Genomic DNA, 57,671 nt, shown 5'->3' with positions numbered 1-57,671 from the left:
GCAAAAAATAGTAGATTATTTTATTTTCTCTCTAAAATATCTGATACGTTAAGAACTGCAAAATTACCTTCGGAAGTAATGAATCAAGGTGGTAGAGTTGTTAAGGTTAGAATAGGGAAACCAATATCTGTAAAAGATCAAAATGAGTTTAAAGAAATTCCTGCTTTTTATGAGTTTATAAGGAAGAAAACTTATATGTTGGCGAATCCTTTTGAGAAAGCGCACAAGCTAATTTCTGCTCAGAATATCAAAATTAAAAAACCCGCAAAAAAAATTACAGCACAAAGAAATAGAGGTTTTTTTGTAAAAGAAGTAAATGCAATTAGAGATAATGGCGGTAGATTATTAGAAAGTAAAAATTACGAAGTGTTTTTTGCAAGTGCAAAAGAGGTACCTAATTTATTGCACGAAATTGGTAGATTACGAGAAATTACTTTTAGAGATGTTGGTGAAGGTACAAATAAAGCCATCGACTTAGATAAATACGACAAGTATTATCATCATTTAATTTTATGGGATAGAGAAGCTAATGTTTTGGTTGGTGCCTATAGAATGGGACTTGGTAAAGAGATTTATAAAAAATACGGAATTAACGGTTTTTACGTTCAGACGTTATTTAGAATAGAGCCCGAATTACATCAAATGATGGAAAATACCATCGAAATGGGAAGAGCTTTTATTATTGGCGAATATCAGCAAAAACCAATGCCATTATTTTTGTTGTGGAAAGGAATTGTGCATGTTACATTACGTCATCCAGAATATAAATATTTAATGGGCGGAGTTTCTATCAGTAATCAATTTTCAGATTTTTCTAAATCGTTAATGATAGAGTTTATGAAATCTCATTATTACGATCCGTACATTGCGCAATACATTTATCCGAAGAAAGAATACAAGGTTAAATTAAAAGACGGTGATAAAGATTTTGTTTTTGATGCAACAAAATCTGATATGCAGAAATTTGATAAAATTATAGATGAGATAGAACCTGGTGCTTTAAGAATACCTGTTCTAATTAAAAAGTATGTTAAGCAAAATGCACGTTTGGTTGCTTTTAATGTAGATCCTAAGTTTAATAATGCTGTAGATGGTTTAATGTATATTAAGGTTTCTGATATTCCAGAAAGTACAGTAAAACCTGTAATGGAAGAGTTTCAAGCAGAATTAGAAAGAAAAGCTACAGAATTGCAAAAAAGTAAAAAAGCGTAAGTTTTACTTTTACTGACAAAAATGCAGTCTTTTACATTTGGTATAGTTTTCGCTAATTTGATGATATAAAATCATTAGATGAAAACATTTTTAAAAATTTTATTAACCGCTTTAGCTGTAATAGTGCTTGCGAATATTTTACCAGGAGTAGAAGTTTCTGGTTACGTATCTGCAATAATAGTAGCTGTAGTTATTGCGTTGTTAAATATGGTGGTTAGGCCATTGCTAATTTTCTTTACTTTACCGGCTACACTCGTAACTTTTGGCTTATTTATTTTTGTAATTAACGCCATAATAATTTTACTTGCAGATAAGCTAGTGTCTGGTTTTGCTGTTTCTGGGTTCTTTTCTGCCTTGTTATTCAGTATTTTACTATCCATTTTTAGGTCGGCATTATTTTCTTTATTAAAAGACAACAAAAAAAATTAATACATATTAAGTTAAAGAGGTAATTTTAATTTTTTTCTACTGAAATAGAAGTACTTAAATACTTGTTAAGTAAAAAAAAATAATTAATTTTGCACTCGATTTTTTCAAGATAAAAGAACAAATAAATGAATATTACAAAAGAAAACATAGATGCGTTAAACGCAGTTGTAAAAGTTGATATTGTTGCAGAAGATTATCAAGCAAAAGTAGATAAGATCTTATCAGATTACCGTAAAAAAGCAGATGTTCCTGGTTTTAGAAAAGGACACGTGCCAATGGGTATGATAAAAAAGCAATATGGTCAATCTATTATGGTAGATGAGGTTAACAAGCTTTTACAAGAATCTTTAAATAAATTCTTAACAGAAGAAAAGTTAGATATTTTAGGTAATCCTTTACCAAGAGTACAAGACGATTTCAACTGGGATGCAGAAACTTTTTCTTTTGAATTCGAATTAGGTTTAGCACCAGAATTTGATGTTGATTTAAAATCTAAGAAAAAGATTAATCAATACAACATTGTTGCAACAGAAGAATTGTTAGATGAAGAAGTAAAAAACATTCAGGCTAGATATGGTAAAATGTCTACGCTAGAAGAAGCAACAGAGCACTCTAATGTAACTGGTACTTTTGTAAACGAAGAAAAAGGAATCGAAAAGAAGAGTACTTTTTTAGTAAATGATCTTAAAGGAAAGAAAAACGAAAAGAAAGTTATAGGCGCTAAAGTTGGTGATGTAATCGAACTAGAAACTAAAAAATTATTCGAAGACAACAACAAGTTACAACATATTTTAGGTGTTTCTGCAGATGAAATTAAAGATTTAGATATTAAAGTAACTTTAACTGTAGAAGAAATTACAAAAACAGAACCAGCAGATTTAGACAAAGAATTGTTTGATAAATTGTTTGCAGATGGTAGTGTTTCTTCTGTAACAGAATTAAGAGAAAAAATTAAAGAAGACGCAGAAAAGCAATTCTTACAACAAGCAGACCAACATTTATTAAACTCTGTAATAGAACATTTAATCGAAAATACTAAATTCGATTTACCAGCAGATTTCTTAAAGAAATGGTTAGCAACAGCAGGTGAAAAGCCTTTAACAGCAGAAGAAGCTGCAGCAGAATACGAAAAATCAGAAAAAGGGTTACGTTATCAATTAATCGAAGGTAAGATTATGAAAGATAACGACATCAAATTAGACTATGCAGAATTGGTAGACTATGCTAAAGGATTTATCCGTACGCAAATGGCACAGTTTGGTAACATGAATCCAGAAGAAAAAGAATTGGATGAAATTGCTGGTAGAATTTTACAAAACCAAGAAGAGGCTCAAAAATTACAAACACAATTAATTAGTCAGAAATTGTTAGCTTTTTATAAAGAAAACATGACTTTTAAAACAAAAGAACTTTCTTACGAAGAGTTTGTAAAAGAAGCTTACAAATAGTAGCTTATAATTCTTATGTGTCTTTTAAAAGAGTAACATTAGAATGTAATTATATTTATAAAACCTGAATTATTTATTCAGGTTTTTTTAGCAACTAACGTAAAGCAGAAAAGAGTAAGAAATAGTTCTTATATTTACAGTATTAAACTTAAAACAAAATCACGAAAATGGATTACGGAAAAGAGTTCGAAAAATACGCAACAAAGCATCACGGAATAAGTAGCACAAATTATACAAAAATTACTAGCAGTTTAACTCCATATATTATGGAAGAGCGCCAAATGAATATTACTCAAATGGATGTTTTTTCTCGTTTAATGATGGATAGAATTATCTTTTTAGGAACTGGTATTAATGATCAAGTTGCAAACATTATACAAGCACAACTATTGTTTTTAGAAAGTGTAGATGCTAATAAAGATATTTCAATTTATATAAATTCACCAGGTGGTGGTGTTTATGCAGGTTTAGGTATTTATGATACAATGCAGTTTATTAAACCAGATGTAGCAACAATTTGTACAGGTATGGCAGCTTCTATGGGAGCCGTTTTAATGTGTGCAGGTCAAGAAGGTAAACGTTCTGCGTTGCCACATTCTAGAATTATGATTCATCAACCTTTAGGAGGTGCGCAAGGGCAAGCTTCTGATATCGAAATTACTGCAAGAGAAATTTTAAAATTAAAAGACGAATTGTATGCAATTATTGCAAATCATTCTGGACAAACTATAGAAAAAGTTCATAACGATTCTGATAGAGATTATTGGATGAAAGCTGATGAAGCGAAAGCTTACGGAATGATTGATGAAGTTTTAGCAAGAAAAGTATAATGCATTTCAGCTTATTTTTTAAGCTGAATCAAAAGCAGATATTATGTCGAAAGAAGAAAACTTAGAGTGTTCGTTTTGCGGACGAAAAAAAGCAGAAACAGACTTGTTAATAGCAGGAATGGATGCGCATATATGTGATAAATGTATAGAACAAGCACATGGTATTGTAGAAGAAGAAATTTCTGAAGCAAAAACTAGCGGACTTTCTAAGGATTTAACATTAAAAAAGCCAATAGAAATTAAACAGTTTTTAGATCAATATATTATTGGTCAAGATGAAACAAAGCGTTCTATGTCTGTCGCGGTTTACAACCACTATAAAAGATTATTGCAAACCAAAGACGATGAAGATGAAGTAGAAATAGAAAAATCTAATATAGTATTAGTTGGAGAAACAGGTACAGGTAAAACATTGGTAGCAAAAACAATTGCCAAAATGTTAAATGTGCCATTTTCTATTGTAGATGCAACAGTTTTAACGCAAGCAGGTTATGTTGGTGAAGATGTAGAAAGTATTTTAAGTAGACTTTTACAAGCTGCAGATTACGATGTTGATAAAGCGCAAAGAGGTATTGTTTTTATTGATGAAATAGATAAAATTGCCAGAAAAGGTGATAATCCATCAATAACTAGAGATGTTTCTGGAGAAGGAGTACAACAAGCATTACTTAAATTATTAGAAGGTACAGTTGTAAATGTTGCGCCAAAAGGTGGTAGAAAACATCCTGAGCAAAAATTTATAGAAGTAGATACTAAAGAAATTTTATTTATTGCTGGTGGTGCTTTTTCTGGAATAGAAAGAATAATTAGTAAGCGTTTAAATATGCAAGCTGTAGGTTTTAGTGCTTCTTTAGATGAAGACAAAGTAGACGAAGAAAACTTGTTGCAATACATTATTCCTTCAGACTTAAAATCATTTGGTTTAATACCAGAAATTATTGGTCGTTTACCAGTTTTAAGTTACATGAATCCTTTAGATGCAAAAACGTTAAGAGCAATTTTAACTGAGCCAAAAAATTCTATTATTAAGCAATATTCTAAGCTTTTTACGATGGATGATGTATCTTTTACAATAGAAGAAGATGCTTTAAATTACATTGTAGATAAGGCTGTAGAGTATAAATTAGGTGCTAGAGGGTTACGTTCTTTATGTGAAGCTATCTTTACAGATGCAATGTTTGAGCTACCAAGTTCAGACGATAAAGAATTTAATGTTACAAAAGAGTATGCAGAAGCTAAATTAACAAATACAACATTAAAAAAGTTAAGAGCAGCTTCTTAAAAAATATTATTTTATACTTATGATCTCACAAGTTATTTTAAACTTGTGAGATCTCTTTTTTTATAAGAATAACTTCTTATTATATTTGTTACACTAATTAATTAAAAGAAATGATTTCTAGAAGTACCATAGATCGCGTTTTTGAATCTGCAAGAGTAGAAGAGGTAATTGGTGAGTTTGTTCAGCTAAAAAAATCAGGAAGTAATTTTAAAGGATTAAGTCCGTTTGTAGATGAAAAATCACCATCTTTTATGGTTTCTCCTGTAAAACAAATCTGGAAAGATTTTTCTACTGGTAAAGGAGGAAATGCAATTTCATTTTTAATGGAACATGAGCATTATTCGTATCCAGAAGCTATTAAGTGGCTAGCAAAAAAATACAATATAGAAATTGAAGAAACTGAGCAAACATCAGAAGAAAAAGCTCAGATGAACGAAAGAGAAAGTATGTTTATGGTATCTAACTATGCCAAAGATTACTTTCATGATATCATGTTAAACACAAATAAAGGAAAAGCTATTGGGCTCTCTTATTTTAAAGAAAGAGGTTTTAGAGATGATACTATAAAAACATTTGAACTTGGTTACTGTTTAGACGAGTGGGATGGTTTTACCAAAGCAGCTTTAAAAAAAGGATATGATCTTAAGTATTTAGCCTCTACAGGTTTAACTATTGTTAAAGAAACAAAACAATTCGACAGATTTAAAGGTCGTGTTATGTTTCCTATACACTCTATGTCGGGTAGAATTTTAGGTTTTGGTGGTAGAATTTTAACTGCGGATAAAAAAGCTGCTAAATATTTAAATTCACCAGAAAGCGACATTTATCACAAGAGTAAAATTTTATATGGTCTTTATCAGGCAAAAAAAGAAATTGCAAAACAAGATAATTGTTACTTGGTAGAAGGTTATACAGATGTAATATCATTTCATCAATCTGGTGTAGAAAACGTGGTTGCATCTTCTGGTACAGCATTAACGCCAGATCAAATAAGACTTGTAAATAGACTTACAAAAAATATTACGGTTCTTTTTGACGGTGATGCCGCGGGAATTAGAGCTTCTATAAGAGGTATAGATTTAATTCTAGAACAAGGTATGAACGTAAAAGTAGTACAGTTTCCAGACGGTGAAGACCCAGATAGTTTTGCAAAATCTCATTCTACAACAGAGTTAAAAGCTTATTTAGAAGAGTCTTCTAAAGATTTTATTGAGTTTAAGGTATCATTGTTATTAAAAGAATCTAATAACGATCCTGTTAAAAAGGCAGGTGTAATTCGAGACATTGTAACAAGTATTTCTAAAATACCAGATGGTATTCAACGAGAAGTATACGTACAAGAATGTGCCAGAATTATGGATATTTCTGAGCGTGTGCTTTTTAGTGAGTTGGCACAATTATTAAAAAAAGGAATTCAAGATAGAAATAAGATAAGTAGAAAACAAAGCAATGCTCAGCAAGATCCAAACGAACCACCAGCTGAATATTTTGCAAGTAAAGAAAAAGCCCCTTTGGGCTTAGTTAAAGGTAAAACTGCAGTAGAAAAAATAGATCAACTTTCTATTTTAGAAAAAGAAATTATTAGAATTTTACTTTTATTTGGAAATGAAGAAGCAGAGTTTTTAGAAGAAATTGAGAATGAAGATGAAGAGGGAAGAATAACTGTAACGCAAAGAAAATATAATAACAATGTTTCTGCAGAAATATATTTACATCTACAAGAAGACGAAACAGAGTTTACAAATATTATTTTTCAAGAGATTTATACAGAAATTATTTATCAATTAAATCAGTATGAAAAACTAGAAATAGATGCGTTAGTTAATCATAAAAATTCTGACATATCTTCTACAGTAACATCTATTATTATGGATGAAGAGAAACATCAATTAAGTGATTGGGAAGGTCAAAATATTGAAGTTAAAAGTGCTTTAGATATTTTACCAAAATTGGTAAACGATGCTGTTTTTAATTTAAGACGAGTTTTAATAGGTAAAAAAATAGAAGACTTAATAAAAGAAGGAAGTCAAGATGTTACTATAGATTTAGAGACAATAAAAGGTTATACTGGTCTAAAAATAAGGTTGTTCGAAAAGCTAAATAGGGTTGTTTAAGGTTATTAAATTGTAAAATTGGGGGTTTTCCCCTACTAATGTATATATTTTCGAAATAGTTTTTTTGTATATTGCACGTGCTAAAGAAAAATAATTAATTATGAAAAGAGTATTTCAACTTTTAAAAATTGTTCAACTATTTATTCTTCTTCCATTCGAAATCTCTAAAGGTTCTAAAAGACGAGCGTATATGAGAATTAAAAAAATGATGATTGCAGCAAATCTGCTGTAAATTTTACCCTAAAATGCAAAAAAAATCCCGCAATTTAATTACGGGATTTTTTTTATTTTAAATTTTCTGGAATTTCACAGACTGGTATTGGTACCATTTTATGCTGGTTAATTCTGTTTAACCTTTCATATATTTTAAAAACCTCTTTTTGTCTTCCTGTAAAGTCACTTTCATTTTTTTGAAGATCTTGCATCTTCATAGCCCATTCTAATTCGTCATAAGAAGCCCCAATTTGATCTTCATCGGTTCTACTGTCACCAAATAAACCATCGGTAGGTTGTGCTTTTTGAATCGATTCTGGCACATCTAAATAAGCAGCTAAATCATAAACTTCAGATTTCATTAAATCTGCAATAGGACTTAAGTCTACACCACCATCACCATATTTAGTATAGAAACCAACACCAAAATCTTCAACTTTATTTCCTGTTCCTGCAACTAAATAACTGTGTAAACCTGCAAAATAATATAAAGTAGTCATTCGCAACCTTGCTCTAGTATTTGCTAAAGTTAAATCGAGTTTAGTAGAACTCTCTGTGTTTGGTACAACTTTTTTAAAATCTTCAAAAGTAGAGGTTAAATTCACTCTAACTTCAGAAACGTTAGAAAATTTTTCTTTTAATTGCTTAATATGTTCTTCGGCTCTAGTAACTTGGCTCTCTGCTTGATGTATTGGCATTTCTACGCATAAAGTTGGCAAACCTGTTTTAGCACAAAGTGTAGATGTTAAAGCAGAATCTATTCCGCCAGAAACACCAACAACAAAACCTTTTACACCAGCTTTTTCAGCATAACTTTTTAACCAAGAAATAATATGAATTGCTACTTTTTCTGTATTCATTAGATAAACTATTTTAGTATTTTTATCGTTTATAATTCTATTAGCAATATACAAAGTTTATGAGATTTTTTCTAGTGATTTTAGGGGTTTTATTTAGTTTTTATTCATGTAATACAAGTAATAGTATAAATAAAATAGATGTTTCTAAGGTTGTTGTTAATTTTGATGTGAAACGTTTTGACGTAGATTTTTATACTTCTAAAGAAGAAGATTTAAAAGAGTTAAAGAATATTTATCCATATTTTTTTCCAAAGGGAATTACTGATAGTCTATCAATATCAAAAATGAACAATAAAGAAGAGTTAGAGCTTTTTAGTGAAACTCAACTTATTTATAAAGATATTAATCCGCTTAAAATTCAATTAGAATCTTTGTTTAAACATGTAAAATACTACAATCCTAAATTTGAAGCGCCAAATGTAGTTACCATGTTAACAAATATAGATTATGATAGTAGAGTGATTTACGCAGATAGTTTATTAATTATTTCTTTGGATGTTTATTTAGGTAAAAAACATAAGTTTTATAATGATTACCCAACTTATATTAAAGAAAATAATACTAAAGATCATATTATTGTAGATGTAGCTAACGAGATAATTCGTAGACAAGTTTCGCCTTCAAGAGAAAGAAGTTTTATAGCAAAAATGATTAATGAAGGAAAGAAAATGTACTTGTTAGATTTTTATTTACCAAACGTTTCTGATATTGAAAAAATAGGGTATCAAGAAGATAAGTTTAATTGGATAATTGAAAATGAAGAACAAATTTGGGCTTATTTTATCGAAAAGAAATTACTTTTTAGTACCGATACAAAATTGAATAAACGTTTTTTAGAAGTAGCGCCATTTTCTAAGTTTTATATGGGACAAGATAATTTATCTCCTGGTAGAGCAGGTGTTTGGTTAGGTTGGCAAATTGTTCGTTCTTATATGCAACAGAATGATGTATCTTTGCAAGAACTTTTAGAAATTAATGAATTAGATTTATATAAAAAATCTAAATATAAGCCTAGAAAATAATGTCAGTAAAACATAATTCAGAAATTAAATTTAACGTTGGTTTAGACGAGAATAAAGTGCCAGAAGAAATTTCTTGGACAGCTAAAGATGGTGGTATAGAAAACGAAACTTCTAAATCTATTATGATATCTGTTTGGGATCATAAAAAGAAAGATACATTACGTATGGATTTATGGACAAAAGATATGCCTGTAGATGAAATGAAACAATTTTACCATCAAACCTTAGTGTCTATGGCAGATACTTTTGAACGCGCCACAGATGATCAGAAAATGAGTGCTACAATGCGAGACTTTTGTGAATATTTTGCAGAAAAATTAGAGCTTAAAAAGTAGCTCTTTATAAAAGTATTAAAATTAAAGAAAGGATGTATTTATGTACATCCTTTTTTTTGTGGGTTTTACTCAAAAATAAAGCGAGTATATTTAAATATACTCGCTTTATAATTTTAAGGTTTTCGAATTATTCTAAAGATCCAGAAGGTTTAATTTCTACCCTTCTGTTTAATTGTCTACCACCAGCGTTTTCGTTAGAGAATTTAGGTCTAGATTCTCCAAATCCTTTCGCGCTAAGGTTATCACTATTAATACCTTCTTTTATCATATATTTTCTAACTGCATTTGCTCTTCTTTGAGATAAGTACAAGTTATATCTATCACTGTTTCTGTCATCTGTATGTCCTTCAATTAAAAACTTAACATTTGGCACTTGTTTCATTAATTTAACAATCTTATCAATTGTACTAAAAGATATAGTTTTAATTCTATCACTATTAGTATCAAAGTATATACTAGTTGCTAATAATGCAATTTGATTATTAATGTTAGACGCATTGTTTGTATTAGGTTCTGGTTTAGGGCAACCTTTGTTTTCTACAGTTCCTGGAGTTGCAGGGCATAAATCTTTACCATCCATAACACCATCACCGTCAGAATCAATATTTAATGGACAACCTTCGTTAGATTCTGGACCATATTCTAAAGGACACTTGTCTTTGTAATCTGGTAGACCATCTTTATCAGAATCTACAGCTTTACCATTACCATAAACCATTACACCTGCAGGTGTATTTGGTTCTATGTCTAGTTCATCCATTACACCATCCTTATCTGTATCAACAATTTGAAATTTACCTCTACTGTCTCCGTTTTCGTCTCCCCAAATGGTAAATACTTTCTTTTTTCCTAATTTAAAAGATACACCTAAACTAGAAACAAAAAATGTTTCCCAATCTTGTTTATTAGATATTGCAGCATCTAAATGATCTTCGTAATTAAAGTACATACCTGTTCTAAATTCTAAATCTAGTTTTTTATTTAATCTTCTTTTAAGACCAAATTGAGCAGATAAATAAATAGAACTAGCTGCATTTTGACTATTTCTTGACGGGTTAAATCCAAAATCTACAATTTCTACATTTCTACCATCAGAAAATCTTTCATATAATGTAGAGTTATATTGATGATAACCAACACCAAAATATCCAGCAGCATGCCATTTTGAAGCTGCTGTTTGATATAAGTTTGTAAAACTAAAAACTAAATTTAATTCTGCACCGTAAGCAGCGCCTTCAAAGTTTAGGTTATCTTGATTCACTACTTTTCCTTCAGAATAAAGTACAAAATAATTAGATTCGTTAGAAAAGTATTGTGCACCTCCAGATATTTTGTTGTAAGATGCTTTAAATTCTAAACCTAAAAGTGGATTAAACATTTTATTTACATATGCATAACCACCAAAATTAAAGTAATTAGTATCATCTCCAGTACCTATAGAACGTAAGTCTCCATGCATTATAAAATTACTGAAACCTCCACCAACAGCCCAACTGTTAGAGTTTTCTAAATCTATTCTATTTCCGTAAGTAATTTCGTCTGTAGTAAATTGACTAAATATTGCAGTGTTTGATAAAACAGTTAAAATTGCAATTAAAAAAATTCTCCTCATTGTGGGTATAGTATATAATATTTAACAAATTTGGGGGGAATTAATATCGGCACAAAAGTATAATATTTTTTTTAATTATACTTTATTTTATTTATGATAAAATTGTAATCTTTTTTGTTGTTAACAAAGTCAATTTCAGACACATCTATAATTAATAAGTTTAGGTTTTCTTGCGTTGATATAAAGCTTTTATAACCGTCGTGTATTTTTTTTAGATATTCAGATTCAATGTTTTGCTCGTATGTTCTTCCCCTTTTTTTAATATTCTCTAAAAGTCGCTCTGTATTTTGATATAAATATACGTAAAGGTCTGGTTTAGTAATCTCTTTGTAAATCAAATTAAACATTTTCCTATACAAAATATACTCATCATTAGATAAAGTAACTTGTGCGAATATTAAAGATTTAAAAATATAATAATCTGAAACAATGAAGTTCTTAAATAAGTCGAATTGTGCTAAATCATCGCTAAGTTGTTGGTATCGGTCGGCCAAAAAACTCATTTCTAAAGGGAAAGCGTATCTATCCTTATCTTCATAAAATTTAGGTAAAAATGGGTTGTCTGCAAATCTCTCTAATACTAGTTTTGCATTAAATTCATCAGACATCATTTTAGCTAAAGAAGTTTTACCGGCTCCAATATTACCTTCAATTGCAATATAGTTGTATTTCTCTGTAATTGGTATAGGTCTAACTAGTTGTTCGTTTATTTTATGTATTTCAGAATGATCTGCACAATCGCGTAAACATGTACTAATTTGTTTTTTTTCTATCGGATGAATTACATTGGTAGCAATTTCTTCTAAAGGAACCATTACAAACTTTCTTTGCAACATTTTAGAATGTGGTACAATTAGATTTTTAGAAAATATAATTTCATCTTCAAATAATAAAACATCAATATCAATATTTCTGTTTTCGTAATTTTTTGAAGATTTACGTTCTCTACCTAACTTCTGTTCAATTGATAATACATCTTTAAGTAAGGTCTCCGGCGGCAAGTATGTGGATACTTTAATACATATATTATAAAAATCGTTACCATCAAAACCCCAAGAGGCAGTTTTGTAAATTGATGATATCTTTTGAATCGCGCCAATTTTGTCTCCAATTAAGTTGATGGCTTTTTGGAGGTTTTCTAGCTTATTTCCTTGGTTTGTGCCTAAGGATAAATATGTAATACGTTGAATTTTCATATAGAGAGTACAAAGAAAATAAAAGCATTTAGATTATTACGTTTTAAACAAAAAAAATCGCCAAAATAATTTTGGCGATTTTTAATATTTAGATAAAAAGGTTAAAAATTAGTCCTTTTTATTTTCTCTTGGTTTTCTGTCATCACGTCTGTTGTCTCTTCCACGATTATCTCTACCTCCTCCAGAACGCTTATCGTCTCTTGGTGGTCTTGCAACATAACCTTCTGGCTTTTCTAATAAAGCTTTTCTTGAAACTTTTTCTTTTCTAGTTCTTGGGTCTAATCCGAAATATTTAACATCTAAAATGTCTCCTAATTTTACAACATCAGAAACATTGTCTGTACGTTCCCAGGCAAGTTCACTTACGTGTAATAAAACTTCATTTCCTGGAGCTTCTGTATATTCTACTACAGCACCAAAATCTAACATTTTAATTACTTTAACTTCGTAAACAGAACCTTTTTCTGGTTTAAACATCATAGATTCTATTTTAGAAATAACAGCCTCTATACCTTCTGGTTTTGTTCCTAAAATTTCTATAATTCCTTCTTCTGTTACAGCATCTTCTGTAATTACAATTGTAGTTTCAGTTTCTTTCTGTAATTCTTGAATGTGTTTACCACCTGGCCCAATAAAAGCACCAATTAATTCGTTAGGAATTCTTCTGTTAACCATTTTCGGAGCATGCGCTTTTACTTCTGCACTTGGCGCTTCGATAGTATCAGTTAATTTACTTAAAATATGTAAACGTCCATCACGAGCTTGTTTTAGAGCGTTTACTAAAATCTCGTAACTTAATCCTTTAATTTTAATATCCATTTGACATGCAGTAATACCTTCTGCAGTACCAGTTACTTTAAAATCCATGTCTCCTAAATGATCTTCATCACCTAAAATATCAGATAATACGGCATAACGATCACCATCAGAAATTAATCCCATAGCAATACCAGAAACTGGTCTAGTTAATTTTACACCAGCATCCATTAATGCCATTGTACCTGCACAAACTGTAGCCATAGAAGAAGAACCATTAGATTCTAAAACTTCAGATACAACTCTTACTGTATATGGACAATCATCAGGAATCATTCCTTTTAAACCACGTTGCGCTAAGTTACCATGACCAACTTCTCTACGAGATGTTCCTCTTAATGGTCTAGCTTCACCTGTACAAAAAGGAGGGAAGTTATAATGTAAATAGAAAGACTCTTCACCTTCGTAAGATGGCATATCTATTTTGTTAGCTTCTCTAGAAGTTCCTAATGTTACCGTTGCTAATGCTTGAGTTTCACCACGAGTAAAAATAGAAGAACCATGTGTAGATGGTAAGTAATCTACTTCACACCAAATTGGTCTAATTTCATCTGTTTTTCTTCCGTCTAAACGAATTCCTTCACTTAAAGTTAATTCTCTTACGGCTTCTTTTTCTGCTTTGTTGTAGTATTTAGATACTAAACCACCAAACTCTTCTAATTCTTCTTCTGTAAAAGTAGCAATTACTTCTTCTTTTACCTCTGCAAATGCAGCACCGCGTTCTGCTTTAGAAGTACCTTGTTTAGCAATAGCATAACATTTATCGTAAGCTAAATCGTGTATCTTTTTAGCTAATTCTTCATTTTGTTCTGCAGTAGCGTACTCACGTACTTCTTTTTTACCAAAAGCTTCTGCTAAAGCAACTTGTGCTTTAATTTGAACTTTAATAGATTCATGTGCAAATTTAATTGCATCTGCCATTTCTTCTTCAGAAATTTCATCCATTTCACCTTCTACCATCATTACAGAATCTGCAGAAGCACCAATCATCATATCGATATCAGACTCTGCTAATTGTGCTCTACTAGGATTGATAACAAATTCTCCGTTTACTCTGGCAACACGTGCTTCAGAAATTGGGCATTCGAAAGGGAAATCACTTAATTGTATAGCAGCAGAAGCAGCTAAACCTGCTAATGCATCTGGCATAACATCATCATCATGAGACATTAATTGTATCATAACTTGAGTTTCTGCGTGGTAATCTTTTGGAAACAAAGGACGTAAAACTCTGTCTACTAAACGCATTGTTAATACTTCACCATCACTAGGTCTTGCTTCTCTTTTAAAGAAACCTCCAGGATAACGTCCAGCAGCTGCAAATTTTTCCCTATAATCTACAGTTAAAGGTAAAAAATCTACATCTGCTTGTTTGTAATTAGATACTACTGTACATAATAACATTGCTTTTCCCATTTGAACAACAACAGAACCGTGTGCTTGTTTTGCTAATTTACCGGTTTCTAATGAGATGGTTCTTCCATCACCAAGGTCTATAACCTCTTTAAATACTTTTGGAATCATAAAATTTTAATTCTAATTTTTTAATACTTTGTGTTGTTGTGTTGTTGTTTGTTGTTGCAATGGAAATTCAAAAATGCTGTTACTATTTTTGATTTTTTATATTGTTGCTGATGTAGTTAGCATCAGGCTTTTTAAATTTATTGTAATAAAAAAGAGGCACGTTTATAGAGCCTCTTTTTTGTAAGAATTATTTTCTAATTCCTAATTCTTTGATAATCGCACGATATCTGTTGATTTCAGTTTTCTTTAGATAATCTAATAAACTTCTACGTTTACCTACCATCATTACTAATGAACGCTCTGTATTAAAATCTTTACGATTTCTTTTTAAATGCTCTGTTAAATGGTTAATTCTGTGCGTAAATAACGCAATTTGCCCTTCTGAAGAACCAGTATCGTTTTTTCCTTTACCGTGTTTTTCGAAAATGCTTTCTTTAACTTCTTTAGTTAAGTACATGCCAATATTATTTAAATGATTATTATGTATATCAACGAAATTTTTTCATTGAAGGTGCAAATATACTATTATTTTTCTGATAAAATTAAATCTTGTATAAAGAAATTGTATTGCAATAATCTCTTTTTAATGACTTGATATCGTATATCTTACTACAGTAAAAATAAAATTAGATATTAACTTTATGATACTTTGATTAATTATTAAAGAAATTCATAAAACCAGTACTTTTTATTAAGTATATTTTACCAAATTGTCAATTCTTTTATAAAAAATGCGATATAATTTGTTTGTCTCAATATAATCTTTAGATTTGTCACATCAATAAAGAGAATCAATATGTTAAATAACACTTGGGCACGTTTCTATTTTTACTTTTACTTTTTTAGTAAGAGAAGAGACTTTGTATCTTGTTATTAAACAAAATAAAAAATATATAAAGTCTCGAATTTAATTCGAGACTTTTTTTTTGATATCAATTCATGAAAAAAGTAATCGCCATACAAGGGGCCGAAGGTTCAAATCATCATAAAGTTGCAAGAGACTTTTATGGTGCATCTATAGATTTAATAGAATGCATGTCTTTTGATAGTTTGGTTGATAGTTTGTTAAACTCGACTGCAAATATTGGTGTGATGGCTTTAGAAAATACAATTGCAGGATCGATAATACCAAATTATGCTTTAATAGATAATAATAATTTGCACATTATTGGAGAAGAGTATTTAAATATTCATCATCATTTAATGGCATTAAAAGGTCAAAAAATTACAGATATTAAAGAAGTTTGGTCGCATCCAATGGCTTTGCTACAATGTAAAGAGTTTTTTAAAGACTATCCGCAGATAAAATTAGTAGAAGATGTAGATACTGCAGAAGTTGCAAAGAGAATTTCTAAAGAAAACTTAATTGGTATTGCAGCAATTGCTCCTAAAATTGCAGCAGAAATTTTTAATTTACAGGTAATTGAAGATGAAATTCAAACAATTAAAGATAATTCTACTCGATTTGTAATTGTACAAACCAAAGCACCACAAATAAATGAAGAAGTAAATAAAGCATCTTTAAAATTTCAATTAGATCACAAAAGAGGAAGCTTAGCGGCAATTTTAAATGTGTTAAGCGATTGTAAAATGAATTTAACTAAAATACAATCTTTACCTGTTATAGAATCTCCGTGGAAATATTCATTTTTTGTAGATGTTACTTTTGATAATTTTAAAGAATATAAAAAAGCAAAAGCAATTATAGAAATAATGGCTGAAGAGTTTAAGATATTAGGAACGTATAAAAATGGGAGAAAATGATTAAAGCTGCCAAAAGATTAGATACAGTACAAGAATATTACTTCTCTAAAAAGTTAAGAGAAGTTAGAGGTTTAGCAGCAGCAGGAAAACCAATTATTAATATGGGAATCGGTTCCCCGGATTTGCAACCGCCTACAAAAGTATTAGAAGCAATTTCAAATAGTTTGGGTGATGCAAGTGCACATAAATATCAATCTTACCAAGGTTTACCAGAGTTAAGAAGTGCAATATCAAGTTTTTATAAAAGTAAGTTTTCTGTAGATGCAAATCCAGAGAATGAGATTTTACCTTTAATGGGAAGCAAAGAAGGAATTATGCATATTTCTATGGCTTTTTTAAATGAAGGCGATAAAGTTTTAATTCCGAATCCTGGTTACCCAACATATACATCTGTTACAAAATTAGTGGGTGCAGAACCACTTTTTTATAATTTAAGTGATGCAACTAATTGGCAGCCAGATTTTGAAACATTAGAAAATCTAGATTTATCTAATGTAAAAATTATGTGGGTAAATTATCCGCATATGCCAACAGGTACAGATGCTACATTTGCAACTTTCGAAAAATTAATAGCATTTGGTAAGAAACACAATATCTTAATTGTTAATGACAATCCGTATAGTTTTATCTTGAATGATAATCCTATTAGTATATTACAAGTAGATGGTGCAAAAGACATTGCTTTAGAATTAAATTCTTTAAGCAAGACATTTAATATGGCTGGTTGGAGAGTTGGTATGTTGTTAGGAAGTGCAACTTTTATCAATGAAGTTTTAAAAGTAAAGTCTAATATGGATTCTGGGATGTTTTATGGAATTCAAAAAGGAGCTATAGAAGCCTTACAATTATCTGATGATTGGTTTTCTAATCAAAATAAAATTTATGAAGAACGTAGAAAATTAATCTGGCAGTTGGCAGATAAATTAAACGCCACTTATAATAAAAATGCAACAGGTTTATTTGTTTGGGCAAAAATACCAGAAAGTAAAAAATCTGAAGAAGTAACAGATGCTGTCTTATACGATAATGATATTTTTATAACACCAGGAACAATTTTTGGTTCTCAAGGAGAAGGTTATATAAGATTTTCTTTGTGTGTAACAACAGATGTAATTAAAGAAGCAATATCAAGATTATAGGTTATGAATAATATTTACATGATTGGTATTGGTTTAATTGGTGGTAGTTTTGCCATTGATATTAAAAACCACAATCCAGAAGCAGTAATTCACGGAATTAGTAGAAAAGACGAAACGTTAAATAAAGCTTTAGAATTAAAATTAATTGATAAAAAAGCAACTTTAGACGATTTAGAAAATGCAGATTTAGTAATTGTATCAATTCCGGTAGATGCAACTGTAAAATTACTGCCAACAATTTTAGATAAAATTTCTGATAATACGTTGGTTGTAGATGCAGGTTCAACAAAAGAAGCAATTTGTAAAGTTGTTGAACATCATCCAAAAAGACGTAATTTTTTAGCAGCACACCCAATTGCCGGTACAGAAAATTCAGGGCCGTCGGCGGCCATTTCTGGCTTATATAAAGGGAAAACGAATATAATTTGCGAAGTAGAAAAAACAACTTTTAAATTGCAAGAAAAAGCTTTAGACCTTTTTAGGGCTATTGGAATGCGTATTCGTTACATGGATCCTGTTTCGCATGACAAGCATATTGCGTATGTTTCGCACTTATCTCACATTAGCGCATTTATGTTAGGTAAAACGGTAATAAATAAAGAAAAAAACGAGCGAGATATTTTTGATATGGCAGGTTCTGGGTTTGCATCAACTGTGCGTTTGGCAAAAAGTTCGCCAGCAATGTGGACACCAATTTTTAAACAAAATAAAGAAAACGTAATAGAAACGTTAGAAGAATACATTAACAATTTACAACAATTTAAAGAGTTGATGCAACAAGATAATTTCTCTGAAATTTTTAACGAAATGGAGAATACAAATTATATCAAACAAATTTTAAACGGCATAAAATAAGAGCCAAAACAAGTAGAAAAATGAAGAATACAAAAGAATTAAGAACATGGTTGGATGATATGAAATTAGATCATCCACTAGTAATAGCAGGGCCTTGTAGTGCAGAAACCGAAGAGCAGGTTTTAAAAATTGCACACGAATTAAAAGATTCTGATGTAAACTATTTTAGAGCAGGAATTTGGAAACCTAGAACAAGACCAGGAAATTTTGAGGGTGTTGGTGCTTTAGGTTTAGGTTGGCTTAAAAAAGTAAAAGAAGAAACAGGTATGAAAACCTGTACAGAGGTTGCAAATGCTGCACACGTAAAATTAGCTTTAGAAAATGATGTAGATTTATTATGGATTGGTGCCCGTTCTACAGTATCACCATTTATTATGCAAGAAATTGCAGATGCGTTACAAGGTACAGATAAAATTGTATTGGTTAAAAACCCTGTAAATCCAGATTTAGCACTATGGTTAGGTGGTATAGAAAGATTATACACTGCGGGTATTAAAAACTTAGGAGCAATTCATAGAGGTTTTTCTACTTATGAAAAATCAAAATATAGAAACATTCCAGAATGGCAATTAGCCATAGAGTTTCAAAACAAATTTCCAGATTTACCACTAATTTGCGATCCATCTCATATAACAGGTAACAGAGAAATGATTTTTGATGTCTCTCAAACTGCTTTAGATTTAAACTTTGATGGTTTAATGATAGAAACACATTTCGATCCAGACAACGCATGGTCTGATGCTGCACAACAAGTTACACCAACTAAGTTAAAGCAGATTATGGAAGATTTAAAAATAAGAAAAGAAACAAACACAGAGGCAGAATACAAAAGTAGTTTAGATAACTTAAGAGCTCAAATTAACGTGGTAGATAGCCAGTTAATTGAAACTTTAGGAAAAAGAATGAAAATTGCAGATGAAATTGGAGCTTTAAAGAAAGATAAAAACGTTGCAGTTTTACAATCTAAAAGATGGAATGAAATTTTAGGAAACATGATTTTAGAAGGTGAAAGCAAAGGATTAAGTGAAGAATTTGTTTTAAAAATGTTTAAAGCAATTCACCAAGAATCTATCAATCATCAAGAAAAAATTATTAAAGGATAGTTTTTGGGCGTTACCACAAGGGTCAGGCTTTCGTTACTCGCTTTTTTTGTAGAAAAACAAAAAAGAGCTCAAACAAACCACTCAATCCTTAACGCATAAGGCAAATGCAAAAAGAAATTATTTTTAGAATAAAAAAAAACCTTACAGATGTAACACTGTAAGGTTTTTTTATGACTAAAAATTATCCATAATCAACCTATTTTTCATAAATCAATTTTAATTCTGCATCTTTGTAGTAATGAAAGGAATCGTTTATAAATCTACAGGAAGTTGGTATCAAGTAAAATCTGATAACGGAGAATTTTACAAATGTAGAATCAAAGGAAAATTTAGAATCAAAGGAATTAAAAGTACCAATCCAATTGCTGTTGGAGATAAGGTGTTGTTTGATATTGAGAAAAAAAACGACGAAGAAACAGGTGTTATAAAAACAATTTTAGATAGAGATAATTTTATTGTTAGAAAATCTGTTAATTTATCTAAGCAAACACATATTATTGCAGCCAATGTAGACCAGGTTTTTTTGTTAATCACAATTAATAATCCGCCAACATTTACCACTTTTATAGATCGATTTTTAGTTTCTACAAGAGCCTACAGAATAGATACTATTTTGGTTTTTAATAAGATAGATTCTTATGAAATAGAAGAAAGAGCAGAAATTTTATATTTAAAAGATATCTATGAAGCAATTGGTTATAGATGTGTAGAAGTATCTGCAACAAAAAATAAAAATGTAGATCAAATTAAAGATTTAATGCTTGGTAAAACATCTATGTTTGTTGGGCATTCTGGTGTTGGTAAATCTACTTTAGTAAACGCTGTAGAACCTACATTAGATTTAAAAACCAAAGAAATTTCTGACCAACATAGTCAAGGAAAACATACAACAACTTTTGCAGAAATGTTTGATTTAAGTTTCGATGCAAAAATTATAGATACACCAGGTATTAAGGGTTTTGGAGTTGTAGACATCGATAAATATGAACTTGGCGATTATTTTCCTGAATTTTTTGCTTTAAAACAAGACTGTAAATTTAATAATTGTATACACACCAAAGAGCCGCAATGTGCTGTAAAAGACGCTTTAGAAAATGAAGAGGTTTCTTGGTCTCGTTATAAAAGTTATCTTCAAATTTTAAACGGAGAAGAAGAAAAAGAACATTTTAGAACAGATGTTTGGAATGAAGATGACAACGAATAACAAAATTTAATTTTTATGAAAGTTGTTATACAAAGAGTTACAGAAGCAAGTGTAACTATACATAAAATTAAAGTTGCAACAATTAACCAAGGGCTTTTAATTTTAGTTGGTATTGTAAACCAAGACACCCAAGAAGATATTGATTGGTTAGTGCGTAAAATTACAAATCTTAGAATTTTTAATGATGAAAACGGTGTAATGAATAAATCGCTTTTAGATACTAATGGTAATGTATTAGTGGTAAGTCAGTTTACCTTACACGCATCAACAAAAAAAGGAAACAGACCAAGTTATATTAAAGCAGCAAAGGCAGATGTTGCTATTCCTTTATATGAAAAGTTTGTAAAAACTTTAGAAAACGAAATTGGTAAAAAAGTACAAACTGGAGAATTTGGTGCAGACATGAAAGTAGCACTTTTAAATGACGGACCTATTACAATTATTATAGATTCTAAAAACAAAGAATAGCTTTTTTTATGAATTATGTCGATGCACATACGCATACTTTTTCTAAAGAAAAAAATGTTCTGTCTATTGTAAATAAATATCCAACTTCAAAAGATTTTTCATCTCCTTTTTCAATAGGAATTCATCCTTGGTTTATCAATCAAGAGAATTTAGAACAAGAGATTTTATTTGTGGAAGAAAAGTTGAATGATAAAAATTGTTTAGCTATTGGCGAATGTGGTTTGGATACATTAATAGATGTTAATTTTAGGTTTCAGAAAGAAGTATTTGTTAGACAAATTCAGTTATCAGAAAAATATAAAAAACCTTTAATAATTCATTGTGTTAAAGCACATCAAGAAATTATTGAATTCAAAAAAACATTAAGGCCAAAACAAGTTTGGGTGCTTCACGGATTTAATAAAAGCTTGCAATTGGCAGAAAGTTGTATTAAAAACGAACTTATTTTATCTTTTGGTAAGGCAATTATCAATAAAAATAAACTAGCAGAGGTTTTCAAAAAATTGCCATTAAAAACGATCCTTTTAGAAACAGATACTGATAATGTTAGTATTTTTGAAGTGTATAAAAAAGCATCAGAAATTAAAAATATCGAAGTAGTAAAGCTTCAAAAACAATTAGAACAAAATTTTAAAAATATATTTATAAAATGAGTTGGTTAGAGCGCACAGAGTTGTTGGTGCAAAAAGAAGGTCTAGAAAAATTAAAAAAAGCCAATATTTTAGTAGTGGGTTTAGGTGGTGTTGGTTCTTATGCCGCAGAATTTATAGTAAGAGCTGGTGTAAATAAAATGACAATTGTAGACGGAGATGTGTTTGATGAAACTAATAAAAATAGGCAATTACCCGCTTTAAATTCTACAATTGGTAAGCCAAAAGTAAAAGTTTTAGCAGATAGATTAAGAGATATAAATCCTGCAATAGAATTAACTGTTTTACAAGAATTTTTATCTCCAGAAAGAGCATTTGATATTGTAACAAAAGATTATGATTATGTTTTAGATTGTATAGATAGTATTACGCCAAAAGTTAATTTAATTGTGGCAGCTAGAAGAAAAAAAGTTAAAATTATTTCTTCTATGGGTGCGGGTGGTAAACTAGATGCAACTAAAATTAAAGTAAAAGACATTTCTAAAACTAAGAATTGCACAATGGCAAGAGTTTTAAGAAAGCGATTAAAAGAAAGAAAGGTAGATAAAGGTGTAAAAGCCGTTTTTTCTGATGAAGTTCAAATACCAGAGAGTGTAAAAATTACAGACGGCACTAATTTTAAGAAATCATATTATGGTACAATAAGCTTTATGCCAGCAGCGTTTGGTTTGCAAGCAGCAGCGCATGTTGTTAATTTTATTATAAAAAAGTAAAAAATACTTTCCAAGGGAAATAAAAGCGTTGTATATTTGCCATGGAAAACATTTTAAACTAATTAAATTAAAGTAATATGAAAAAAGTAATTTTATCATTAGTAATGGTAGCATCAGTATTAACTGCATGTAAAAGTGAAAAAAAAGAAAAAGTAGAGGCTAAAGAAGAAGTAAAAGTAGAAGCTACACAAGATTTAAATAATGTTGATGTTGCTAACTCTGTAATTACTTGGAAAGGTACAAAGCCAACAGGTGCGCATAACGGAACTATTATGTTAAAAGAAGGTTCTTTAAACGTAGAAGAAGGTAAGTTAGTAGGTGGTACTTTTGTTGTTGATATGTCTTCTATGAAAAACGAAGATTTAGATGCAGAAAGCGGTGCAAAATTAGTTGGTCATTTATCTGCGCCAGACTTTTTTGATGTAGCAACATACCCAATGTCTAAATTTGTTATTACTAATGTAGAAGAAGCAGAAGGTAAATTAGCTGTAACTGGTAATTTAACTGTTAAAGATGTAACAAAAAGTATTACAATACCTGCAATGTTAACTACAGAAGGTGATGTAACAACATTTACTAGTGAGAAATTTAATGTTGATAGAGCAGATTTTAATGTAAAATATGGTTCTAAAAAATTCTTCGACAACTTAAAAGATAAGTTTATTGATGATATGATAGAGTTTTCTTTTACAGTTAAAACAAAGGCATAATTTGATTTAAACATAAAATCAAAAAAATAAAAAACCCAAAACGAAAGTTTTGGGTTTTCTTTTTTATATTGCATCGCTATAAAAAAATATTGCATGAAAAAAAGTTCTTACTTGGCATTCATTTGCCTGTTTTTTGCTGTTTACATAACAAAGGCTCAAGAAAGTAATTATTCTTATCAATCTATACCAAATAACTTATTAGAAAATGCGAATGCAGTTGTAAGAGATAATTCTATAGAAATTACAATAGAAGACTTCGATAAAATGATTGTGCAAAAAAGAGAAGTAGTCACTGTTCTTAATAAATTAGGTAATGTAGATGCTCGGTTAGTAGAAGGTTATGATGAAGATACTAAGATTGATGATTTATCTGTCAAAATTTTTGATGCTAATGGTATAGAGATTAAAAAGTATAAAAAAAGAGATTTTACAGATGTAAGCGCTGTAGATGGCGGTACATTATACTCAGACTCTAGAGTAAAATATATAGATTATACACCAATTTCTTATCCTTATACAGTTGTTTTCGAATCAGAATACAAAACATCAACAACGGGTTTTATTCCTTGGTGGCAACCTATAAATGGTTATTATGTTTCAGTAGAAAAAAGTTCGTATAAAATTAATAATCCAAAGAAAATTGCGTGGAGAATTAAAAAAACAAACTTTAAAAATTTTGACGTTAAAGAATTAGAAAGCGATTCAGAATTATTATTTACAATAGAAAATCAGCCAGGTTATAAACAAGAAAACTCAACAGTTCATTACAGAGAAATATTACCAAAAGCATTAATTGCATTAAATAATTTTTCATTAAAAGGTGTAGCAGGATCATATAAAAACTGGCAAGAATTTGGTTTATGGATGCATTCTAAACTATTAAATGGTAGAGATGTTTTAGATGCTGGCACAGTATCAACAATAAAAAATTTAGTAAAAGATATAGAAGATCCTTTAGAGAAAGCAAAACTTGTATATCAATACATGCAAAATAAAACAAGATATATAAGTGTACAAGTTGGTATTGGAGGTTGGGAACCAATAGCTGCTAAAGAAGTAGATAGAGTTGGTTACGGTGATTGTAAGGGTTTAACTAATTATACAAAAGCTTTATTAAATGTTGCTGGTGTTACTTCTTATTATACAGTTGTATATGCTGATGAAAAAAGAGATATAGATAAAGATTTTTCGTCTATACAAGGAAATCATGTGATTTTAAATATTCCTACAAAAGATAAGGATGTTTGGTTAGAATGTACAAGTCAAGATATGCCTTTTGGTTTTTTAGGCGATTTTACACATGATAGAAACGTTTTGGTTGTTACACCTAAAGGCGGTGTTATTAAAAGAACAGCTTCTTATAAGGATGAAAAAAATTTACAGCTAACTTCTGCAGATATTCAGTTAAATAAAGATGGTTCCTTAAAGGCTACGTTAAACATCGTTTCAAAAGGACTACAATATGATGATAAGCAACATTTTGATACGTACACGAATGAAGAGTTAGTTAAAACTTATAAGTCTAATATTTGGTCTTATAACAATAACACAGATATAGAATCTGTAAATCTTAAGAACAATAAAAAAGAGATAATCTTTGAAGAAAATATTGCTTTAAATGTTAAGAATTATGCATCTATATCAGAATCAGAATATCTGTTTAGAGTAAATGTTTTTAACAGAAATAATTATGTACCAAAAAGGTATAGAAAAAGAAAACTGCCACTTAAAATTTATAGAGGCTACAAAGACGAGGACACTTATAAAGTAACATTGCCACAAAATTATGTTCTGGGTGCGCTTCCTCCAGAGAAAATAATTACTTCAAAATTTGGAACATACAAAGTTTCTTTCAAAAAGGTTAATGAAAAATCTTTTATCTACAATAAAACACTAATTATAAAAGAAGGAACTTACTCTAAAGAAGATTATAAATCTTACAGAACTTTTAGAAGAAGTATTGCTAAATATGAAAACTTAAGAATCGCAATAAATAAAAATTAATGAAAATGAAAAAAGTATTACCTCTACTATTATTATTATTTACTACCCAATTATCTATACTTGCCCAAGATTATAAATTCGGAAAAGTGAGTAAAGAAGAGTTAGAAGAAAAATTTCATCCTTTAGATTCTACCGCTGACGCAGCTTATCTTTTTAAAAAAAGAAGAACTTATTATAGTTATGATCAAAACTCAGGTTTTCAGTTAATTACAAGTATACATGAAAGAATAAAGGTGTACAAAAAAGATGGTTTCGATAAAGCCACTTTAATTATACCTTATTATAGTTCGGATAATGGAATAGATGAAAAAATATATGGACTTAAAGCTTATACATTTAATTTAAATGGAGGTAAAATTAAAAAAGAGAAATTATCTAACAAAAATGTTTTTAAAGAAAAAGTCGATGATAATTGGAATCAAAAGAAAATTACAATGCCTGATGTAAAAGTTGGAAGTGTAATTGATATCAAATATGAAATTAATTCACCTTTTTATTATAAAATAGATGATTTAGAATTTCAATTTGATATCCCTGTAAAAAAATTAGATTATGAAGTTGAAATACCAGAGTTTTATAATTTTAAAGTAGCTTCTAAAGGTTATTATTTTATAAAACCGCAATTGTCTGTAGAAAATAGTTCAATAACTTTAACTTCCAAACAAAGAACTTCTGGGAGGTATGTCAGTAAAACTACTTTTAGCCAAGATAAAATTGATTACAAATCAAATAAATCAAATTTTAAAGCGACTAATATTCCAGCTTTGAAAAATAATGAACCTTTTGTAAGTAATATAAATACATATAGAGGGGGATTAAAATATGAGTTAGAATCAACAAACTTTGTTAATATAGGTGGCAGTTTCAAATCATTTTCAAACTCTTGGGAGCAAGTTGCTAAACAAATTTATAAATCTTCTAGTTTTGGAGGAGAATTATCAAAATCGAGTTATTATAAAGACGATTTAAATAAAATTTTAGCAGAAAGTAAAACAGAGGTAGATAAATTATTAAATATTTTCAATTTTGTTAAACAAAGAGTTAAATGGAATGAATACTTTGGTATTTATTCTGATAAAGGGGTGAGAAAAGCTTTTAAAGATAGAGTTGGTAATGTTGCTGATATCAATTTAATGCTAACATCTATGTTGCGTACTTCTGGCTTAAATGCAGATCCTGTATTAGTAAGTACAAGAGCTAACGGAGTGCCTTTTTTTCCAACAATAGACGGTTTTAATTATGTTGTTTCTGTGGTCGAATTGTCTTCTGGAGGTTTGATTTTACTTGATGCTACAGAACAATATAGTACACCAAATATTTTACCAAGAAGAGCTTTAAACTGGAATGGAAGAAGAATCACTAAAGATGGGAACTCATCTTGGGTAAAATTAGCTACAACAAAACACGCTACAGAAGACAATAATTTAATGGTTAATATTTCTGATGATTTAATGGTTAGCGGTCTTTATAGAACTAAGTTTAGTAATTTAAGCGCTTTAACTTATAGAAAAAACCACAATCACTTAACCGAAGAAGCAGTTATAACAGGTTTAGAAGAAAAAACAAATGTAGAAATAGAAGATTTTAAAATTTTAAATGAAAAAAATATTTATAAAACACCTACTAGAACTATAAAGTTTAATAGCGACGGATTGATTGAAAGTATAAATGGTAAATTATATATAGAACCATTACTATTTTTAACAGAGCGTAGAAACCCATTTAAATTAGAGGAAAGAAAATTTCCTGTAGATTTTACAACACCTTGGAAGGTGAAAAATGTAGTTTCTATTAAAATTCCAGAAGGGTATAAGGTAGAAACGGTACCAGAAAGTTTTGCGATTGGTTTGCCAGATAATTTAGGGGTTTTTAAATATCAGATTCGAGAAAGCTCTGGTAAAATTAGTACGATAAGTAGTATGCAATTTAATACAGCAATTGTATCGCCACAGTATTACGAAAGTTTAAAAAAGTTTTATGGTGATCTAGTAAAAAAGCAAACTGAAAAAATTGTTTTGATAAAAATTTAGACAAAAAAAGCTAGCTGTATAAACCCAAAACGAAAGTTTTGGGTTTTCTTTTTAATAATTTAGTTAAGAAGGAAAACCTAACATGTTCCCCATGCCAACAGTAAAAAGCCAGCAGCCATAAATGCTGTGCTCTACGCTAACTAAAAAAGTAGATTTTGTTTTATTATAGGTGTATGCAAATAAAAGTCCTCCAATAAAAGTTAGAATTAAAACTAATATATTTTTAAATAATAGGTGAGCAAGAGAAAACAAAAAAGCATTTATTAAAAGAAACATTTTCTCATTTTTAAACAAATCCTTATAACGTTTAAAAAAGTAGTTTCGGTAAAGTAATTCTTGTGGATATACTGAGAAAATAGAATAAAAAAGAAGGATTAAAATCCATAAAAGAGGTTTGTTTAATACAACAATAAACAAGTTTTTAGAAGCTGTAAAGTAAACGTACAAAGAGGTTATAATTGCAATTATAAATAATTTTAATAAGGTAGATTTCCAGAAAGATTTCCAATCAATATTTTTCGATATTTGAAATTTCACCTTTTCAACTTTCAGTAAAATGAACAAAATGTATAAAAAACCAGTAAGACCAATAGAAAGTTTAGCTATTGCATTATAACTAAAAACAAAACTAATAGGAATCAAAAGAAATAGAATTAAGAGCTCTAATAGTTTGTAGTTTTTAGTCTGCATATTTATAAATTTATTGCTGTTGTATTTTTAACTTGTTCTATGGCAAAAGTGCTATGTGTACTACCAATGTGTTTAATTGCAGTTAGTTTTGTAATCATAAAATTCCTATAAGTTTCCATATCTTTAACATAGATTTTTAAAATATAATCGTAATCTCCGCTTACATGAAAACACTCCGATACTTCTTCTAATTTTAAAATTTCATTTTCAAAAGTATGCACATATTCTTTAGAATGTTGAATTAATTTTACATGGCAAAACACTAAAAATGATTTATCGATTTTATTCTTATTTACAATTGCAACATATTTTTCTATAATATTTTGATTTTCTAATTTTTTAATTCTCTCGTATACAGCTGTAATAGATAGGTTTAGTTGTAATGATAGTTGTTTGGTTGTTTGTTTACTGTCTATTTGTAATAAATTAATAAGTTTTTTGTCTACTGAGTCTAACATATATTTTTCTAAAATGTGAAATGAATTAAATCATTTTTAGATATTAAAATTATCAAATACTTTAAATTTAGAAAAATAATCTAAATATTGAGGGTTATATTGTTTTTATTTCTTAAAAATTGTCTTTTTGTGTAAATAAAAATGATACTTATGAAATTCAATCCAGCAGATAAAATTCAAGATTTACAATATTTCGGGGAATTTGGAGGTGTTAATCCTTCAATTTCAGATTCATCAACTTATACATTCTTATCAGCAAAAACCATGTTCGATACGTTCGAAGGAAATGCAGATGGATGTTATTTATATTCTCGACATTCTACGCCAAGTAATTTATATTTAGGTGAAGCTTTAGCGGCTATGGAGGGTACAGAAACTGCAAATGTAGCAGCATCTGGAATGGGAGCAATTACACCGGTATTATTACAGTTAGTTGGTGCCGGAGAACATATAGTTTCTAGTAGAACAATTTACGGTGGAACGTATGCTTTTCTAAAGAATTTTACACCAAGATTAGGTATAGATACTTCGTTTGTAGATATCACAAAACTAGAAGTTGTAGAAGCGGCAATAACAGAAAAAACAAAGGTTTTGTATTGTGAATCTGTAAGTAACCCACTTTTAGAAGTTGCAGATATTAAAGGCTTATCTGAATTGGCAAAAAAATACAATTTAAAATTAGTTGTAGATAATACATTTTCTCCGCTATCAATATCTCCAGCAAAATTGGGTGCAGATGTTGTAGTGCATAGTTTAACAAAGTTTATCAATGGATCTTCAGATACTGTTGGTGGCGTAGTTTGTGGTACGCAAGATTTTATTAACAATCTAAGAAATGTTAATGATGGTGCAAGCATGTTATTGGGTTCTACTATGGATAGTTTAAGGGCATCTTCTATTCTTAAAAACTTAAGAACTTTACATATAAGAATGAAACAACACAGTTTTAACGCAACATTTTTAGCTAATAAATTTGAGGCTGATGGATTAAAAACTGTATATCCTGGTTTAAAGTCACATCCTTCTCATGAATTATTTAAGTCTATGATGAATGTTGAATATGGTTTTGGTGGAATGTTGACAATTGATGCAGGCTCTTTAGAAAAAGCTAATGAGCTAATGGAGTTGATGCAACATAAAAATTTAGGTTATTTGGCAGTAAGTTTAGGCTTTTATAAAACCTTATTTTCTGCACCTGGTAGCTCTACGTCATCAGAAATTCCAGAAGAAGAACAAAAAGAAATGGGACTTTCTGATGGTTTAATACGTTTTTCTATAGGTTTAGATAACGATATCGAACGTACGTATGCAATGATGAAAACTTGTATGAAAGAAGTTGGTATACTATAAATATTTAACGAATTCTTAAAAAAAATAAACTGTAATTAAAGCTAATTTAATTTTTTGATAGAAATTATCTTAAAAAAAGGCTTTAAATTACAGTTTTAGCAAGAATTAAGATTTGTGTAATTCTTTACAAAATCGTAACATTACACATCAAAATTTATAGTACATGGAAAGCCAAGATATTAAAACAACAAATCCTCAAGACGAAAATATTATAGAAAATAAAGAACTTAATATTTGGGAAGCTTTAATACCTGTTTTTGCTTTAGTGGCCATGTTGTTTTATAATGTTTTTTATGTCTATGGTGATGATGCTTTAAGTGGTAGTAATCAATTTATTTTGTTGCTGGGTGCTGCAGTTGCAGCTATAGTTGGTTTTAAAAATAAAGTGTCTTATAAGCAAATGATAGAAGAGGTTGCAGAAAATGTAAAATCTACTTCTGGTGCAATTTTAATCTTATTAATGGTTGGTGCTTTGGCAGGAACTTGGTTAATAAGTGGTATTATACCTTCTATGATTTATTACGGATTACAAATTTTAAATCCAACGATATTTTTGGCGGCTTCTGTAATCATCTGTGCAATAATTTCTATTGCAACTGGTAGTTCTTGGACTACTTCTGCTACAGTTGGTATTGCATTAGTTGGTATTGGTAATACATTAGGTATTTCTGCGGGTATGACAGCAGGAGCAGTATTGTCTGGTGCATATTTTGGTGATAAGATGTCTCCGTTATCAGATACAACAAATTTGGCACCAACAATGGCTGGTGGAGATTTGTTTTCTCATATTAAATACATGTCTTTAACAACAGTGCCAACAATTTTAGTAACATTGTTAGCTTTTATTATTATTGGTTTTTCTATAGAAACTACTGGTTCACCAGATGTTTCAGATAAATTAACAGCTATTGATGCTGCTTTTAATATTTCGCCTTGGCTTTTTATTGTGCCAGTCATTGTAATTTTTATGATTGTTAAAAAAACAGAACCATTAATAGCTTTATTGGTAGGTACACTTTTAGCGGGTGTTGTAGCAGTTATTGCGCAACCAGAAATTGTTTTAAATGTTGCAGGTGCAGATACACTTTCGTTCAACTCGGCTTATAAAGGTGTTATGAACGCAATTACTGTAGATTCTGCTGTAGAAACAACAAGTGCAGAGTTAAATGATTTATTTACAGCTGGCGGAATGAGCGGAATGTTAGGGACTATTTGGCTAATAATTTGTGCAATGGTTTTTGGTGGTGTTATGGATGCAATTGGGGCACTATCTAGAATAAGTAAAGCTTTATTGAGTTTGGCTTCTTCTGTTTTCGGACTTTTTGCAAGTACAGTAGCAAGTTGTTTGGCTTTAAATGTTACAGCTTCAGATCAATATTTGGCTATTGTTGTTCCTGGTAAAATGTTTAAAAAAGCTTATGAAGAAAAAGGTTTAGCACCAGAAAATTTAAGTAGAACTTTAGAAGATTCTGGTACAGTAACTTCGGTTCTAATTCCTTGGAATACATGTGGAGCATACCAGTCTGGAGTTTTAGGAGTTTCTGTTGCAGAGTACTTTTTCTTTGCTATTTTTAATTGGTTAAGTCCTTTTATGACACTGTTATTTGCTGCATTTAATATTAAAATAAAACAGTTAGTTAAAAAATAATGATTATTAGAGCTACTGTTGCTAATGCCAAAGAATTAACAGAAATTGCTTTAAAATCGAAATCTTATTGGGGATATTCAGATGAACTTATAGAAAGTTGGCGTGAAGATTTAACCATCACTACTAAAATGTTTGAAGATTTTGATGTATATATCTTTCAAATAAACACGGAGATTGCGGGGTTTTATATTTTAAATAGAACGAACATTACAACAAGTTTTTTAGAGTTTTTATTTGTTCTTCCGAAATACATTAAGCAAGGAATTGGCAAACAATTATTAGCACATGCGATTGCTTACTGTATTGATAGTGGTTCTAAAGTCTTAAACGTTTTGTCAGATCCTAATGCACAAGCATTTTATACAAAACATGGTTTTAAAGTAGTGGCTAAAAAAGAGAGTTCTATAAAAGATAGATTTTTGCCAGAGATGGAAATAAAATTTCCAGAAAATATGTAGTTTTATTTTATTAAGATTTAATTGATTATGCAAAAAGAGATGAAGCTTGTTATTGTAAAATTTAGAAGTTTTCTGTCTAAAAAAATTAATAAGTATGATGAGAAATGGCCATACATTATTACAGCCCTTGCAGCTTTAGTTATAGTTGTTTCTGGTGTAAAAATCTTTGTAAAGCTAACAGAAAATTTACACTCAGATTTATTAAAAAATTTTGATGCTACGATAACAGATGCTATTATTTCACTTAGAAATCCTAGATTAACAAACTATTTTACATTTGTTACAGAAGTGGGTGATGCCTTAGGTTATTTAGTTGTTTTTACTTTATGTACAGTACTTTTTTATTTTATTTTTAAGAGATGGAAATATACAGGGCAATTGACTTTAATTTTACTTTTGGCATTAAGTTCTAATGTTATTTTAAAACAAATAATTAATAGAGAAAGACCAACTTTAGAGCATTTAGTTACTGTTAAAACTTTAAGCTATCCAAGTGGTCATGCAATGACGGCCATGGCATTTTATGGCTTTTTAATCTATTTAATTGCTACATTTAATATTCGTAAATCTTTTAAATTTTTAATGATTACGCTTTTGGTAGTGCTAATTTTAAGCATTGGAATTAGTAGAATTTATTTAGGGGTACATTTTCCATCAGATATTTTAGGCGGATTTATTGCTGGTTTTGTTTGGGTGATTTTTTGTGTATTATTGTTTAACCTTTTAAAAGTTTTTAAGATAGATTCTAAGACTTAGTATTTACCGAAGTAGATTGTTTTTTAGAAGAAATATTATTTTCTGCTTTAGAAGAAAACAAGTTAGAAAGTACAGAAATTAATAATAAAAGCCAAGGTATACCGTGTAAAAGTACATCAAACCAATCTTTAGCTTGCATGCCTTTATCAGAAGAAAATGCATTTCCACCTAAAATCCATTGTAATTTTCCCCAAATATGTGGCGGATTAAAAGGAGCTAAACCTAATGTTAAACTAGCTAAAATAAATAGTTTCCAATTATTTTTCAGTTGGCTTATCATCAAAATTATATTAAATAAACCAATTCCAAACCAAACCAAATCGAACCGTAAAGTCTCTGTAAGGATAATTAGGTGCAGAAAAATAGTTTTTATCGGTAAAACTAGACGTTGCATTGTCTACTTTTAAATACAAACGAGTTCTTCTTACTTGCGCATTAAAAAACACATCAAAAGTAGGAAAACCTATTTGTTCATCATTTTGAAGTCTAAATTCTGCTAAAAGTGGATTGTAAGCATTTACATTATATTCTGTGAAATATTTAAAAGTAACACCGATATTTACTAACATAGGTTTCCCTTTAAACCAGTAATCTGTGTAGTAAAAAGTGTTTCTAGTAACAAATTCGGGAACTCTAAAAACAGAACTTCCGCTAGTAACATTTTGGTACATTAACGTATTGTCTAATGCAAATTTACCAAGCTTAAATTCTCTATTGGCCTTTACTTTAAAATAGGTAATTTGATTTGCAAATTGTTGTGGTTTGCTATCTTCATCAAAATAGGTATAATTGTCTATGTTGGTAAAGTTTAGAGAAGCATTTCCCCATTTAGAAGCAAAATCAAAACCTAAATCTCTAGTGTTTATATTACTAAAGTCGTTTTGCCAATTGTAAGCGTCATATTCACTTTGATGCAATAATGTGTTAAAGTTTGGCGATTTAGAACTTAATAATAAAGATCCTTTCACTCTAAAAATACTGTCTTTCTCAAAAATAGCTTCCCCTTTTAAATAATTACCAGAAAGTCTTCCGTTACCAGGAGTTATAGAGGCATCAGCATTTAGTTTAAAACTTTTAATTTTTGCATTCCAATCTGCGCCAAAAGAAACAGCATTACCTTCTATTTTTAATTTGTTGATGCTACTATTACTGTTTAAAATTGTGTCATAACCATAAGAATAATTAGTTAATTCTGCTTTCGCTTTAAACTTACCTAAAACATATTTAGAGTTAAATTCTAAATTTAATTGATTGTTGGTTAATTTGCTAATAGCCTTTTTTTCATCAGGATTAGATGAGCTTGCGCTACCAAAAAAATCTTCTGTTAATGTATTTTGTATAAACTCGTAACTTTTATTTTCATTGGTAAAAACATGACCAATTTTTAAGTTACTAAAATCTTTATTATTTAAAGAATCTTTGCTAGAAATTAGTTTATAACTGTGTTCTACATAAACTCTATTGCCATCAAACTCACTTTCAGAATTGGTTAAATTAACATCTAAACGAGCTCTTGTTTGAAAATTTTCATCATCAGTAATAAAATTCTCTAAAGAAGCAGTTGTTAAGCCACCGTTTTCTTGATGATAAAAGTCTTGTGTAGTTAAATGACCTCTAATTTCGTATTGATTTTGTTTTGTAGTGTAGTGAAAAGTACCTCTAAAATTACCGTTACTAACCAATGCTTGCCTGTAAGCGCCTAAAGATCTAAGGCCTTTATAAGATAAAGAAACATTTAATCTTTTAGAAAAATTTAATGTAAATAAAGCATCTAAAACTTGGCCCTGTTGTAAACCTGTTCTATAAAGTATTTCTGTAGTTGGTGTTGGTACTTCGTAATATTTAATATCGTCTATATCTAAATAACTTACTTGTTTTGCGGTAAAGCCGAGGTCTGGAAACCTGTAAATGTTATCAAAAGAATAACCTAAATTATTTAAAGTTTGTCCTTGATTATGAAATTCTATAAACTCAAATAAATCTTTTCTAAGGTAATTAAACTTATATTCTTTCTGTAATGTTAGTGTAGTATCAATATAAGTAGTGTCTTTCTTATGAGAAAAAATCTTATAATCTGTGTATTTAGTTTTGCCAGATAAAGTTACATTAATCGGACTTGTATTTGTAGAGTCTCTTAATATAACAGCATTTCCGTTTAAACCACCTTGTCCAAAACCTTGTGAAAATAAGTTTTGAGTTAGTAAAAAACAGATTAAAAAAGAGAAAATTATGTTACTTTTCATATAGAATTTCTTCGTGAACAAATGTAAAATAATTAAACGAAAATTTAAATGATTAATTATCTCTATAAATGTTAATTGATAAATTATCTTTTTATCAAGAGAAATAGACGAAATAAAACTTTTAAAAAGCTAAAATAAAATTTCTTTTCTTTGCAGCATGTTAGAACTTAATTATAGTGGTTTTGCGTTAGAAGCAGGCACAGACGAAGCTGGTAGAGGTTGTTTATCTGGCCCAGTAGTAGCAGCGGCAGTTATTTTGCCAGACAATTTTTCGCATCCGTTTTTAAATGATTCTAAGCAATTATCAGAAAAAAAAAGAGTAGAGGTAAGGCCATTTATAGAACAACATGCGCTTGCATTTGGTGTTTCTTTTGTTTGGCAAGAAGAAGTAGATAAAATTAATGTGCTGCAAGCATCTATTACGGGCATGCACAGAGCAATCGAAAAGTTAGATATTACACCAGAATTTATTATTGTAGATGGTAATAAATTTAAAAATTATAAAGAAATTCCGCATAAAACAATTGTAAAAGGAGATTCTAAATACTTAAGTATAGCAGCAGCATCTGTATTGGCAAAAACTTACAGAGACGATTATATGGCAAAAATTCACAAAGAATTCCCTATGTATAATTGGCAAAAAAATAAAGGATATCCTACCAAAGAACACAGAAATGCCATAAGAGAATTTGGCGCCACCAATTACCACAGAAAAACGTTTAAACTATTGCCAGAACAAATAAAATTAGAACTTTAATTGTTTTAGAAGCTATTTCCTGCTTTCGTTACTCGCTTTTTTTGAGAAAAACAAAAAAGAGCTCAAACACGCCACTCAATCAGGGCTAAGAATTTTTGCCAACTAATTTTTTGCAGAAAGGTAATTTATATCGAAATCATAGATAAACTTTTTCTATTTTTACGCTCCAAAATTTAAGTGATGATTAAAAAAACAAGAGCAGAAATTACAAAATGTATTCTTCATAAAGTAGCCAATAAATTTAATAGCGGTCAAAACGTTTTCTCAGAAGACTTAATTCGTTTCGATCAAGAAAGTTACGATTTGATGAAAAACTTCTTAATGAAACCATTTGGTAATTTAACCCAAAGTTATCGTTTTGTAAATCATGAAGATGCACGTTTAGATCCTTTAAATAACTTTACATCAGAGATTTTTAAAGAAGAAGCAGCTTTTGTAGATTACTCTAAAAGTATTGTAAACCATTTGTTCGAGCAGTCGAATTCTGCACAAATAAAAACAGGAGATGTTATTGTAGTTTTTATAGAAGGCATAGAGTATAAAGATGTTTTAACAGAAGCTGTAGGTATTTTTAAAATAGAAAATAAAGTAGATTTTTTTCAAACATATTTAGACGATAACGAGAGTTTTGATGTAGTTGTACAAAAAGGAATTTCTACAAAAAGAATAGACAAAGGTTGTTTGGTTTTGAATACAGCAGACGCAGAAGGAACCGTAGTTTTTTCTGTAGACAACCATAATTACGATGCACAATATTGGATTAATAATTTCTTAAATGTAAAACTAGCAGACGATTACAATTCGCACACGCAAAGTTATTTAGAAATGTGTAAAGAGTTTTCAGAAGAAGTAATAAAACCAGAATTAGGTATGCAGCAGCAAGGTAATTTTCTTGCAAATACTGTAGATTATTTTAAAGAAAATGAATCTGTAGATTATGCTACTTTTAAAGATGAAGTTTTTACAGACGAAAAACATAAAGAGCAGTTTGATGACTATAAAAAACATTTCGAAAACTTAAACGACGTTTTAATAAGAAATAATTTTGATGTTTCTGGCGTGGTTTTAAAGAAAGAGAAAAACAAATTAAAAACAGAAATAAAATTAGATACCAATATCAATATTAAGTTAGATGTAGATGCGCCAGAAGCAGCGTCAGAATATATAGAAAGAGGTTACGACGAAGAGAAAAAAATGAAATACTATAAAGTATATTTTAACGAAGAAAAGTAAACTTTGTAAAACTTTTAAATTAATTGACAAATAATAGAGCAAATGCGTAATCAAAAAAATATACTTGTATCTAAATTGTCTACAGAATTTAATAAATTGATTTTACAATTAAATAAAATTAATACAAATAAAAATTTTCAATTAACAATACACGAGCCAAACCTATTTTGGGCTATTAATTGGAAAACTGATAGGTATTTAGAAGAGTGTTTTTGTGTTCGTTTGTATGCAGACAATGCAAAACACTCTTTAATTGCAGAGCACCAAGTTAAAGATGTATTTGAACATATTAATGATGAATATTTTAACTACAAAGAAAAATCTTTAGAAGACTTTGCACTTATTACAAAAGAAATACTTCAAAAAACAGAAATAGCTATTATCGAGTCTTTAAATAAAGACTTAAATAAAGGCATGTAATTTTTTTTAACAGAATTAATCTGAGGTTAAAAATTCATTTACCTCAAAAAGGTTTTTAAAATGTTTTAAAATTTTAGATTTTACTTCTTCTAAGTCTAGTTTTTTACCCAATTCTGCTTCCATAGAGGCAACTGCTTTTCCTCTAATTCCACACGGAATAATATTATCAAAATAACCTAAATTAGTGTTTACATTTAAAGCAAAACCATGCATGGTAACCCAACGAGAAGATCGAATTCCCATAGCACAAATTTTACGAGCAAAAGGTGTTCCTACATCAAGCCAAACTCCGGTTTCGCCATCACTTCTTTCACCTTTCAAACCATATTCTGCAATTGTTAAGATAATACTCTCCTCTAAAAGACGCAGATATTTATGAATATCTGTAAAAAAATTCTCTAAATCTAAAATAGGATACCCTACAATTTGGCCTGGTCCGTGGTATGTAATATCTCCACCACGATTTATTTTATAGAACGTGGCTCCTTTTTCTTCTAATTGTTTCTCGTTTAATAATAAATTACTTAAATCACCACTTTTACCTAATGTATAAACATGCGGATGTTCTACAAAAAGTAGGTGATTTTCTGTAATTTGATTCAGGTTTTCTCTTCGATTGGCAATTTTAACATCTACAATATCTTGTAAAAGTTTAGTTTGATAATCCCAAGTTTCTTTATAGTCTTTGACTTTTAAGTCTTTAAGTAGTATGTTTCTGTTCATATTATCGACTACAAAGATAAATATTTCCTTATATTTGGAAACCCCTAATCTTTAAAATAATGTTATGGTAATAAATCTAAATAAATTATTAATTACTGTTTTTCTAATATGCTTCTCGTTTGGTGTTCACGGCCAAGAAATATGGCAAAAAATAGATAGGAACAATAGTACTTTTCAGAAGAAATCGTTAAGAAAATTCAAAAATTTTCCAGACAAATATTCTATATATCATTTAGATGTAAATCAGGTTAAAACAAATTTAATATCGAAAACTAAGACAGCTTTCAAAACAATAAAACTGCCTAATTCCGAGGGAGATTTAGAACTTTTTAAATTAAAAGAATCTTCAAATTTTGAAAAAGGTTTAGCAGAAAAATTCCCTTCAATAAAATCTTATACAGCAATCGGTATCACAAACCCAACTTCTTTTGCCAAAGTAAGTGTTGGTTTAGATGGGTTTCATGCAGTAATATTTTCTACAAATGGTAAAACGGTATACGTAGATCCATATTCAAAAGATAATAAAGAATATATTGTTTATAAAACATCAGATTTAAAAGAAGAAGATCATCACTTTAAATGTGATGTAGAAGAAGTTGCAAGTAAACATAACGTGCCAGACATCGCTGCCAAATCTTTAAATGATGGTAATTTAAGAACTTTTAGATTGGCTTTGGTTTGTAGCGGAGAATATGCGCAGTTTCACTTAAATAATCAAGGTATTTCTTCAGCTGTATCAGATTCAGAAAAAAAAGCAGCAGTTTTATCTGCAATGAACACATCTATGACGAGAGTTAATGGTTTGTTCGAAAAAGATTTAGCAGTTAAAATGGTTATTGTTGCAAATAACGACGAAGTAATTTTCTTAGATGCAGATACAGATGGTATTACCGACGGTGATCCAGATGAAATGATTGATGAAGTACAAAGAATTGCAGACGATAATATTGGAACTGCAAATTACGATATTGGACATATTTTTAGTATTGGCGGAGATGGTTTAGCAGGTTTGGGGGTTGTTTGTGTTTCTGGCCAGAAAGCAAAAGGAGTTACAGGTAGAAGTTCGCCTATCGGAGATCCTTATGATATCGATTTTGTGGCTCATGAAATGGGGCATCAATTTGGTGCAACACATACGCAAAATAACGATTGCCAAAGAACAAATACAACTGCCGTAGAACCAGGAAGTGCTTCTACAATTATGGGTTATGCCGGTATTTGTGCACCAAATGTTCAAGGACAAAGTGATGATTATTTTCATGCAGTTAGTATAAAGCAAATGCAAAATGTAATTGCTTCTACAGCAAGTTGTGCAACTTTAACAAGTAATAATAATAGTGCGCCAGTTGCCAGTGCAGGTTTAGATTACAGTATTCCTAAATCTACACCTTTTGTATTAAGAGGTAATGCTACAGATGCAGACGGCGTTTCATCTTTAACTTATAATTGGGAACAAACAGATAACGAGGTTGGTGCAATGCCTCCAAATAGTACAAATAATGTAGGTCCTATGTTTAGGTCTTTACCTTCTAAGGTTTCTTCGGATAGATACATGCCTGCTTTAGCAACAGTTATTTCTGGTAGTGTTTCTTCTACCTGGGAAGTTTTACCAAGCGTAGCAAGAGAAATGAATTTTTCTTTATTGGTTAGAGATAATAACAATACCGGTGGCGGAACTTCTAGAGATGATATGGTTGTAACTGTAGAAGATGTAGAGGCTTTTACTGTCACTTCGCAAAACACAGCAACTGTTTGGGATGCTGGAAGTTCTCAAACAATTACTTGGAATAAAAGCACAACAGATGTTGCACCCATAAATTGTACCAACGTTAATATAAGATTGTCACTAGATGGCGGATTAACATTTCCGGTAATTTTGGCATCCAATACAGCTAATGATGGCTCAGAAGAAATTTCTGTACCTAACAATGTTACAACACAAGCAAGAATATTGGTAGAAGCTGTAGATAATATATTTTATAATGTAAACTCAGTAAATTTCGAAATAGAATCTACAACGCCTTCTTTTCTGATAACAAATACTAGCGGAGAATTGTCTGCTTGTAATACCGGAAATCAAACAGTAGATTATATTTTGAATCTAGATTTTATCAATGGTTATGCAGAAAATGTAACATTTGCAGCAACTGGTAATCCTTCTGGTTCTGTAGTTAATTTTAATCCTACTTCTGTAAATACCGATGGTAATGTAACATTATCTGTGTCTAATTTAGACGGTATTGCAGCAGGAGATTATGAAATAAATGTTGTGGCAAACAGCACAAGCGTAAATCAAACAATAAAATTAAATTTAAATATCACCGATGCTAATTTGGCTGTAACTACTTTGTTAACACCAGCAAATCAGGCAACAGAAGTTTCATTAATAGAAATCTTAACTTGGCAAGAAGATGTGAATGCAAGTTCTTATAATGTAGAGGTTTCATCTAATGTTAATTTTACAGATATAGTTTCTTCAGGAACTTCAAATATCAATAATTATCAAGTCAATAATTTAAATCCTAATACAAAATATTATTGGAGAGTTAAAGGTGTAAACAATTGTAACGAAGGTGTGTTTTCTAACTCTTTTAGTTTTACCACAGAAACACCAGAATATTGTGCAGCTACATATACAGATGAGGCAGGTGGTTCAGAGCATATTACAAACGTAACTTTTAACTCTATAAACAATACTTCTGGTAACGATACTGTTGATGGTTACCAGGACTTTACTTCTATAAATACCAATGTTTTTAGAAATGAAACCTATACAATTACAGTAACTTTTGATACAGCAGGTTTTCAAGATCACTGTTATGTTTTTATCGATTGGAATAGAGATTTTGTTTTTGATAAAGAAACAGAAAGATACGATTTAGGTACAAAATTAGAAGATATTTCTACAGCAACGTTTACCATAAATGTTCCTTCTGATGCCAAGTTTGGAAAAACAACGATGCGAGTTTTGATAGAGTACGATGATCCTGATGATGGATTTGGAGACGGACCATGTGATGCAGATCAAAAAACAGAATGGGGAGAAGTAGAAGATTATTCTGTAACTGTAACAGAACCAGCAATAGATACAAGTAATATTTCTGTACAAACTACGTCAGAAACTTGTGTAGGTGAAAATGACGGAATTATTAAAGTAGATGTTAAACAACAATCTTTTAATTACAATGTGGTTGTTACAGGTGGTTCAACAGTTTTAACTTCTCAAATTATTGGTTCATCAACAGTTTTTGAAAACTTAAATCCTGGAACTTATACTGTATGCGTAGAAACAGAAGAGCTAGAATACACACAATGTTTCGAAGTAGAAATTATTGCGGCACAACAAATTTCTTTAAAAGCAACTGCAAAAAACGGATTGAGAAAATATACTTTTAATGTTGCTAAGGGTACGGCACCTTACAATGTGTTTTTAAATGACAAACTTGTTAGGGTTTCTAATGATTCTAATTTTGAAGTTGAATTTAAAGAAGGTGGTAAGCTAGAGATAAAAACGGCTAAAGAATGTGAAGGCGTTTTTAAAACAACTATAGAAGATGTTTTATTGTTAAAAAATCCAGTTATTGATGCTGTAGAGTTATTACTTCCGTTAGGTATTGAAAAAAACGAAATAGAGGTTTTAATTTTTGATGTAAAAGGAAAGATGATTTATAAGAATATAGAAAAAGTGCAAGATAATGCTGTAACGATTCCGTTTAAAAATTATGCTAAAGGAGTCTATATTTTAAAGTTATCAATAGATGCGAAACCTATTAAATTATTAAAAGAATGAGAAAAGCGATAATTATTTTTTGTGTATGTACAGTTAGCTTTTTTTTGGTAAGGTGTTCTAAAAAACAACCAGCTAATCAAGCGCCAAGTATTGTGCAGTTAACATTTCCGTCAAAAGATTTGTTATGTATAGATAATACGATTGCATTTAATTGGAGCGCAGCTATAGATCCAGACAATGACGATTTAGAATACAATTTAATAATTGCTAAAGATAGACAACTAGTAGAAGTAATAGAAAATAGAACGCTTTCTAATACCGGGGCAACGATAACTTTAGAAAAGGCAACAGCTTTTTATTGGCAAGTAAATGCTATTGATGTTACCAATAACTTATCTAGTAAATCAGAAGTTTTTGCTTTTTTTACCAAGGGCGATGGCATAACTAATTATGCTCCTTTTATGGCCGATTTAAAAACACCGACAGATAATGCAACTGTAAATGCAGGTAATATAAGTTTAACTTGGGATGCTTCGGATATTAATACAGATGATACTTTAACCTACGAAGTCTTTTTTGGTGAAGATGATGTAATTGCTTCTGTTGCTTCATCTCTCTCAGAAAAAATGTATGAAGTTTCTGTAGCTTCTGGTAAAAAATATTCATGGAGAGTGAATGTTACAGATAATTCGGGTGCAACTTCGATTGGTCAAATTGCCACTTTTTCAGTGAATTAATTAAAAAATATAAAAAAAAGCCTCATCAATTTGATGAGGCTTTTTTTTGTAATTAAAATATATTATCCTAGGAAAGGGTATTTGTAATCTGTAGGTGTAACAAATGTTTCTTTTATCAATCTAACAGAAGTCCAACGTAATAAGTTCTGAGCAGAACCAGCTTTGTCATTTGTTCCAGAAGCTCTTGCTCCTCCAAATGGTTGTTGTCCTACAACAGCACCTGTTGGTTTGTCGTTAATATAGAAGTTACCTGCAGCGTTTTCTAAAGCTTTCGATGCTTTTTCTACAATATATCTATCTGTAGATAAAATTGCACCAGTTAAAGCGTATTCTGTAGATTCGTCAACTAATTTTAAAGAAGCTTCCCATTCAGCATCTTCGTATAAATAAATTGTCATTACAGGTCCAAAAAGCTCTGTAGTCATAGTTGCAAATGTTGGTGATTTAGCTAATATAACAGTTGGTTCTATAAAGTATCCAACAGATTTATCGTAGTTACCACCAATAATTACTTCTGCATCTTTATCTTCTTTTGCAATATCTATATATTTTGCAATCTTATCGAAAGAACCTTCATGTATAACAGCATTTACAAAGTTACTTGGGTCTTCTGGAGTTCCCATTTTTAACTCAGAAATTTGTGCTTCTAAGTGTTTTTTAACATCGCCCCAAATAGAAGTAGGAATGTAAGCACGTGATGCTGCAGAACATTTCTGACCTTGATATTCAAATGCACCTCTTGTAATTGCGGTTGCAATTTGTAACGGATTTGCAGAATTATGTGCCCAAATAAAATCTTTACCACCAGTTTCACCTACAATTCTTGGATAGGTTTTGTAAGTATGAATGTTTGTACCAATTTGTTTCCATAGTTCTTTAAAAACAAAAGTAGAACCTGTAAAATGTAATCCAGAAAAATCTGGAGATTCTAAAACTGTATCAGAAATCATAACAGGGTCACCATAAACAACATTTATTACTCCATCTGGTAAACCAGCTTCTTTAAATAAATCTACAATTACTTGTGCAGAGTATGCTTGGTGATCAGAAGGTTTCCAAACAACAACATTACCCATTAAGGCAGCAGATGCTGGTAAGTTAGCAGCAATAGAAGTAAAATTAAAAGGAGAAATTGCATATACAAAACCTTCTAATGGTCTGTATTCTACTCTGTTCCAGATTCCTGGTGCAGATGCCGGCTGATCTTTAAAAATATCAGTCATGTATTCTACATTAAATCTAAAGAAATCTATCATTTCACATGCTGCATCAATTTCTGCTTGATGTACATTTTTAGATTGTGCAATCATTGTTGCGGCATTCATTTTTGCTCTGTAAGGACCAGCTAATAATTCAGCAGCCTTTAAGAAAATAGAAGCTCTTTCCATCCAAGAAACAGAAGACCAAGCTTCTCTTGCAGCTAAAGCTGTAGAAATAGCAGATTCTACATGAGATTTGTCTGCTGTATGATATTGACCAACTACATGTTTGTGGTCATGCGGAGGTGTAATGTTTTTCGTGTTACCAGTTCTAACTTCTTCTCCATTAATATGCATTGGCACATCAATATTGTCGTTAAACATGGTTTTGTAAGTTGCTAATAATTCTTCTCTTTCAGGAGAACCTGGTGCATAGCCTTTTACTGGTTCGTTTACTGCTTTTGGAACATTAAAAAATCCTCTTGCCATATTGTATGATTTTAAGTTTTAATCTACTAATTTTGAGTTTCAAAGTTACAATTTTTGTTTCAATAAATTAAGTCGATTTTTAATCTCTTTTATTGAGGATAATTTAACTTTTAATGATTAATGTAAAAATTTTAATAATTAAATTTAGATTATAGTATGTGTACAGTAACCTATCTTCCTTTAGGTAATAACGATTTTATTTTAACATCTAATAGAGACGAAACTCCTTTAAGAAAAACATTGCCTCCTAAAGATTATTTAGAAGATGGTGTGGTTTTAACCTATCCTAAAGATGAAGTTGCTGGCGGAACATGGATTGGTTTAAGTGATAAAAAACGATTGGTTTGTTTGTTAAATGGTGGTTTTACAATTCATAAAAGAAAAGATTCTTATAAGATGAGTAGAGGTGTAATCGTAAAAAAAATATTAACAGAGGCTAATGCTGTTTCTTTTATTAATGAATTTAATTTTGAAGGAATTGAACCTTTTACATTGATTCTTGTAGATTGGGAAAACAGTTTAAAAACTTTTGAATTGGTTTGGGATGGTGAACAAAAACATTTTACAGAATTAAAACAAGAACCTAAAATTTGGTCTTCTTCAACATTGTATACCAATGAAATGAAAACCCAAAGACAAATTTGGTTTTCTAAATGGTTAACTATAAATACTGAATTTGAACAGGATAATATTCTTCAATTTCATCAAAATGAAACTATAGGTACTGCAGATATGTCTTTAAAAATGAAACGTGATATTGTTGAAACAGTAAGTGTAACTTCAGTAAAAAAAGAAAGTTCTTCTGTAAATATGTTGTATTTAGATTTTGTAAATTAATAAATTGCAAAAGAGATTAAAGCAACTAAAATTACACCAAAAAGTGCCATAATCACGTAAACAAAATTCAATAGTAGAAATTTAAAGAATGTTTTGATGTAGCCTTGGGTGTAAAACTTTTTCATTGCTAAAAACAAGTAAGTTAAAAATATTAGTATAAAAATAGAAGCATTTTCTACCTTTATAAAAAAGCTTAAAATGTATACGATTGTTAGCAGCATAAAAAAGACAGTTTGTGTATGAAACACAAATATTAAATGGTCTACGTATGTATATTTTCTTCTAACATATAATAGTTTTAAAAAGAGTGTAAATAGCGGCAGGAAAATAAATAAAGAAATAGAGGTGTAAGATAGAGATTCGTTAACAAATTTATCATAACTATCATTGTCATCCATTACTTTATTCATCACTTTTACTCTTTGATATAAAAATCTATTTTTAAAGTTTTTATTATATTTTAGAGAATCTAGCGCATCATTTACATCTGTTTTTGGGTGCTTTTTTTGAAATTTCGAAAATTTTTCTATTCTAGTTCCATTTCCAAAACTAAAGTTTCTTTTTGTTGTTTTTTTCTTTTTTATAGTGTCATTTTCCTCTTTCTCTATGTCTTCAAGAATTTCTTTTTTTTGCTTTTTTGAAATCGGAATAATAGATTTATCTAATTCTTTTTCTACAATTTTAGTTATAGAATCTTTATCTATTTTGGTTGTGTTGTTTATTTTTTCGTTAATACTTAATTCTTTTTTTACATCAGCTTTAACTAAAGCTTGGTATTTCTTGTAATTTATTTTTAATCCTAAAATTAAAAATGAAATTATAGAAACTGTTATGTAAAATCTAAAAGGATTAGAATATCTACTTCTTTTACCTTCTTTGTAGTCTTTAGAAACTTTACCTGGGTTTGTAAGTAGCGGAATTAAGGTTTTCCAGAATTTGGCATCAAAATTAAAAATGCCATTAAACATTTCGTAAATAAAATTAACAAAGGTTATTTTATCTCCTTTATTTTCTTGTCCGCATTCTGGACAAAATTTTTCGTGACCGCTAAATGGATGCCCGCAATTTAAACAAGCAGGATCTTGAATTTTTGCTATTTTATTCTTTTTTTTAGTTAGTTTGATAAAGCTGTAGTTGTTAGTTGAAAAGTTGGAATAAACACTTTAAATTGCTCGTAGGTTTCTAAGTTAATCATGGTGTAAAAACCTTTCATTGCACCAATATTAGATTCTAAAAAACAACCAGATTTATAGGTATAATGATCGTTTGGTTCTAAAATTGGAGTTTGTCCAACAACACCTTCTCCGCTAACAATTTGAGTTTGATTTTGTGAATCAAAAATTTTCCAAAATCGATCTGTTAATTTTACCGTGTTTTCACTTTGGTTTTTAATCGATATGGTGTAAGAAAAAACATGATAAACCTTATTGTTTCTATAGCTAGAACCATTGTAGTTTGTTTTTACAGAAATTTTAATGCCTTTTGTTACTAATTCTATCATACATAGTAAAAGTAGTTTTTTTGATTTGTTTTTACAAATCAATTCACAAATTAGTTATTTTGATTAAAGTAGCCTTTACCAACGCCAATAACTCTATCATATAAACTGCCAACGGGTTTGTAATAAACTAAGACGGTGTATTCATTTTCTGTTTCAAAAAAACTACCGTTAATTTCATTGGTATTTAGAATGTTATCTTTACCTACAGATGCAAACGTATAGTTATAAAAACCTTGTTTTAATAGAATATTTGCTTTATAGGTGTTTGTTTTTGGGTCGAAATACATTCTGTTTTCATCAGAAATAGTAAAGTTATTAAAAGCGCCATAAATGTAAAGTTCCTTTTCTTTAAACATTTCTTCTACTTCTAATGTAAAGTGCATCAAAGCATAATCGGCTTCTGTATTGCTGTTATTTACTTCTAAATTTCTTACTAGAAATTGGCCATTAATATCTGGATTGTAGCTGTATTGTCTATATTTATTATAAGTAAAAGGATAAACGTAGTGATGGTAAATGTCTTCTCTTAATACTTTTACAATATTTAAACTTGTGTTTCTTATTAATTTACTGTCGAAGTTTAGGTATTCATTTCCGCCCCAAAAATTTGTTTTGTTTGTATACGTGTATAATAATTGATTTGGCTTAAAAAAAGTTGGTGTTAAATTGCTAATTGTTTCTTTCCAATTGTTATTTTTTAAAATAGTAACATTAATTTCTTGATTAGGATTGTTAACTCTCAATCCTTTATAATTTACTGAAAATTGAACAGTTTGCTGTGTGTTTAACGTCTTTGTATTTCTGCTTCTAACAACAGAAACTGGTACAACTGCTTTGTCTTCGTACAATACAAATCTTCTAGAAAATACAACTTCATCATAGGTGTTTAAAACTGATATTAAGTAATTGCCACTTTTTGTTATTGTTGTATTTGCGTTGGGTATTTGCACTTTATAATGCGTGTAATTCTGTAAAGTATTAAAGGAATTAGTTACGTCTATAATTGTATTTTGGTCAAATCCGTTAATAAATTGGCTAGAAAGTAGTCGGCTTTTTTTCCAATCATGTGTTTTACGTTCTATTTTATATTGATATTCTTTGCTGTCTGCGTCTAAATCATCAAAAGAAAGTTCTAGAGTAGTGCCCAGAGGTACAATTGCAACAAAATTATTTTCTTGCAACGGTCTTAATTGCACAGTTTTAATGTTTTGCGCATAGAAACACGTATAAAAAAATAAAAATATAAAGGTTAATTTCTTAAGAACTAGGTTTGCCATAGGTTTTCAAAAATACTATTTTTTTTGTATTAAAATTAAGTGCAAAGACTATACCTTTTTTATTAAAATTGCAAAATTAATAAGAATAATTACCCAAATAATCATTTTAATTGTGATGTTTCTATTTTTAAGAAAAAAACTACAACGTTTTCAGAAATAAAATTATTTAGAATAAATATAAATAAGAATATTTAGCCAAGATTAAGCCGTTTTTATGTGAATCTTCATCGTCAAAATCTTTATTTTTGCTTGATTTTTTTAGATAACTAAACATTCCAATTTACTATGTCAAAAGACATTCGTATTAAAAAAGGCTTAGATATTAAGCTTGTTGGCGTTGCAGAAAAAAATACTACTAAGGTTTCTCAAAGTAGTGTTTATGCAGTTAAGCCAGAAGATTTTCACGGAATAATACCAAAACTTACTGCCAAAGAAGGTGCGGAGGTAAAAGCAGGAGAATCACTTTTTTATTCAAAAAGTGACGAACGCATTTTATTTCCTAGTCCGGTTTCTGGTAAAGTAGTAGAGGTTGTACGTGGAGCAAGAAGAAAAGTTTTAGCAGTTAAGATTGCTGCAGATGCTACACAAGTATATAAAGAATTTGGTGCTAAAGACGCAGGCAATATGTCTGCAGATGAAGTAAAAGATTATTTATTTGCCTCTGGTTGTTGGCCATTTGTAAAACAACGTCCTTATGATATTGTTGCAAATCCTAACCAAGCACCAAAAGCCATATTTGTTTCTGCTTATGCAAGTGCGCCTTTAGCAGCAGATTTAGATTACACTCTTGCTGGTAAAGAAGCAGAATTACAAGCAGCTATAACTGCAGTTTCAAAATTAACAACTGGTAAAGTTCATGTATCTGTTGGTGCTAATTCAGTTTCTCCTTTATCAAAATTAACAGGTGTAGAGTTGCATAAGGTTTCAGGGCCTCATCCATCTGGTAATGTAGGTACTCAAATTGCAAAAATAGATCCTATTAACAAAGGTGAAGTTGTTTGGGTTATTACGCCTCAAGATTTAGTGATTATTGGTGAGTTATTCTTAACAGGAAAGTTAAACTTAGCAAGAACAGTTGCTTTAACAGGTTCTAAATTTAGCAAACCTCAATATGTAACAGCAATCGCTGGTGCATCTATAGCAGATTTAGTAGCTAACAATATAGAAAACGATAATACTAGGATTATTTCTGGAAACGTACTTACGGGGAAAGAAGTAAAATTAGATGAGTTTTTAGGATATTATGACAATCAAGTTACTGCAATTCCAGAAGGAGATGATTATGAGTTTTTTGGATGGAATAAGCCAATTTTCAACAAAATATCTACTTCTAGAGCATTAACTTTTTCTTGGTTAAACCCTAAGAAAAAATACGATCTTAACACCAATACTAACGGTGAGCACAGAGCCTTTGTAGTTACAGGTTCTTATGAGCAAGTTTTTCCTTTAGATATTTATCCAATGCAATTATTAAAAGCATTTATGTATAAAGATTTAGATGAAATGGAAGCTTTAGGAGGTTACGAAGTAGCGCCAGAAGATTTTGCACTAACAGAATTTATTTGTGTATCTAAACAGCCGCATCAGAAGATAATTCGTGAAGGTTTAGATTTAATGAGAGAAGAATTAGGATAAGGTTATGAGCTTAAAACAAAACTTACATAATTTAAAAGTAAAATATAAAGGAACAAAAATGGCTCCTGCGTTTAACGCAATCCATACCTTTTTATATTTACCAAATGAGGTTACTCACGGAGGAACTCATATTAAAGCAGCAGATGATTTAAAGCGTACAATGAATATTGTAATTATGTCTTTAATACCATGTTTGCTTTTCGGAATGTTCAATGCAGGTTATCAGCATTATGCAGCAATAGAAAGAGCTCAAGGTATTACATCAGAATTTACTGTGTTAGGTTCTTTTTTAACTTGGGATAATCTATGGATAGGTATTATTAAAGTATTACCATTAGTAATCGTTTCTTACGGAGTTGGTCTATTAGTAGAATTTATTTTTGCTGTAATTAAAGGTCATGAAGTAGAAGAAGGATACTTAGTAACTGGTATGTTGGTGCCATTAATTGTGCCAATTGACACGCCTTTATGGATGTTAGCAGTTGCTGTTGTCTTTGGTGTAGTAATTGGTAAAGAAGTTTTTGGAGGTACAGGTATGAATATCTTAAATCCAGCTTTAACTATTAGAGCATTCTTATTCTTTGCATATCCTACTTGGATGTCTGGAGATAAAGTTTGGGTTCATGATGCAGTTAATAGAGTAGGTACTGCAGATGCAATTTCTGGAGAAACTATTTTAGGTAGTTACGCACAAAATCAAGAAGTAATTTACTCTACTTGGGACAAGTTTGCAGGGTTTATTCCTGGTTCTGTAGGAGAAACATCAACATTATTAATCCTTTTAGGAGCAGCTTTTTTAATTTTTACTAAAATAGGAAGCTGGAGAATTATAGTTTCTACTTTTATAGGAGCAGCAGTAATGGGATTAATTTTTAATCAAATCGTTGCAGCAGAAATTATTACAGATTCTAGTAAATTCTACGGATTAATGAATACTGTTTGGTGGGAACACTTAATGATTGGTGGTTTAGCATTTGGAGCTGTATTTATGGCAACAGATCCTGTAACTGCATCGCAAACAAATAAAGGTAAATGGATTTATGGTTTCTTAATTGGTTTTATTTCAATTATGATTCGTGTATTTAACCCAGCTTACCCAGAAGGAGTATTCTTAGCAATCTTATTAATGAATGTATTTGCTCCAACAATAGACCATTATGTGGTTCAAGGAAACGTAAAAAGAAGATTAAAACGTACTAAAGTTAAAACTGCCTAATTATGAGTAAGAGAACAGATAGTAATGGTTATACAATGGTTTTTGCCGTAGTAATGGTATTAATTGTTGGTTCTTTGTTAGCCTTTTTAGCATCGTCTTTAAAGCCTACAATCAAAGAAAACGAAAGAATAGAAAAGCAACAAAATATTTTGTATGCTATGGGTGTTAACGAAAATGATGAATCTAGTGCAAACTTTGTATCTACATCGATCGCAGGAGAAGAGTTTTCTAAATACATTAAAAAACAAATCGTAATCGAAGGAGACAAGGTTTCTGAAAGTGATGATGCCTATTTAATTGATGTTAAAAAGCAACAAGCAAACGCTAAGGCAGGTAAAGTAAGAAAGTTACCTTTGTTTGTTGGAGAAAAAGATGGTAAAACATACTACGTGGCTCCTATTAGAGGAAAAGGTTTATGGGATGCTATTTGGGGTTATGTTTCTATGGATGAAAACATGATAGTTCAAGGTGCTTATTTTGATCATAAAGGAGAAACACCTGGTTTAGGAGCAAATATCAAACAGCGTTATTTTATGGACGACTTTATTGGCGAGCATTTAATGACAGAGTCTGGAGCTTTTAAAGGTATTACTGTTGCCAAAGGAAACAACGATCCAAAAAACGAAGACAAAACAGATTATGAAGTAGATGCAATTGCTGGTGCAACAATTACTGGTGATGGTATTTCTGCTATGATAAAGAAAGATTTAGCACTTTATGTGCCTTATTTCAAAAACTTAAAAAAATAATTTATGGGACTTTTATCAAAAAAAGACGCAGTATTACTTACAGACCCATTAGCAGATAATAACCCAATTACTATACAAGTATTAGGTATTTGTTCTGCATTAGCAATTACAGCAGAGTTAAAAGCATCTATTGTAATGGCAATTTCTGTAATGTTTGTATTAGGTTTAGGAAACGTAGTGATCTCTTTAATGAGAAACATTATACCATCAAAAATTAGAATTATTGTTCAATTAATTGTAGTTGCAACCCTTGTAATTATAGTAGATTTAGTTTTAAAAGCTTTTGCTTACGAACTAAGTAAAACATTATCTGTATTTGTTGGATTGATTATTACAAACTGTATTATTATGGGACGTTTTGAAGCTTTCGCTTTAGGTAATGGCCCATGGAGGTCTTTCTTAGACGGTATTGGAAATGCAGTTGGTTACGGTGTAATATTAATAATTGTTGGTTTCTTTAGAGAATTATTAGGTTCTGGTACTTTGTTAGGATTTAAAGTTTTAGGAGATCCAATAGAGAAAACAGGATTGTATGCAATTGGTTATGAAAATAATGGTTTTATGCTATTATCACCAATGGCATTAATTGTTGTAGGTATTATTATCTGGATACAGCGTTCTAAAAATAAATCATTAATAGAAGAAAACTAGGCGCTAAGCGTTTAAATAATATAGAATATGGAACATATAGAATTATTTTTCAAATCGATATTTATAGACAACATGGTATTTGCAACATTCTTAGGAATGTGTTCTTACCTGGCTGTATCTAAAAAAGTAGCCACAGCAGTTGGTCTTGGTGCTGCAGTAATTTTTGTACTTGCAGTAACTGTACCTTTAAACTGGTTACTAGATCAATATATTTTAAAAGAAGGAGCATTAGTATGGTTAGGTCCAGAATATGCAGCTTACGACTTAAGTTTCTTATCTTTTATTATGTTTATTGCAACAATTGCAACAATGGTACAATTGGTAGAAATTATTGTTGAAAAATTTTCACCATCATTATACAACTCATTAGGTATTTTCTTACCATTAATTGCTGTAAACTGTGCAATCTTAGGAGGAAGTTTATTTATGCAATCTAGAGAGATTCCTACGTTAGGTTTAGCGTTAACTTATGGTGTAGGTTCAGGAATTGGTTGGTTTTTAGCAATTTTAGCTATTGCTGCAATTCGTGAAAAAATTAGATACTCTAGTGTACCACCTGCTTTAAGAGGATTAGGAATTACATTTATAATTACTGGTTTAATGGCAATTGGATTTATGAGTTTCGGAGGAATGTTAACTGGTGGTGATGAGAAGAAAGAAGGAGAGCCAGTAGAAGAGGCTAAAGTGCAAAAAGAAGAGAAAATTAAAGAGGCTAAAGAAATTGTAGCTGAAAATACAAATATAAACCAATAGTAGCATGATATTAGCAGCAGGTACAACAGGAACCATAATTGCAACAGTAGCAGCTTTTTTACTATTAACACTGGTATTAGTAGCATTATTACTATTTGTAAAACAAAAATTATCGCCATCAGGTCCTGTAAAGATTATGATCAATGGCGAGAGAGAAATTGAAGTAGCATCTGGAGATTCTTTATTATCTACATTAGGTAGTAACAAAATCTTTTTACCATCTGCTTGTGGTGGTGGTGGAACATGTATTCAGTGTGAATGTCATGTGAATTCTGGTGGTGGAGAAGCTTTACCAACAGAGTTGCCTCATTTTTCTAGAAAAGAATTAAAAGAAGGTGCTCGTTTAGCTTGTCAAGTTAAAGTGAAACAAGACATGAATATTTCTATTCCGGAGGAAATTTTCGGAATCAAGAAATGGGACGCAGTGGTTGTAAGGAATTATAATGTGGCATCCTTTATTAAAGAATTTGTAGTAGAGATTCCAGAGGATATGGATTACAAAGCAGGAGGATATATTCAAATAGAGATTCCACCTTGTGAAGTAAATTATTCTGATATGGATATTACAGCACACCCAGAAGAGCATCCAAGACCAGATATGTTTGAAGCTGAATGGGATAAGTTTAAATTACGTCCTTTGGTTATGAAAAACACAGAAACTGTAGAAAGAGCATATTCTATGGCTTCTTACCCTGCAGAAGGTAGAGAAATTATGTTAAATGTACGTATTGCAACACCTCCTTTCGATAGAGCTAAAGGTGGATGGATGGATGTAAATCCGGGAGTTGCATCATCATATATTTTCAATTTAAAGAAAGGAGATAAATGTGTTATTTCTGGACCTTATGGAGAATTTTTTATTAACGAATCTGATGCAGAAATGTTATATGTAGGTGGTGGAGCAGGTATGGCGCCAATGCGTTCTCATTTGTATCATCTATTTAGAACTTTAAAAACAGGTAGAAAAGTAACATATTGGTATGGTGGTCGTTCTAAGGCAGAACTATTTTATATTGATCACTTTAGAGCTCTTGAAAAAGATTTTCCAAACTTTAAATTTTATATTGCTTTATCAGACCCTTTAGAGTCGGATAATTGGAAAATTAAAAAAGATATTAATGATGAATCTGGAGATGGTTTTGTAGGATTTATACATAATTGTGTTATTGATAATTATTTAAATCATCATGAAGCTCCAGAAGATTTAGAATTATATTTCTGTGGACCTCCATTAATGAACAAAGCAGTTCAGAAAATGGGAGAAGATTTTGGTCTTGCAGATGAAAATATTCGTTTTGACGATTTTGGTGGATAGACTTCAATATAGAAATCCAAAAAACCGATACAAATTGTATCGGTTTTTTTATTGCCTTAATTTTGTAAAAACTATTTTCTATTTATGATTTTACTGTATTTTTCATTACCATTATTGATTATTTGTTATTTCATCTTTTTATATTTTTATCAAGAAAAATTTATATTTAAGAATGGTAATAAATTAGATAGGAATTATAATTTTCAATTTAAAAATTATTTTGAAGAAATTTTTATTAAAACACCTTATAGCAGTGAAATTAATGCAGTTCATTTTAAATTAAAAAAACCAAAAGGTGTAATCTTATTTTGTCACGGAAACAAGGGTAATTTATTAATTTGGGGAGAAAGAGTGCAATTTTTTCTAGATTACAATTATGAAGTTTTAGTTTTTGATTATAGAGGTTACGGTAAAAGCACTGGTGATTTTAATGAAAACGGAATGTATAAAGATGCCCTTTGTGTTTATAATCATTTACAAAATCAGTTTATAGAAAAACATATAGTTGTATACGGTTTTTCTTTAGGAGGAACCTTTGCAACTCATATAGCTAGACATTATAATCCGAAAGCTTTAATTTTAGAAGCTCCATTTTTTAATTTAGGTAAAGCAGTATACTATTATTCTAAATTTATACCGCGTTTTTTAGTTAAATATAAATTTAGAACAGATACAGACATTGTAAATGTTAAATCACCAATAATAATGTTTCATGGTAATAAAGATCTTACTACTTTTTATAAAGAGTCAATTGAGTTAATCAATTTAAATAAATCTAAGCAGAATAGTTATTTTATTATTGATGGTGGAACGCACCATAACATTAAAGATACTGATATTTATAAAGACAAAATGAAAGAAATTTTAATGGATTAATTTTATAATTGTTTTAAATCGTATTTTTGATTTCTGATATTATTTTATGAAGAGTTTAGAAAAAATACTAAAAAAAAAGAAATATATAAAGGTTAAATTGAAAACCTTAGCTACTAATCACTTAGAATTAAAAGCTAAAATAAATGGTGTTAAAGGCCGCTTTATATTGGATACAGGAGCATCTAATTCTTGTGTTGGTTTAAACGCGATATCTCATTTTAATTTAATAGCAGAAGAAAGTGAAACTAAAGCCGCAGGTGCTGGTGCCATTGATATGGAAACGCAATTATCAGAAAATAACAACTTAAAAGTAGGTAGCTGGCAAACGAATCAATTACATCTTGTTTTATTCGATTTATCACATGTTAACACAGCTCTAAAACAGCATAATGCTGATGAAGTTGATGGTATTATAGGTGCGGATATTTTACAGAAAGGAAAAGCGTTTATAGACTATAACAAAAAAGTTTTATATTTAAAAAAGACAAAAAAATAATAATTTAATAATGTAAATATGAGTTTGCAAAAAGAAGTAATGAATAAAATGAAAGAAGCTATGAAAGCAAAAGACACTGTTGCTTTACAAGCTTTAAGAGCGGTTAAATCTGCATTTTTATTAGCAAAAACAGAATCTGGTGTTCAAGAAGAATTATCAGAAGAACAAGAAATAAAAATTATTCAGAAGCAAGTAAAACAGCGCAAAGATAGTGCTGCTATTTTCGTGAAACAAGGTAGAGAAGATTTGGCAGCACCAGAACTTGCTGAATTAGCAGTATTAGAACAGTTTTTACCTGAAGCTTTATCTGAAGAAGAAATTGAAGGAGTAGTTATTGCTACTATAGATGATTTAAACGCCTCTGGGATGCAAGATATGGGAAAAGTTATGGCGGTTATGCAAGAAGAATTAGCAGGTCAAGCAGATGGTAAAATTATTTCTACATTAGTAAGAAAGCATTTGATGAAATAATATTTTTAAGAATAAAAAAAGCCCAAACTTTTAAAAGTTTGGGCTTTTTTGTTTTTATGTATTCTATAACTATTTGTTAAACAAAACCTTTTTACTGATAATACCTTTTTCAGTTTTAATGTTTACAATATATACTCCATTCGCTAGATTCTTAACTTTAAGTCTGTTTTCACTATCAGAAGAATCAATGTTCCAGCTGTTTGTTTTTTGACCTAAAAGGTTAAATAATACTACATTTTCGATGTTTAAATTGTTTTTATTATCAATTACTAATTCGTTAGTAGTTTTATCTAAGAACGTAGATATTAAATCATTAATAGGATTCTCTAGGTTTGTATCATCGATACTTAATACAGTATCTTGACTAAATACAATCGAGAATCTATCTAAATGCTCTCCTTTATCTAATTGTAAAACAACTTCATTATTTGTAATGTTGTATGTTTTGTTAGTCAATTTATCTTTTACAAAAATGGTATTGTTTACCTTTTTGATATCATCTAAATTTAAAATAACAGCACCTTTATAATCCATTACTATTTCAAAAGGAATCTCTAAAGAATTTGAAACACTTTGAATTCCTGCAATTACATATTTGTTATCACTATTTTCAAATTTCCAGTATACGTCAGTTACACCTAAATCGTTAATTGGGCTATCAAAACCTTTTTCATATTCAAAAGTATTGTTTGGGCTAAATGACACACCAATTTGTCTGTGTAAGGGCTCTCTATCTTCGCTAACAAAGTCCATTCCTATTTTCAACAAAGGCAATGTATTAAAGTCTCCGTTATCTTGTTCTACAACCTTTTTTCTTGCAGATTTAAAGAATACAGCATTCCCACTATCTTCTGTAACATACTGTCTTTGACTGTTGTTAAATACGATTGGTCCACCGTCAGAATCACCTCCAATAAAGAATCCTTGACCGATAGGAATGTAAGTTCCAGGAGTTTTAAACAAACTACTATCTGTTCCGGTAGAAGGCGCACAAGAAACATCTCCATCATCGTCACTCATCTCTATAGAGTTAATATCTATTATATTATTATCAATCGATTCAAATCTTATAGTAGACCCCACAATAACACAATCATTAATGGTAAATGTTTCATAACCAGATGTTGCAGGTAAATCATAAGTAGTAATTTCTATATTATCTTTAAGATAAACTAATCTTTTACCACTTGTTGATTTATAATTAATATTAATGATATCTGTTGCTCTTGTAATTCTATTAAATTCTAAAAATTCAATATTTGTATTTAGCCTTACAAGTTCTTTTTCTTGATCTATAATTGAAGAACCGTTAGTTGTCGCATTTTCAGCCTCTAATGTAATACTAAATGCTCCAACAGCAGGTTTACCTAAACTAGCTACAGCCATAGAAAGGTTAATTGTAGAGTAACCACCTACATAACCTTGATAATTATGTCCGCTAGTCTCAGAACTAGTGTTCTCTTCGCCAAC

54 protein-coding genes (1 of these 54 running past the window's edge) are annotated in these 57,671 nt (G+C 30.0%); 39 read left to right on the top strand and 15 right to left on the bottom strand.

All coding sequences use genetic code 11. The features are described 5' to 3' along the window. The 7 genes from ACYPV9_RS12465 to ACYPV9_RS12435 form a co-directional block, all read left to right on the top strand. Positions 1-1,212, top strand: the 3' portion of a protein-coding gene (locus ACYPV9_RS12465; RefSeq protein ID WP_459744182.1) for a GNAT family N-acyltransferase. It extends 603 nt beyond the left edge of the window; 1,212 of the gene's 1,815 nt are visible here — the last part of the coding sequence; its start codon lies off the left edge, out of view; it ends in the stop codon at positions 1,210-1,212. 78 nt (positions 1,213-1,290) lie between these two features. Further along, positions 1,291-1,641, top strand: coding sequence for a phage holin family protein (locus tag ACYPV9_RS12460; protein WP_299063397.1), 351 nt, complete (start codon positions 1,291-1,293; stop codon positions 1,639-1,641). 125 nt (positions 1,642-1,766) lie between these two features. Continuing rightward, a complete protein-coding gene (tig, locus tag ACYPV9_RS12455; protein WP_299063399.1) occupies positions 1,767-3,089 on the top strand; it encodes a trigger factor in 1,323 nt (440 codons plus the stop codon). Between the two features lie 167 nt (positions 3,090-3,256). Beyond that, positions 3,257-3,919 carry an ATP-dependent Clp endopeptidase proteolytic subunit ClpP gene (gene clpP, locus ACYPV9_RS12450; protein WP_077810991.1) on the top strand — a complete coding sequence of 221 codons (663 nt, stop codon included), beginning with the start codon at positions 3,257-3,259 and terminating at the stop codon, positions 3,917-3,919. 43 nt (positions 3,920-3,962) lie between these two features. Beyond that, positions 3,963-5,201: an ATP-dependent Clp protease ATP-binding subunit ClpX gene (clpX, locus tag ACYPV9_RS12445; protein ID WP_299063403.1), complete on the top strand. Its 1,239-nt coding sequence runs from the start codon at positions 3,963-3,965 to the stop codon at positions 5,199-5,201. Between the two features lie 110 nt (positions 5,202-5,311). Then, positions 5,312-7,315, top strand: a complete 2,004-nt coding sequence (gene dnaG / locus ACYPV9_RS12440; protein ID WP_459744176.1) for a DNA primase — start codon at positions 5,312-5,314, stop codon at positions 7,313-7,315. A gap of 100 nt (positions 7,316-7,415) precedes the next feature. Next, positions 7,416-7,547, top strand: a complete 132-nt coding sequence (locus ACYPV9_RS12435; RefSeq protein ID WP_459744174.1) for a hypothetical protein — start codon at positions 7,416-7,418, stop codon at positions 7,545-7,547. Positions 7,548-7,599: 52 nt separating this feature from the next. Here the strand turns inward: ACYPV9_RS12435 and nadE are convergent, their stop codons facing one another. Then, complete coding sequence (gene nadE, locus ACYPV9_RS12430) at positions 7,600-8,388, bottom strand: NAD(+) synthase (RefSeq protein WP_459744171.1); 789 nt, start codon at positions 8,386-8,388, stop codon at positions 7,600-7,602. 59 nt (positions 8,389-8,447) lie between these two features. On the opposite strand from nadE, the gene gldB reads away from it, so the two are divergent. Together gldB and gldC are read left to right on the top strand one after the other, a co-directional pair. Next, positions 8,448-9,410 (top strand): gliding motility lipoprotein GldB, encoded by a 963-nt coding sequence (gene gldB / locus ACYPV9_RS12425; RefSeq protein ID WP_459744170.1) that lies wholly within the window; start codon positions 8,448-8,450, stop codon positions 9,408-9,410. Continuing rightward, positions 9,410-9,745, top strand: coding sequence for a gliding motility protein GldC (gene gldC, locus ACYPV9_RS12420; protein WP_077810996.1), 336 nt, complete (start codon positions 9,410-9,412; stop codon positions 9,743-9,745). The genes gldB and gldC overlap by 1 nt, the downstream gene beginning before the upstream one ends. Positions 9,746-9,872: 127 nt before the next feature. Here gldC and ACYPV9_RS12415 read toward each other — a convergent pair whose 3' ends face one another. From ACYPV9_RS12415 to rpsO, 4 genes are all read right to left on the bottom strand, one after another. After that, the gene (locus ACYPV9_RS12415) at positions 9,873-11,357 is read right to left on the bottom strand and encodes an OmpA family protein (protein ID WP_459744167.1); all 1,485 of its coding nucleotides are present in this window, start codon (positions 11,355-11,357) and stop codon (positions 9,873-9,875) included. A 71-nt stretch (positions 11,358-11,428) separates the two neighbouring features. Then, positions 11,429-12,553, bottom strand: coding sequence for a 2-amino-4-hydroxy-6-hydroxymethyldihydropteridine diphosphokinase (folK, locus tag ACYPV9_RS12410; RefSeq protein ID WP_459744165.1), 1,125 nt, complete (start codon positions 12,551-12,553; stop codon positions 11,429-11,431). Between the two features lie 108 nt (positions 12,554-12,661). Then, positions 12,662-14,893, bottom strand: a complete 2,232-nt coding sequence (locus ACYPV9_RS12405) for a polyribonucleotide nucleotidyltransferase (RefSeq protein ID WP_299063417.1) — start codon at positions 14,891-14,893, stop codon at positions 12,662-12,664. Positions 14,894-15,080: 187 nt separating this feature from the next. After that, the gene (gene rpsO / locus ACYPV9_RS12400) at positions 15,081-15,350 is read right to left on the bottom strand and encodes a 30S ribosomal protein S15 (protein ID WP_077811000.1); all 270 of its coding nucleotides are present in this window, start codon (positions 15,348-15,350) and stop codon (positions 15,081-15,083) included. 482 nt (positions 15,351-15,832) lie between these two features. Between rpsO and ACYPV9_RS12395 the strand changes: the two genes are divergently transcribed. The 11 genes from ACYPV9_RS12395 to ACYPV9_RS12345 all read left to right on the top strand — a co-directional run bounded on the left by ACYPV9_RS12395 (position 15,833) and on the right by ACYPV9_RS12345 (position 27,533). Beyond that, positions 15,833-16,657, top strand: a complete 825-nt coding sequence (locus ACYPV9_RS12395) for a prephenate dehydratase (RefSeq protein ID WP_299063424.1) — start codon at positions 15,833-15,835, stop codon at positions 16,655-16,657. Continuing rightward, on the top strand, positions 16,654-17,796 hold the full coding sequence (locus ACYPV9_RS12390) for a pyridoxal phosphate-dependent aminotransferase (RefSeq protein WP_459744161.1): 1,143 nt from the start codon (positions 16,654-16,656) through the stop codon (positions 17,794-17,796). Before ACYPV9_RS12395 ends, ACYPV9_RS12390 begins: the two co-directional genes overlap by 4 nt. 3 nt (positions 17,797-17,799) lie before the next feature. Next, the gene (locus ACYPV9_RS12385) at positions 17,800-18,651 is read left to right on the top strand and encodes a prephenate dehydrogenase (protein WP_459744157.1); all 852 of its coding nucleotides are present in this window, start codon (positions 17,800-17,802) and stop codon (positions 18,649-18,651) included. 20 nt (positions 18,652-18,671) lie between these two features. Next, the gene (locus tag ACYPV9_RS12380) at positions 18,672-19,754 is read left to right on the top strand and encodes a bifunctional 3-deoxy-7-phosphoheptulonate synthase/chorismate mutase type II (protein WP_299063433.1); all 1,083 of its coding nucleotides are present in this window, start codon (positions 18,672-18,674) and stop codon (positions 19,752-19,754) included. A gap of 238 nt (positions 19,755-19,992) precedes the next feature. Further along, positions 19,993-20,958, top strand: a complete 966-nt coding sequence (rsgA, locus tag ACYPV9_RS12375) for a ribosome small subunit-dependent GTPase A (protein WP_459744155.1) — start codon at positions 19,993-19,995, stop codon at positions 20,956-20,958. A 15-nt stretch (positions 20,959-20,973) separates the two neighbouring features. Further along, the gene (gene dtd / locus ACYPV9_RS12370) at positions 20,974-21,426 is read left to right on the top strand and encodes a D-aminoacyl-tRNA deacylase (protein WP_459744154.1); all 453 of its coding nucleotides are present in this window, start codon (positions 20,974-20,976) and stop codon (positions 21,424-21,426) included. An 8-nt stretch (positions 21,427-21,434) separates the two neighbouring features. Further along, a complete protein-coding gene (locus tag ACYPV9_RS12365; RefSeq protein ID WP_459744153.1) occupies positions 21,435-22,079 on the top strand; it encodes a TatD family hydrolase in 645 nt (214 codons plus the stop codon). Next, a complete protein-coding gene (locus tag ACYPV9_RS12360; RefSeq protein WP_459744152.1) occupies positions 22,076-22,789 on the top strand; it encodes a tRNA threonylcarbamoyladenosine dehydratase in 714 nt (237 codons plus the stop codon). The genes ACYPV9_RS12365 and ACYPV9_RS12360 overlap by 4 nt, the downstream gene beginning before the upstream one ends. Positions 22,790-22,866: 77 nt before the next feature. Then, on the top strand, positions 22,867-23,499 hold the full coding sequence (locus ACYPV9_RS12355; RefSeq protein ID WP_459744151.1) for a YceI family protein: 633 nt from the start codon (positions 22,867-22,869) through the stop codon (positions 23,497-23,499). Positions 23,500-23,592: 93 nt separating this feature from the next. After that, the gene (locus ACYPV9_RS12350) at positions 23,593-25,503 is read left to right on the top strand and encodes a DUF3857 domain-containing protein (RefSeq protein ID WP_459744150.1); all 1,911 of its coding nucleotides are present in this window, start codon (positions 23,593-23,595) and stop codon (positions 25,501-25,503) included. Positions 25,504-25,508: 5 nt separating this feature from the next. Further along, positions 25,509-27,533, top strand: coding sequence for a DUF3857 domain-containing protein (locus ACYPV9_RS12345; RefSeq protein ID WP_459744149.1), 2,025 nt, complete (start codon positions 25,509-25,511; stop codon positions 27,531-27,533). A gap of 63 nt (positions 27,534-27,596) precedes the next feature. Here the strand turns inward: ACYPV9_RS12345 and ACYPV9_RS12340 are convergent, their stop codons facing one another. Further along, complete coding sequence (locus ACYPV9_RS12340; protein ID WP_459744147.1) at positions 27,597-28,070, bottom strand: CPBP family intramembrane glutamic endopeptidase; 474 nt, start codon at positions 28,068-28,070, stop codon at positions 27,597-27,599. A 155-nt stretch (positions 28,071-28,225) separates the two neighbouring features. Then, entirely contained in the window at positions 28,226-28,681 is a 456-nt protein-coding gene (locus ACYPV9_RS12335; protein WP_459744143.1) for an Lrp/AsnC family transcriptional regulator, read from the bottom strand. A 150-nt stretch (positions 28,682-28,831) separates the two neighbouring features. Between ACYPV9_RS12335 and ACYPV9_RS12330 the strand changes: the two genes are divergently transcribed. The 4 genes from ACYPV9_RS12330 (at position 28,832) to ACYPV9_RS12315 (ending at position 32,893) form a co-directional block, all read left to right on the top strand. Beyond that, positions 28,832-30,031 carry an aminotransferase class I/II-fold pyridoxal phosphate-dependent enzyme gene (locus ACYPV9_RS12330; protein WP_459744141.1) on the top strand — a complete coding sequence of 400 codons (1,200 nt, stop codon included), beginning with the start codon at positions 28,832-28,834 and terminating at the stop codon, positions 30,029-30,031. 163 nt (positions 30,032-30,194) lie between these two features. Continuing rightward, positions 30,195-31,679, top strand: coding sequence for a Na+/H+ antiporter NhaC (nhaC, locus tag ACYPV9_RS12325; protein ID WP_459744139.1), 1,485 nt, complete (start codon positions 30,195-30,197; stop codon positions 31,677-31,679). Next, entirely contained in the window at positions 31,679-32,137 is a 459-nt protein-coding gene (locus tag ACYPV9_RS12320) for a GNAT family N-acetyltransferase (protein WP_459744136.1), read from the top strand. The genes nhaC and ACYPV9_RS12320 overlap by 1 nt, the downstream gene beginning before the upstream one ends. Before the next feature lie 39 nt (positions 32,138-32,176). Further along, positions 32,177-32,893 (top strand): phosphatase PAP2 family protein, encoded by a 717-nt coding sequence (locus ACYPV9_RS12315; RefSeq protein WP_459744134.1) that lies wholly within the window; start codon positions 32,177-32,179, stop codon positions 32,891-32,893. Here ACYPV9_RS12315 and ACYPV9_RS12310 read toward each other — a convergent pair. Next, a complete protein-coding gene (locus tag ACYPV9_RS12310) occupies positions 32,883-33,173 on the bottom strand; it encodes a hypothetical protein (RefSeq protein WP_299063475.1) in 291 nt (96 codons plus the stop codon). The two genes, ACYPV9_RS12315 and ACYPV9_RS12310, sit on opposite strands and share 11 nt — an antisense overlap. A 10-nt stretch (positions 33,174-33,183) precedes the next feature. After that, positions 33,184-35,136, bottom strand: coding sequence for a putative porin (locus ACYPV9_RS12305; RefSeq protein ID WP_299063478.1), 1,953 nt, complete (start codon positions 35,134-35,136; stop codon positions 33,184-33,186). A 157-nt stretch (positions 35,137-35,293) separates the two neighbouring features. Here ACYPV9_RS12305 and ACYPV9_RS12300 point away from each other — a divergent pair, with 157 nt between their 5' ends. From ACYPV9_RS12300 to ACYPV9_RS12290, 3 genes are all read left to right on the top strand, one after another. Beyond that, positions 35,294-35,893, top strand: coding sequence for a ribonuclease HII (locus ACYPV9_RS12300; protein WP_459744130.1), 600 nt, complete (start codon positions 35,294-35,296; stop codon positions 35,891-35,893). A gap of 180 nt (positions 35,894-36,073) precedes the next feature. After that, positions 36,074-37,126 (top strand): nucleoid-associated protein, encoded by a 1,053-nt coding sequence (locus ACYPV9_RS12295; RefSeq protein WP_079738067.1) that lies wholly within the window; start codon positions 36,074-36,076, stop codon positions 37,124-37,126. Positions 37,127-37,168: 42 nt separating this feature from the next. Then, positions 37,169-37,546 carry a hypothetical protein gene (locus tag ACYPV9_RS12290; RefSeq protein ID WP_459744125.1) on the top strand — a complete coding sequence of 126 codons (378 nt, stop codon included), beginning with the start codon at positions 37,169-37,171 and terminating at the stop codon, positions 37,544-37,546. A gap of 15 nt (positions 37,547-37,561) precedes the next feature. Here ACYPV9_RS12290 and lipB read toward each other — a convergent pair whose 3' ends face one another. Further along, positions 37,562-38,269 (bottom strand): lipoyl(octanoyl) transferase LipB, encoded by a 708-nt coding sequence (lipB, locus tag ACYPV9_RS12285; RefSeq protein ID WP_299063491.1) that lies wholly within the window; start codon positions 38,267-38,269, stop codon positions 37,562-37,564. 64 nt (positions 38,270-38,333) lie between these two features. On the opposite strand from lipB, the gene ACYPV9_RS12280 reads away from it, so the two are divergent. Next, positions 38,334-42,059: a reprolysin-like metallopeptidase gene (locus ACYPV9_RS12280; RefSeq protein ID WP_459744122.1), complete on the top strand. Its 3,726-nt coding sequence runs from the start codon at positions 38,334-38,336 to the stop codon at positions 42,057-42,059. Continuing rightward, positions 42,056-42,736: a hypothetical protein gene (locus ACYPV9_RS12275; RefSeq protein ID WP_459744120.1), complete on the top strand. Its 681-nt coding sequence runs from the start codon at positions 42,056-42,058 to the stop codon at positions 42,734-42,736. Before ACYPV9_RS12280 ends, ACYPV9_RS12275 begins: the two co-directional genes overlap by 4 nt. Positions 42,737-42,798: 62 nt before the next feature. Here the strand turns inward: ACYPV9_RS12275 and pruA are convergent, their stop codons facing one another. Further along, positions 42,799-44,424 (bottom strand): L-glutamate gamma-semialdehyde dehydrogenase, encoded by a 1,626-nt coding sequence (gene pruA, locus ACYPV9_RS12270; protein WP_459744118.1) that lies wholly within the window; start codon positions 44,422-44,424, stop codon positions 42,799-42,801. 156 nt (positions 44,425-44,580) lie between these two features. Between pruA and ACYPV9_RS12265 the strand changes: the two genes are divergently transcribed. Continuing rightward, on the top strand, positions 44,581-45,261 hold the full coding sequence (locus ACYPV9_RS12265; protein ID WP_299063503.1) for an NRDE family protein: 681 nt from the start codon (positions 44,581-44,583) through the stop codon (positions 45,259-45,261). On the opposite strand, the gene ACYPV9_RS12260 is transcribed toward ACYPV9_RS12265, so the two are convergent. From ACYPV9_RS12260 to ACYPV9_RS12250, 3 genes are all read right to left on the bottom strand, one after another. Continuing rightward, positions 45,258-46,229, bottom strand: coding sequence for a DUF3667 domain-containing protein (locus tag ACYPV9_RS12260; RefSeq protein WP_299063508.1), 972 nt, complete (start codon positions 46,227-46,229; stop codon positions 45,258-45,260). The genes ACYPV9_RS12265 and ACYPV9_RS12260 overlap by 4 nt on opposite strands. A gap of 146 nt (positions 46,230-46,375) precedes the next feature. Then, positions 46,376-46,762: a Co2+/Mg2+ efflux protein ApaG gene (apaG, locus tag ACYPV9_RS12255; protein ID WP_299063511.1), complete on the bottom strand. Its 387-nt coding sequence runs from the start codon at positions 46,760-46,762 to the stop codon at positions 46,376-46,378. A 50-nt stretch (positions 46,763-46,812) separates the two neighbouring features. Next, positions 46,813-48,039 carry a type IX secretion system plug protein gene (locus ACYPV9_RS12250; RefSeq protein WP_459744114.1) on the bottom strand — a complete coding sequence of 409 codons (1,227 nt, stop codon included), beginning with the start codon at positions 48,037-48,039 and terminating at the stop codon, positions 46,813-46,815. Between the two features lie 285 nt (positions 48,040-48,324). Here ACYPV9_RS12250 and ACYPV9_RS12245 point away from each other — a divergent pair, with 285 nt between their 5' ends. The 9 genes from ACYPV9_RS12245 (at position 48,325) to ACYPV9_RS12205 (ending at position 56,201) form a co-directional block, all read left to right on the top strand. Beyond that, positions 48,325-49,674 carry a Na(+)-translocating NADH-quinone reductase subunit A gene (locus tag ACYPV9_RS12245; RefSeq protein WP_459744112.1) on the top strand — a complete coding sequence of 450 codons (1,350 nt, stop codon included), beginning with the start codon at positions 48,325-48,327 and terminating at the stop codon, positions 49,672-49,674. 4 nt (positions 49,675-49,678) lie between these two features. Further along, positions 49,679-50,890 carry an NADH:ubiquinone reductase (Na(+)-transporting) subunit B gene (locus ACYPV9_RS12240; RefSeq protein ID WP_459744110.1) on the top strand — a complete coding sequence of 404 codons (1,212 nt, stop codon included), beginning with the start codon at positions 49,679-49,681 and terminating at the stop codon, positions 50,888-50,890. 2 nt (positions 50,891-50,892) lie between these two features. Beyond that, positions 50,893-51,639 carry a Na(+)-translocating NADH-quinone reductase subunit C gene (locus tag ACYPV9_RS12235; RefSeq protein ID WP_077811031.1) on the top strand — a complete coding sequence of 249 codons (747 nt, stop codon included), beginning with the start codon at positions 50,893-50,895 and terminating at the stop codon, positions 51,637-51,639. A 3-nt stretch (positions 51,640-51,642) separates the two neighbouring features. Next, positions 51,643-52,290, top strand: a complete 648-nt coding sequence (locus ACYPV9_RS12230) for an NADH:ubiquinone reductase (Na(+)-transporting) subunit D (RefSeq protein WP_299063521.1) — start codon at positions 51,643-51,645, stop codon at positions 52,288-52,290. A gap of 27 nt (positions 52,291-52,317) precedes the next feature. Beyond that, positions 52,318-53,043: an NADH:ubiquinone reductase (Na(+)-transporting) subunit E gene (nqrE, locus tag ACYPV9_RS12225; RefSeq protein WP_077811033.1), complete on the top strand. Its 726-nt coding sequence runs from the start codon at positions 52,318-52,320 to the stop codon at positions 53,041-53,043. A 4-nt stretch (positions 53,044-53,047) separates the two neighbouring features. Continuing rightward, positions 53,048-54,358, top strand: a complete 1,311-nt coding sequence (gene nqrF, locus ACYPV9_RS12220) for an NADH:ubiquinone reductase (Na(+)-transporting) subunit F (RefSeq protein ID WP_299063524.1) — start codon at positions 53,048-53,050, stop codon at positions 54,356-54,358. An 84-nt stretch (positions 54,359-54,442) separates the two neighbouring features. Beyond that, the gene (locus ACYPV9_RS12215; RefSeq protein WP_459744106.1) at positions 54,443-55,234 is read left to right on the top strand and encodes an alpha/beta hydrolase; all 792 of its coding nucleotides are present in this window, start codon (positions 54,443-54,445) and stop codon (positions 55,232-55,234) included. A 46-nt stretch (positions 55,235-55,280) separates the two neighbouring features. Next, the gene (locus ACYPV9_RS12210) at positions 55,281-55,730 is read left to right on the top strand and encodes a retropepsin-like aspartic protease (RefSeq protein WP_299063528.1); all 450 of its coding nucleotides are present in this window, start codon (positions 55,281-55,283) and stop codon (positions 55,728-55,730) included. Positions 55,731-55,748: 18 nt separating this feature from the next. Then, positions 55,749-56,201, top strand: a complete 453-nt coding sequence (locus tag ACYPV9_RS12205) for a GatB/YqeY domain-containing protein (protein WP_299063530.1) — start codon at positions 55,749-55,751, stop codon at positions 56,199-56,201. Between the two features lie 69 nt (positions 56,202-56,270). Here the strand turns inward: ACYPV9_RS12205 and ACYPV9_RS12200 are convergent. Further along, on the bottom strand, positions 56,271-57,671 hold a 1,401-nt coding region (locus ACYPV9_RS12200; protein ID WP_459744102.1), incomplete at its 5' end, for a T9SS type A sorting domain-containing protein.

This window comes from Polaribacter sp. OB-PA-B3 (assembly GCF_054589375.1).
This window is presented reverse-complemented; position numbering and strand designations above follow the sequence as displayed.

Excerpts from the sequence above, each read along its gene's own strand:
- nhaC (WP_459744139.1), top strand. The coding sequence starts at position 30,195 with ATGGAAAGCCAAGATATTAAAACAACAAATCCTCAAGACGAAAATATT.
- ACYPV9_RS12235 (WP_077811031.1), top strand. The coding sequence starts at position 50,893 with ATGAGTAAGAGAACAGATAGTAATGGTTATACAATGGTTTTTGCCGTA.
- ACYPV9_RS12460 (WP_299063397.1), top strand. The coding sequence starts at position 1,291 with ATGAAAACATTTTTAAAAATTTTATTAACCGCTTTAGCTGTAATAGTG.
- ACYPV9_RS12290 (WP_459744125.1), top strand. The coding sequence starts at position 37,169 with ATGCGTAATCAAAAAAATATACTTGTATCTAAATTGTCTACAGAATTT.
- nqrF (WP_299063524.1), top strand. The coding sequence starts at position 53,048 with ATGATATTAGCAGCAGGTACAACAGGAACCATAATTGCAACAGTAGCA.
- ACYPV9_RS12405 (WP_299063417.1), bottom strand. The coding sequence starts at position 14,893 with ATGATTCCAAAAGTATTTAAAGAGGTTATAGACCTTGGTGATGGAAGA.
- ACYPV9_RS12330 (WP_459744141.1), top strand. The coding sequence starts at position 28,832 with ATGAAATTCAATCCAGCAGATAAAATTCAAGATTTACAATATTTCGGG.
- dtd (WP_459744154.1), top strand. The coding sequence starts at position 20,974 with ATGAAAGTTGTTATACAAAGAGTTACAGAAGCAAGTGTAACTATACAT.
- ACYPV9_RS12210 (WP_299063528.1), top strand. The coding sequence starts at position 55,281 with ATGAAGAGTTTAGAAAAAATACTAAAAAAAAAGAAATATATAAAGGTT.
- ACYPV9_RS12365 (WP_459744153.1), top strand. The coding sequence starts at position 21,435 with ATGAATTATGTCGATGCACATACGCATACTTTTTCTAAAGAAAAAAAT.
- folK (WP_459744165.1), bottom strand. The coding sequence starts at position 12,553 with ATGAAAATTCAACGTATTACATATTTATCCTTAGGCACAAACCAAGGA.
- ACYPV9_RS12415 (WP_459744167.1), bottom strand. The coding sequence starts at position 11,357 with ATGAGGAGAATTTTTTTAATTGCAATTTTAACTGTTTTATCAAACACT.
- ACYPV9_RS12280 (WP_459744122.1), top strand. The coding sequence starts at position 38,334 with ATGGTAATAAATCTAAATAAATTATTAATTACTGTTTTTCTAATATGC.
- clpX (WP_299063403.1), top strand. The coding sequence starts at position 3,963 with ATGTCGAAAGAAGAAAACTTAGAGTGTTCGTTTTGCGGACGAAAAAAA.
- ACYPV9_RS12355 (WP_459744151.1), top strand. The coding sequence starts at position 22,867 with ATGAAAAAAGTAATTTTATCATTAGTAATGGTAGCATCAGTATTAACT.
- ACYPV9_RS12205 (WP_299063530.1), top strand. The coding sequence starts at position 55,749 with ATGAGTTTGCAAAAAGAAGTAATGAATAAAATGAAAGAAGCTATGAAA.
- ACYPV9_RS12335 (WP_459744143.1), bottom strand. The coding sequence starts at position 28,681 with ATGTTAGACTCAGTAGACAAAAAACTTATTAATTTATTACAAATAGAC.
- ACYPV9_RS12315 (WP_459744134.1), top strand. The coding sequence starts at position 32,177 with ATGAAGCTTGTTATTGTAAAATTTAGAAGTTTTCTGTCTAAAAAAATT.
- ACYPV9_RS12260 (WP_299063508.1), bottom strand. The coding sequence starts at position 46,229 with ATGTTTAATGGCATTTTTAATTTTGATGCCAAATTCTGGAAAACCTTA.
- apaG (WP_299063511.1), bottom strand. The coding sequence starts at position 46,762 with ATGATAGAATTAGTAACAAAAGGCATTAAAATTTCTGTAAAAACAAAC.
- ACYPV9_RS12435 (WP_459744174.1), top strand. The coding sequence starts at position 7,416 with ATGAAAAGAGTATTTCAACTTTTAAAAATTGTTCAACTATTTATTCTT.
- ACYPV9_RS12310 (WP_299063475.1), bottom strand. The coding sequence starts at position 33,173 with ATGATAAGCCAACTGAAAAATAATTGGAAACTATTTATTTTAGCTAGT.
- ACYPV9_RS12265 (WP_299063503.1), top strand. The coding sequence starts at position 44,581 with ATGTGTACAGTAACCTATCTTCCTTTAGGTAATAACGATTTTATTTTA.
- ACYPV9_RS12305 (WP_299063478.1), bottom strand. The coding sequence starts at position 35,136 with ATGAAAAGTAACATAATTTTCTCTTTTTTAATCTGTTTTTTACTAACT.
- ACYPV9_RS12345 (WP_459744149.1), top strand. The coding sequence starts at position 25,509 with ATGAAAAAAGTATTACCTCTACTATTATTATTATTTACTACCCAATTA.
- lipB (WP_299063491.1), bottom strand. The coding sequence starts at position 38,269 with ATGAACAGAAACATACTACTTAAAGACTTAAAAGTCAAAGACTATAAA.
- ACYPV9_RS12350 (WP_459744150.1), top strand. The coding sequence starts at position 23,593 with ATGAAAAAAAGTTCTTACTTGGCATTCATTTGCCTGTTTTTTGCTGTT.
- ACYPV9_RS12250 (WP_459744114.1), bottom strand. The coding sequence starts at position 48,039 with ATGGCAAACCTAGTTCTTAAGAAATTAACCTTTATATTTTTATTTTTT.
- ACYPV9_RS12320 (WP_459744136.1), top strand. The coding sequence starts at position 31,679 with ATGATTATTAGAGCTACTGTTGCTAATGCCAAAGAATTAACAGAAATT.
- rpsO (WP_077811000.1), bottom strand. The coding sequence starts at position 15,350 with ATGTACTTAACTAAAGAAGTTAAAGAAAGCATTTTCGAAAAACACGGT.
- ACYPV9_RS12275 (WP_459744120.1), top strand. The coding sequence starts at position 42,056 with ATGAGAAAAGCGATAATTATTTTTTGTGTATGTACAGTTAGCTTTTTT.
- ACYPV9_RS12300 (WP_459744130.1), top strand. The coding sequence starts at position 35,294 with ATGTTAGAACTTAATTATAGTGGTTTTGCGTTAGAAGCAGGCACAGAC.
- ACYPV9_RS12360 (WP_459744152.1), top strand. The coding sequence starts at position 22,076 with ATGAGTTGGTTAGAGCGCACAGAGTTGTTGGTGCAAAAAGAAGGTCTA.
- gldB (WP_459744170.1), top strand. The coding sequence starts at position 8,448 with ATGAGATTTTTTCTAGTGATTTTAGGGGTTTTATTTAGTTTTTATTCA.
- dnaG (WP_459744176.1), top strand. The coding sequence starts at position 5,312 with ATGATTTCTAGAAGTACCATAGATCGCGTTTTTGAATCTGCAAGAGTA.
- pruA (WP_459744118.1), bottom strand. The coding sequence starts at position 44,424 with ATGGCAAGAGGATTTTTTAATGTTCCAAAAGCAGTAAACGAACCAGTA.
- ACYPV9_RS12295 (WP_079738067.1), top strand. The coding sequence starts at position 36,074 with ATGATTAAAAAAACAAGAGCAGAAATTACAAAATGTATTCTTCATAAA.
- ACYPV9_RS12215 (WP_459744106.1), top strand. The coding sequence starts at position 54,443 with ATGATTTTACTGTATTTTTCATTACCATTATTGATTATTTGTTATTTC.
- tig (WP_299063399.1), top strand. The coding sequence starts at position 1,767 with ATGAATATTACAAAAGAAAACATAGATGCGTTAAACGCAGTTGTAAAA.
- ACYPV9_RS12240 (WP_459744110.1), top strand. The coding sequence starts at position 49,679 with ATGAGCTTAAAACAAAACTTACATAATTTAAAAGTAAAATATAAAGGA.
- ACYPV9_RS12245 (WP_459744112.1), top strand. The coding sequence starts at position 48,325 with ATGTCAAAAGACATTCGTATTAAAAAAGGCTTAGATATTAAGCTTGTT.
- nadE (WP_459744171.1), bottom strand. The coding sequence starts at position 8,388 with ATGAATACAGAAAAAGTAGCAATTCATATTATTTCTTGGTTAAAAAGT.
- clpP (WP_077810991.1), top strand. The coding sequence starts at position 3,257 with ATGGATTACGGAAAAGAGTTCGAAAAATACGCAACAAAGCATCACGGA.
- ACYPV9_RS12230 (WP_299063521.1), top strand. The coding sequence starts at position 51,643 with ATGGGACTTTTATCAAAAAAAGACGCAGTATTACTTACAGACCCATTA.
- ACYPV9_RS12395 (WP_299063424.1), top strand. The coding sequence starts at position 15,833 with ATGAAAAAAGTAATCGCCATACAAGGGGCCGAAGGTTCAAATCATCAT.
- ACYPV9_RS12380 (WP_299063433.1), top strand. The coding sequence starts at position 18,672 with ATGAAGAATACAAAAGAATTAAGAACATGGTTGGATGATATGAAATTA.
- gldC (WP_077810996.1), top strand. The coding sequence starts at position 9,410 with ATGTCAGTAAAACATAATTCAGAAATTAAATTTAACGTTGGTTTAGAC.
- rsgA (WP_459744155.1), top strand. The coding sequence starts at position 19,993 with ATGAAAGGAATCGTTTATAAATCTACAGGAAGTTGGTATCAAGTAAAA.
- ACYPV9_RS12390 (WP_459744161.1), top strand. The coding sequence starts at position 16,654 with ATGATTAAAGCTGCCAAAAGATTAGATACAGTACAAGAATATTACTTC.
- ACYPV9_RS12385 (WP_459744157.1), top strand. The coding sequence starts at position 17,800 with ATGAATAATATTTACATGATTGGTATTGGTTTAATTGGTGGTAGTTTT.
- nqrE (WP_077811033.1), top strand. The coding sequence starts at position 52,318 with ATGGAACATATAGAATTATTTTTCAAATCGATATTTATAGACAACATG.